We start from the raw sequence: 57,671 nt of genomic DNA, 5'->3' as shown, positions 1-57,671 counted from the left end.
GAGTCGGCATGGGGGTTGTGAAAGAGAAAGGTGCCTTCGCTGATGCGCACATCATCGATAATAAAGGGCACCTTTTTTTACCCGTTTTGGTTTTGGGCGGCAGCAGAGCCTGTATGTTGCGGATAAAGCGGTTGATGTTGAGGCCGGAATCGGGCGTATTCTTGATCAGCTGCACATAGGGGCGCTGCAGCTGCACCCCATCAAGGCGCGGAGGCGATTCCATCAGCAGGCTGATCAGGTCAAAATCCACCCGGATGTGGTCTACCCCGATCATCAGGCTATCCTGCCCGTCCAGCACGCGTACCCCCTCCAGCTCCAGCTCATCAAACCAGGAAAGGTTTACACGGCTGATGCTTACGGGGTGATCGATCTTTTCACTAAGCCAGCGGGCGGTGGATTGAACCAGGCGGGTTTGTACGGAAGGAAACTGCAGGGCCACCAGCAGTCCGGTCACTAAAAGCAACCACAGCGCCACCAGCACCAGCACTAGCCTGCCAAAGCGGAATTTCTTATCTTGCGTAACTTTTTCGTTATCAACAGCCAAATGTGTACGATCTTAGCTATAGAATCTTCCTGCGACGAAACCTCGGCCGCCGTTATTCAAAACAGCAAAATACTTGCCAATATTGTGGCCAGCCAGCAGGTTCACCAGCAGTGGGGCGGTGTAGTGCCGGAGCTGGCTTCCCGGGCACATCAGCAGCACATTGTGCCGGTGGTACACAAGGCTTTGCAGGATGCAAATATAGAAAAAAATGCACTGCAAGCAGTGGCCTTTACCCGCGGGCCGGGTCTTTTAGGTGCACTTTTGGTGGGAGCTTCCTTTGCCAAGTCCCTGGCCCTGGCGCTCGATATTCCGCTCATTGATGTAAATCACATGCAGGCGCACATTCTGGCCCATTTTATCGATGATCCCAAACCGCCTTTTCCCTTTCTGTGCCTGACCGTAAGTGGCGGCCATACGCAGCTGGTGCTGGTAAAAGACTATCTGAAGATGGAGATCATTGGCGAAACCATAGATGATGCCGTAGGCGAGGCCTTTGATAAAACGGCCAAGATCATGGGGCTGCCCTATCCCGGCGGGCCCCTCATTGACCGCTATGCGCAGCAGGGAAATCCGCTGGCTTTTGCCTTTCCCTTATCGGAAGTGCCGGGGCTTAATTTCTCCTTCAGTGGCATTAAAACCGCCGTGCTCTATTTTCTGCAGGATCGGCTGAAGGAAGATCCGGACTTTATCCAGAAGCATCTGCCCGATATCTGCGCCAGCATTCAGCACACCCTGGTAGAAATGCTGCTGCAAAAGTTGCGGCGGGCGGCCCGCGAAACAGGCATACGCCACATTGCCATTGCCGGAGGGGTATCGGCCAACAGCGGGCTGCGCCTTGCCCTGCAGCAGGAGGCCCAGAAGCGCGACTGGCAGGTCTACATCCCTGCCTTTGCCTACTGTACCGACAATGCCGCCATGATTGCCGTAGCGGCCCATTACAAATACCTGGCCGGCGAATTTTGCGCGCAGGATGTAAGCCCTATGCCCAGGATGACGTTTTGAACGGGTATTGGGGGAGGAGAAAAGGAGCGAAGGGGTAGGCGTGTGGGGAAAGACGGCAAGCAACGAAACGGCACTGCCACCCGGTGCGTAGAGGAAGGGGATAAAAGGGAAAGGGGTATTGGAAAGAATTTTTACTACATAGAAGCATAGGCCGAACAATGGCAAAAGAGAAAGAATCCCGTTTTGCGAAAACGGTGAACATAAAGAACAAACGGGCAAGCTTTGAATACGAGTTTCTGGAGAAATTTGTGGCCGGCCTCTCCCTGCAGGGTACCGAGATCAAGTCCATCCGCCAGAGCCAGGTAAACATGGGCGATGCGCACTGCGGCTTTCAGAACGACGAGATGTGGGTCTTTAACCTGCACATATCGCCCTATGAAGAGGGAAATATGTTCAACCACGAGCCCATGCGCCCGCGCAAGGTCCTGCTGAAGCGCCGCGAAATCAATCGCCTGAAAACCAAGTCTGAAGAAAAGGGCCTAACCATTATTCCCGTTCGCCTGTTCATCAACGACAAGGGACTGGCCAAGCTGGAGATTGCCCTGGCCCGAGGCAAAAAGACCCACGACAAGCGCGAAAGCATTAAAGAGCGTGACATACAGCGGGAGCTAAGCCGGATGAAGTTTTAGGATATTGGGTAGTTAGATAGTGGACAATGGACTATAGACTAAAGACAATAGACAATAGAGCGAAGCGCCTCCCCCTTGTTGGTGTTTTCACCAACAAGCTGCCAGTATTTCCTGATCGGGCCTCAGGTGTGACGATTTGTTGGTGAAAATACCAACAAGAGGAGGGGGAAGGGTGCTGCAGTCCATTGTCCAACGTCCAACGTCCATCGTCCATTTTCTCAAATCAACATCAACATGCAAGAATACGGATACTGCCGCCTGAGCCTGGTGCCGGTGCGGGCCGAAGGAAAAGAAGTGGCCGAAATGGTGACCCAGCTGCTGTTCGGTGACCTTTACCAGGTACTGGAGTGGAGCGCCAGCAGGGAGTGGGTGCGCATACGCCAGCAGGCCGATGGCTACGAAGGCTGGATCGGCCACCGCCTGCACCATCCCATCAGCGAAGCTTTTTATCTTGAAGCACAGGAGCGTCCCCCGGTGGTGAGCCTGGAGATCTGTGGGCAGCTGCGAATTCCCGGCCACCGGCTGCAGCTGGTGCTGGGCAGTACCTTACCCCTTGGCGGGCAGGAATTATTTCAGGATGAACATACGGTTACCTTTTCAGGCAAAACCCACGCCATCAGGAAGATAAAGGATGCAGCTCTTTTAAAAGAATTTGCCTTTATGTATATTGATTCACCTTACCTGTGGGGAGGGAAGTCGCCCTTTGGTATTGACTGCTCGGGTTTTACCCAAATGGTCTACAAGCTGGGCGGCTATCAGCTACAGCGCGATGCCAGCCAGCAGGCCCGGGAAGGGGTGCTGGTGCCCACTGTAGCGGAGGCCCGGCCAGGCGACCTGGCCTTTTTCCATAACCCCCAGGGGCGTATTACCCATGTTGGCCTGGTGCTGGACGGGGAAAAGATCATCCACGCCTCGGGTAGGGTGCGCATTGACAGACTGGACAGTACGGGGATTTATTGCGAAGAAGAAAAACACTATACCCATACCCTTAGTCTTATTAAACGAATAATTATGTAAGGTAGCAGCCATGCGTAAAGGGCAGGTTCTTGTACTCAATTTTGACTATAGCCCCATCACCGTCTGTACGGTGCAACGCGCGTTTCTGCTTGTATTTGGCGAAAAGGCCGAAATGCTGGAGCGCCTCAATGGCCATGTGCTGCGCTCGGTGAGCAAAACCTTTCCGGCACCGGCCGTCATCCGGCTCAGCCGTTATGTGCGGGTACCCTATCAGGGGGTGATGCTTTCCCGGCAGAATGTTTTCAGGCGGGACGGACACCAGTGCCAGTACTGCGGCTCCGGCAAAGACCTTACGCTCGATCATGTGATACCCCGCTCCAAAAACGGTAAATCTACCTGGACCAATCTGGTCACCGCCTGCAAGCGCTGCAATACCCGCAAAGGCGACTACACTCCCGAGGCGGCCGGCCTAAAACTCCGCAAAACCCCCGAAAAACCTTCTTACCTGCATTTTTTGCGAGACCACAGCGGCCTGATGGTCGAAGAATGGCGTCCCTTCCTTGATTTTAAGCGCGCTGGCTGATGTTGGCATCAGGGTTGCCAGAATAAAACCCGGGCTGATGGTTACAACCAACACCCCCTTTGCTCATGCTCTGGCACACGCATTCCAATAGTCTTCCTATCTTTGCCCCCATGAAAAAAATCTGGCTGAACAAAGGCAAGGACCAATCGGCCCTGCGCCGCCACCCCTGGATCTATTCCGGAGCAGTAAAAAAGGTAGAAGAAGGTATCCAGGAAGGGGATGCCGTAGAAGTTTATTCTGCCCAAAACCAGTTGATAGGGGTGGGCCACTACCAGCCAGCCAATATTGCCGTGCGCCTGCTGGCCTTTGAGCCGGCAGCACTGGATGAGGCCTTCTGGCAGCTGCGCCTGCAGCAGGCCTGGGCGCTACGCCAGCAACTGGGCCTTATTGACAACAAAGAAACTACCGCCTACCGCCTGGTATTTGCTGAGGGCGATCAGCTTCCCGGCCTCATCCTTGATGTATATGGCAGCACAGCCGTGCTGCAGGCCCATAGCCTGGGCATGTGGCGGGTACGCCAGCAGCTGGCCCAGGCCGTTGTGGCCGTAGCCGGGGGGCGCATTACAGCCGTGTATGACAAAAGTGCCGAAACCCTGCATGCTGCCGCCGGCGCCATCCAGAATAGTTACCTGATTGGTGAGGGTAGCGAACAGGAGGTGGTGGTGATGGAAAATGGCGTGCGCTTTAAGATTGACTGGATAGGGGGGCAAAAAACCGGCTTTTTCCTGGATCAGCGGGAGAACAGGGCCTTGCTGGCCCAGCACGCCCGGGGCAAGCGGGTGCTCAATACCTTTTGCTATACCGGGGGGTTTTCGGTCTATGCCCTGCAGGCGGGCGCTACCGAGGTGCATTCGGTTGATGTATCGGCCAAAGCCGTGGCCCTTACCGATGAGAATGTAGCCCTGAATGGGGGCCAGGAGCGGCACCAGAGCTTTGCCATGGACACCTTTGCCTACCTGAAAGAAAAGGGGGGTGACTATGATATTGTGATCCTGGATCCCCCGGCCTTTGCCAAAAGCATGGGCAAGCGCCACAATGCGCTGATGGGCTATAAGCGCCTGAACTACGAGGCCATCCGCCAGTTGCAGCCCGGCGGGCTGCTGTATACCTTCAGCTGCTCCGGGGTGGTAGACAAGCAGCTGTTCCAGAACATTGTGATGTCAGCGGCCATAGAGGCAGGCCGCCCCGTGCGGGTGCTGCACCAGCTGAGCCAGCCGGCCGACCACCCCTACAGCCTCTACCACCCGGAAGGCGAGTACCTGAAGGGCCTTGTGCTGCAGGTGATGTAAGGAAATCGGCTATCCTGCAGCGGCTTCAAAAAGGGCGCTTGTGTAAGGTTAGGGCAGGAGGCGGGCGCAAAAGCAACGGGCTTCTAAAACTTATTCTCCCAGAAATACACTTTTTTGGGTGATCTTGTGCCTAACCCTGCCCTGGTGGCCCTGCTTTTGCCTTATTTCAAGAATTACTTTTGGCGTAAGCTTTTGTTGGAGATGCCCGAGCAATACTTGCGGCAGCACAATACTTTTACCTCTTCCATCAACCAGATGATTGCATGAGAACAGGTTTAGTGTTGCTTATGGCATGTGCAGGCCTCAGTGGCGCCTTTGCACAAACAAAACAGCAGAAGGAGGAAGCCGAAGAACCCAAGTTTGAGCTCATAAGCCTGAGCCGGGATGTAAATACCCAATACCATGACTCGGCGCCCGTAGTAGCACCCGATGGAAAGACCCTCTACTTTACGGTAAACGACCACCCCCAGAATACCCACGGCAAAGGCAGCCAGGATATCTGGTATTCCGAGATTGATGCCACCGGGCAGTGGGGCAAGGCCAAACACATGCCGGCACCCCTTAACACCAACCAGTTCAACCAGGTGCTGAGCGTATCGCCCGATGGCAATACCCTGCTGGTGCGGGGCGGCAGTGGCAAAAACTCGCTGGGCTTTTCGCTCTGCCGACGGGTAAACGGACAGTGGCAGAAACCGGAAGCGCTCAAAATTGAGGGCTTTGATAAGATGGCCAAAGGACGTTTCAACGGAGCCTTTCTGGCGCTGGATGCCTCTGCGCTCATCCTGTATTTTAACGAAGTAGAGGGGGCCAAATACAGCGATCTGTATGTGAGCTTCCCTAAGGGCAACAGCTGGAGCCGGCCGGCACCCATCACCACTCTCAATACCCGCCTGGATGAGTTTGGTCCCTACCTGGCGCCCGACAACAAGACCATGTACTTTGCCAGCAACCGCCCCGGCGGCTTTGGCAATGCCGATATTTATAAGACCGTGCGCCAGGACGACAGCTGGCAAAAATGGTCGAAGCCCGAAAACATAGGCGCTCCCATTAATACCGGCGGTTTTGACGCCTACTATGCCATTGGCAATGCCGATTCGCTGGTGTTTACTACCCGTGCCTATATGTCGGCCGATGGCGGGCACCTGGACATTCATACCCTGCGCCGCATTAAGGAGAAGAAAGCCAAAATCATGCTGGCCGGTCGTGTAGTAGACCAGAAAAGCGGTGAGCTGGTACCCCATGCCAGCATCCGCATCCTGCAGGGGGGAGAGGCCATAGGGGTAACCGAAACCCAGCTTGGCCAGCCCGACTTTGAGACCCAGCTCCCCGGTCCTGGAGAGTTTCAACTACTGGTAAGCGCTGAGGGCTACCTGGCCGGTGCCGATACCTTTGCCGTAGAACCTACCAAAATTGACATGAGTGTGTACCGCACCATTTATGTAAAGAAGCTGGAGGTAGGCCTGTCGGTACGCCTCAACAACATCTTCTTTGATTTTGACAAGACCACCCTGCGGGAAGAGTCCTTTCCCGAGCTGGACAAGGTAGTGGAACTGATGGAGCAAAACCCCAACCTCTATATTGAAATTGGCGGCCATACCGATGATAAGGGCAGCGATGAGTACAATGAGCGCCTCTCGCAGGGCCGGGCCGAAGCAGTGCGGGAGTACATCACTGCCAAGTGGATTGAGCCGGCGCGGGTTACAGCCAGGGGCTATGGCGAAAGCAAGCCCGAGGTGCCTAATGATACGGATGACAATCGGCAGATCAACCGCCGGGTAGAATTTACGATCTTACAAAATACAGCAAGAAAATAAGTAGATGTTAGAACAGATGATATGAACGTGTTGAAAAAGCGCTCCTGCTGGGGGCGCTTTTTTTTATAGTAGGGGGTGGCTGAAAAGCGCAAATCTAAAAAATGGCTTATCTTACCCCTTTCTTTTGGTCTTATCCACTTTTTGCGATGCGTCTACTGCTTTTTGTTTCCTTTCTGCTACTTACCGCCATGGCCCAGGCCCAAACCCAAACCCCCTCCCAGCGCCTGCAGGCCCTGGGCATCACACTGCCGCCGGTAAGCACTCCCAGTAATAATTTTGTAAAGTGGGTACGCAGCGGCAACATGCTCTACCTGTCCGGCCATGGTGCCTGTGGCGAGCCTACCGCAGTAGACCGGGGCAAGTTGGGCAGCGACCTCAGCACCGAGCAGGGCTACGAAGCCGCCAAACGGGTGGCCATTTGCCTGCTGGCCAGCCTGAACGATGCCACAGGCGGCGATCTGGGCAAGGTAAAGCGGGTGGTAAAGGTCCTGGGCATGGTCAATTCCGCCCCCGATTACTACGAGCAGCCCAAAGTGATCAATGGCTGCTCTGATCTGCTGGTGCAGGTCTTTGGCGAGAAGGGCAGGCACGCCCGCTCGGCGGTGGGCATGGTTTCCCTGCCCGGAAATATGTCGGTAGAAATTGAAATGATCGTTGAGCTGGAAGACTAGCCTGGTGATCAGGCCCCTACTAGCTACCCTATAGCCCGTTTGCGGGCCCTCTTCTTAAAATAAATAGTTATTCATTAATGCCTATCATTCGTCTTGATCCCGACTCGCCCATGGGGCGGGAGCTACAGCAGCTGCAAACCATTTTTTATGCCATTGTGGCGGTGCCCCTGCTGCTTTTTCTCATGATGTACCTGGATGCCAACCAGCCTGGTTACCGGCCGTTCCTGAGCGTGGGGGAGGCCGTAGCGCTGCACATAGGGGTTTGGTTGGTGGTGCTGGTGCTGGCTATTCTGGTTCTGCGAAATTACCGCAGCAAGAACCGGAGCCTTGCAGAAGGCCAGGGCGCGGGGGCTGCTGCTTTGCCGCTGCAGGAGAAGTTCAGGGCCTATAAACGCCATTCCATGCAGCTGCACCTGATCCTTGGGTTTTTGATGCTGCTGCCAATAGCAGCCATCTGGGCTACAGGCCTGCTGTTTTACAGCATTATGTTTTTGCTGCTTATTATTCTGATTGCTTCGGTACGGCCAACGGTAGAGCATTTTATCAGCAGCGTAAGGCTAAGCAAAGAAGAGCAGGCCCTGCTGAGCAATGCTGCATAAAAAAACGGATGCTGCAGGGGGCAACATCCGTTTTCTGGTAGGATCTTCAGGCTGCATTAGAAGGTTACGCCAAAGCTGAATGCGTTGAGCTGTGGGGCCCGGTTGCCTGAGAACAGATCGTTGAGATCGTACTGGGCAAAAAGATCTACCCCCTTGATGCCTACCTGCAGGCGGGCTCCGTAACGCCAGTTGTTGAGGTAGTAATCGCTGCGGTTGCGGTCTTTTTTGGTGTCGTTGTTCTCCTCAAACTTGATCTTGGTGTAGCTGCCCAACCGGTAGCCGGCATAGCCACCCAGGCCAATCCTGAAGGAGCTGTTCTGGTGCCAGCGTTGTACGGTTTTGGTGCCATCTTCATTTTGCACCACTTTGCGGCGGTAGCCAAAGTCCAGCATGGGCACTGCATGCACATTCACAAAGGAGGCCGTTAGCTTGCTTTTGTCGGAGTGGATCTCGGAGCGCTGCTCCTGTGTGAATACGATCTGTCCGTCCTGCTTGGCCATGCGGGTGCTGGGATCTTCAAACTTAAAGTTGTACCAGCTCAGGCCACCGCCCCACTGCAGGGCCAGGGGACCCACCAGTTGGGTGGTAAAGGCTTTGTTGACGCCTACGTACCAGGAGCCCCAGGGGCGTACGGCATACTGGGCGTCGTTCTCCTGCGGAAAGGCGCCATCCTGCAGGTAGTTGTTCATGCCCAGATCAAAGAGCAGCGAGCTGCGGGTGCGGCTGAAGTCTTTTTTGCGGTTCTTGTCCCGGCTGTTAAAGACCACATTGAACTCGCCCTTTTCCTTCTCCATTTCCTCTACCACAATCTCTACTTCTACTTCCTCATTTGTCTGCGTAGTGTCGCTGCCGGAGGGGGTGCCGGTTTCGGAACCGGCTACCCGGTAGCGTTTGCCTTCTTCATCGGTAATGATGATGGTTTGAGTAGTGCCGGCGGCTTCGGCCTGTATGTTCAGCTCCCGCACCATTTTATTGAGGTCGTACTGTTGCAGGCTGCGCAGGGCTTGTTTGTCCCGTACCAGTATGATCACTTTTTTATCGGCACCAATCTCAATGGTGATGGTGTCTTGCTGTACTGGCGTACCAGTCTGCGGGCTTTGCTGAAAAGCAACGGCATGGGAGGGGCTGGCCAGGCACAAAAGTGTGCCTAGTAAGCTGGCGAGTATCGTTTTCATGGGGTGTGTGTTTAAGGCTTACTAAATCTGCCGGAGAGCAGGTTGTCTTTGGCCTGGCGGATGTCGGCCAGGCCAATTTCTCCGTGTTTCACTTTTTGAAAGATCGAGAGTACTTTTTCAGGAGCAGTATCGGGCTCGTCGGCCTCCGGCTCTGCCTCAGCCGCTGCAAGGGCTACGGCATCTCTGGCATCATAGCGGATAATGACCGCTTCGGTGCCTGCCAGTGCCAGATCGGTAGTGGGCAGTGCCATGGGCGTTTCAGCTACCAGCTCCAGGCTTGCGTTCCGGCCCCTAAGGTCAGGAAGCGTTTCGGCTTCGGCCAGGGCGGTTTCGGCCTGCAGCAGCGCTGGTTTCGGTGTGGCTGTGCGGGGCTGTGCACCGGAGGCGTTGCGGCCATCAGCCAATTTGGTGCCCCCCTGTGTGGCTGGCTGGTTTGCGGCCAGGCTGGCGGCTTCAGGAGGAGTACCAGCCTGCGGTACAGCAGGCAGGGGATTGCTTTCTTCGGCAGGGGTGGTCCGCTCTGATGCTGAAGCAGAAGGGGAGGCTTCTGGCAGCTGAGGGCTACGAACGGGGGCTGTCTGTTCGTTTACCGCTACCGAAGGGGTACGCTCAGACCCCTGGGGCTGGTAGTGCTGAAGCCCGAACCAGCCGGCCGAAAGAAGCAACAGGGCCACAGCAGCGGCGGCATAGTACCCTCCGCGCTTGCGGCGGCGGGCGTTTAGTCCGGCGCTTAGCTGCTCCCAGGCAGCGGGAGTAGGGGGTGCAGTGTGCTGGTGTAGCTTCTGCCGGAAGAGTTGGTCTATGTTGTGCTCTTTCATGGCTTATACGGCTTCGGTTTTCTTTGTATCCATTAGGGCGGCTACGTACTGCTGCAGCAGGCCACGGGCCCGGCTTAGCTGCGATTTGGAGGTATTTTCGCTTATGCCCAGTTGTTCGGCAATCTCTTTATGAGCATAGCCTTCTATGGCATAGAGGTTAAATACCGTACGGTAGCCTTCAGGTAATTTGCGCACCAGGCCCATGAGGTCTTCGGCGGCCAGCTGCTGGTAGGCATCTTCGGTGTGCACTACTTCGCGGCTGGCGGCTTCTACCTCCACCATCATGTGTGCATGACGATTCTGGCGCAGGTACAGCAGGGATTCGTTTACCATGATGCGGCGGATCCAGCCTTCAAAGCTTCCCTCACCGCTGTACTGCCCGATCTTGTCAAATACCTTCAGGAATCCATTGACCATTACCCCTTCGGCTTCGCTGCGGTCGTGCACATACCGCAGGCAAACCGCCAGCATCTGGGGGGCATGCTGCTCGTATACGCTGCGCTGGGCCTTGTGCTGGCCCTGCCTGCAGCCTTCTACGAGGTCTTGCTCTTCTGCTTTTTTCCAGATGCGTAGGCGCATGGTGTAGGAGATTCTTTGCTTAATAGATACAGCCCCGCAGACAAAGGTTGCATGGGGGTAAAAAAAGATTTTGAGTGCCTGCAAAAAAGGGGATAAGCGGCCGTAAACAGCTTAACTACCAGTAGCCCCTGGCCGTACTAATGCAAGCTGTAGGAGGGTGCATTAGCCGGCTTGTACCATCGCCCTGCTTTGCCTATCGTCCCTTTAGTAGGCAGCCTTATAGTTCACCTCTATGGTTAGGGTGCTCAGGCTGTCTTTGCTTACTGTTACCGGATTTATGTTGCCTTCGCCATCCATGAGGTTGGCAAACAAGCCTTCCTCCTCCTGAACAAATACCGAGTAGCTGCCCTGGGGCAGGGCTACCGTAAAGTTGCCTTCTTCGTTGGTGCGTACCGTTTTTACCAGCTCGGTCTGCAGATTGCTATAAAATACCCCATTGGCCTGTGCCTGGCTGGTCTTGGTTAAAGCATAAATGTGCACCTCCCGCTCAATTCCCCGGGGCTGTGGGCGCTCCGGGCTGGGGCTGGGGCTGGGGGCCGTATCATCAATGATGCCGGGCATCTGGTTGCCCTCTACCCAGATCACCTGGCCGCTAAGGCCTTGTTTTACAGTATCGGAATCGCAGCTATTGGCCATAAGGAGCAGACTAAGACTTAAAAAAAGGCTAATCGGATCATGTTTGTCTATTTTAAAGTGAAGATACTACTCTTTTAGGATTTGCCTGCACAGGGAATCAGGAATGTGGCAAAAGCAAAAAAAGCAGCCCTGGTCAGGAGCTGCTTTCGTCAACCACACTATCGAGAGAAAAAGAGTCTAGTCAGACGCTGCCGGCCAAGGGCTGGCTGGCAAGGGGGCGAGTATTGCTTAGTCGCCCAGCTGGTTTATCTCGGCGCCTCTGCCTTTGTTAAAGTCGGTTGCCGGGCGGCCTTTGTAGGCCAGCTCGCTGCCGCCGGAAACATCGGCTGCCAGGCGGTCTGTTACCCAAAGGCGCGCTTCAGAGGCACCCCCAAGGTCTACGGTAGCGCTCAGGGCCCTGAAGGCATCGGTCATGAGCTGGGAGGCGCCGCTCAGTTCAGCCTTAAGGGTTTGGCAGCGGCCTTCAAGGGTAAGCTCGCTGCTGCCACTCATGTCCACCTCCAGCTGGTCTACCTCCAGGGTGCCCTGCATTTCGGAGGCGCCGCTCAGGGCAACCTTCAGGGGTTGGTCCTGCTGCAGCTTTACCTCCGCTGTGCTGGCGCCGGAAAGGTAGAGGCCGGCCAGGTTGGGTACAGATACAAAGATCTTGACTTTGCCCTGCTCATGGCCACTGCTGTTCCAGAGTTTGCCCGTCCAGCCTTCAGTAAAAAAGGAGAGGATGCCGTTTTTCTGTTCCACCTCCATTTGGTCCAGGTCTTTGTCTTTGCCGCTGACCTCCACTTTATAGTCGGGCCCGTTTACCAGGGTGAGCTGGTAATGGCTGCCTACCTGAAGCTCGCTAAAGTCCCGGTAATTGAGAATGCGTCCCTGCTGGGTGATGCTGTACTCTTTTTGGGTGCGGGCTTTTTGAGTGCGCTCGGCCGGGCAGGTCAGGCACTCCAGCTCACCCTGCTGGTTAAAGGCAAAGAGGTTGTCGCCCAGATCCTCGGTACGGTAGCCCCAGGGGGTAAGCGTATTGTAGAGGATCTTGCGCATGCCCCACTCCATGCTGAAGGCCTGGCCATAGGGGATGTAGAGCGTAGCCTTGGCATGTTGGGCATAAAAAGGCTTGTTGTCGGGCAGCTGCAGCTGGTCGGCAAACAGCAGCGTATTCCCCTTCTGCACTACCGGATAGCTGGCCAGCTGGGCATGCTCCCGGGCCTCTTCATCAGTGGCGCCTCTGGCCCAGATTTTCTGCTCCAGCAACACGCTGCCCTCAGGGGTGCCTTTTATAGTAAGATCAATGTTGTTGAAGTCCTTCCAATGTCCGTTTTCCATGCGTAGCACAAGGGTCTGGCTGCTATCGGCGGCAAAGGTAGCCTTGCTTTCATAGTAGCCTTCGGTGCGGTAGTTCATGGCCACCTCGGGGGCCATGGCGGCGGTGCTGATAAGGGCAATGAGCCACAGCCCGGCCAGCGCCCAGCTAGGGCCGGTGCCCAGTACCCAGCGACGGGCCAGCAGGCCTATGCCAATCATCAGCACAAAGAACACAGGTATGGCAACAAGGCCAAAGCTGGCCAGCAGCAGCGGGCTCGGCAGGGTATTGCGCAGCAGGTTAAGCGGCACGCTGATCTCCGAGATGTGGGCATAGGTGTCTGGAAAACTTCCCATTACCACAGTAGCGATGACGACAATGGCCAGCAGGGCTACAAAACCGCCCAGCGAGAGGGCAAAACCGCTTACAACTCTGATTGCCTCGCCCAGAAAGCTAAGAAAAGACTTTACTCCCTGGGCGCCTATCGAAAAAAGGGTAGCCACCAGGCGGAAGGGGAACAGCAGCATGCGTACGCCGAAGCTTTCCTCTTCATCTTCTTTTAGGTTGAGGTTTTTTTTTATCTGGTGCTCAATGTTGGACAGCGTTACCGGCTCGCCCTGCATCTGCATGCGGTCGGTAAGGGTTTTGGCCAGGGGCATGCTGATCCAGAGAATCACATAGATCAGGAAGCCCGAGCCTCCAAAGACAAACAGGAGCACAAACAGGATGCGGATAAGCACCACATCTACCCCAAAGTAGGCTGCCAGACCGCCGGCTACACCGGCCAGTACCTTATCATCGGGATTGCGGTACATCTTCTTGTACTTCTTATCCTCAACCAGCTCATTGCTTACCGGCAGGGCAATCCAGAGTATGATGTAGGCTACCACCAGGGCGCTGCTGCTCAGGGCCAGGGTCAGGAACACATCAAAGGCCATAAAGCCAACCAGCAGCAGGCGTATCCACATGGGGTCTATGCGCAGGTAATGGGCAATACCCGCTGCAACACCGCCGATTACCTTGCGGCTTTCATCGCGGTACAGGCGGCGGCCCCTATTAGAGGCAGCCGGTTCCGCAGCAGGGCCGCTGCCGGCGGCAGTATTGGAATAGGTGCTGCTACTGGTATGGGTGGAAGTTCTGGCCTGTGGCTCCTCAAAGGTTGCTTCCACGGCGGCAAAATCCTGTATGTTGCCCATCTGGGCAATCAGGGCCTCCACATCGCCCAGGGTAATCACCTGCTTGCTGGGGCTTACCTTGGTATAGAAGATCTCGGCAATGCGGCTTTCGATGTCGGTTACAATTTCGCCGTCGGCATCGTAGCTGGCAAAGTAAAGCTTGATCTCATCCAGGTAGAGCTTGAGGCGCTCATAGGCATCTTCTTCAATGTTGAAGAGCATGCCACTGATGTTTATGCTGATACTCTTTTTCATGACTGACCGGTTAATTGGGTGTGGTTGATGATTTGGTTAGTTGAGGTTGCAAGTTCGTGCCAGGTTTCGCGCAGCTTGTCCAGCGACTCAAAACCTGTAGGGGTTAGGCTGTAATATTTTCGGGGTGGACCAGAAGGGCTTTCCACCCATTTGTACTCGACCAGTCCGGCATTTTTCAGACGGGTCAGGATGGGATAGAGAGTGCCTTCTACCACCATCATGTGGGCGGCAGTGAGTTCTTCCAGCATATTGGTGGCGTATACTTCGCCACGGGATATGATGTGCAGGATGCAGAACTCCAGGATTCCCTTTCTCATCTGTATTTGTGCATTCTCGATATTCATAGGAGTCGGTATTGCGTAGGATCTAAGACAAAGGTATAAGAAGGTACTCTGTTATACAAGGTACTAGGTAAAAAAGTTTCGGGCTTTCCAAATCTGGCCGGGCGGGGCTTCAAGTGGCAATTTTTTAGGATAAGTGGCAATTGTTACCTCTTATGCCTATTTTGTATGGGAAGAAGCTGAAAATAGACTATTTTTGTATACACTGGCTCCTTACTATCCGGCTGCCTGCTGCAGCTCCTTACGTCCTATGCAGTTTCGCTATTGGTTCTTGTTTCTTCTGAGTGTGGGTTGCCTGCCTGCACTGGCCCAGTCTCTTACTCCCAAGTACAGCAATGAATTCTTGTCCATAGGGGTAGGAGCGCGGGCACTGGCCATGAGCGGCTCGCAGGCGGCGCATGTAGGGGGGGTGACCGCCGGCTACTGGAATCCTGCAGGCCTGCTGCGGGTAGAGGCCGATCATAGCCTGGCCCTGATGCACTCCGAGCATTTTGCCGGTATTGCCAAGTTTGATTATGCCGCTTACAGCACGCCTATTGACACCCTGAGCAGTTTGGGCATCAGCCTGATCCGCTTTGGCGTAGATGATATCCCCGACACCCGCTTTCTGTACGATGCCAGCGGTACGCTCAATTACGACAACATTCGCTTCTTTTCGGCGGCCGATTATGCGCTGCTGCTTTCCTATGCCCGCCACATTCCGCAGGTGCCGGGCCTGCGGGCGGGGGCCAGCACCAAGATTGTGCACCGCAATGTGGGCAAGTTTGCCAATGCCTGGGGCTTTGGGCTGGATGCCGGCCTGCAGTGGCAGCGTGGGGGCTGGCAGCTGGGCCTGATGCTGCGCGACATTACCACTACCTTCAATGCCTGGTCCATCAACACCGAGCTGCTGCAGGATGTGTATGCCCAAACGGGCAATGAGGTGCCGGAAAACAGCCTGGAGATCACCCTGCCCAAAGCCGTACTGGGGGTGGGGCGCCTGTTTCGGTTTGGAGAAGACCTTAGCCTGCTGGCAGCAGCCGATCTGGTAACTACCTTTGACGGGCCCCGCAATGTGCTGCTGAAGAGCGATCCGGTGTCGGTAGATCCCCAGCTGGGCATGGAGCTGGGTTACAAAGGGGTGATCTGGCTCAGAGGGGGCATTGGGCAGTTTCAGCAGGTGCGGGAGCTGAATCCCGAGCGTAGCAAGCGCTACACCATGCAGCCCACGGGTGGCCTGGGCGTTCGCCTGGGCATGATCCGTCTGGACTATGCCCTTACCGACCTGGGCAATGTCTCGGATGCCCCCTATTCCCACATCTTTAGTCTTACCTTTAATTTCAGGAATAAGAATGAGTAACCGAACCCTCTATACGGTACTCCAGCTGGTTCTTCTGCAGAGCATTTTGCTGAGCAGCCCGGCCCTGCTACAGGCCCAGACCTTTGGCAATGAGTGGATTCGCTACGATCAGCACTACATGCGCATTGGCATTGGTGCCGATGGCATCTATAAGATCAGCTACGAGGATATGCAGAAGGTAGGCTTTCCGGTAGGGCAGCTGGACCCCCGCAGCCTGCAGCTGTTTCACCGCGGAGTAGAGCAGGCCATAGAAGTGGCCGGCGAGGCCGATGGGCAGTTGCAGGCCGGAGACTACGTGCTTTTTTACGGAAAACGGAACGATGGCACCCTGGATAAGGAGCTGTATCTGACCCCTGAACTGCAGCCCCACAACTTTTACAACCTCTATTCCGATACCACGGCCTACTTTCTGACCTATCGTCCCGGTGGCGAGCCGGGCAAGCGCATGGAACAGTTCAACCGCACCAACACCGGCGGCCTCAGCCCCGAGCCCTACTATTGGGAGGAGCGGCTGGAGCTTTACACAAGCGATTATATGGTGGGAAAGGTATATGACATTAACGGGGTCTTAAATACCTATTTAACCTATGGCGATGAGGGGGAGGGCTGGTCAGGTCCTGTGATCGCCAATGTAGGCTCAAGAACTTTTCCATTTACCAACTTAACGGATGCCTATACGGCAGGGCCTTCGCCTCAGTTGGCTATGCAGCTTGTTGGCCGCAACAACATAGACAGAACTATACCTGTTGAGGTTGGGCCAACCAGCTCGGCTTTAACTACGGTTCATACAGCTACTTTTACCGGAGCCACTTTTTACAACCTCCAGGAGCCGCTTAGCTGGTCGGCCATAGCAAATAATGAGTCCGTTGTACGGGTGAGTACAGATGGTATTGAACGTGTATCTGTTTCATATATACGTTTTCGGTATGCACGTCGCTGGAATATGGAGCAACGCGTTCAACGGGTATTTCGTCTTGCTCCTTCCGGATCAGAGCGCTATGTCGAAATAGATAATGTGCCGGCGGATGCTGGTATCTATGATATTAGTGATCCCACTACGGTTCGAAGAATCTTCTATCAACGGGAAGGGAATAAAATAAAAAGCATACTGCCTGCAAATAACTCTGAGCAGGTGCTGCTGGTAAGTGCGCAAACACAGGGCATTCAGTGGCCTAAGCGGGTGCAATTCAGGCAACTTCCCAGCAATCCTGACTTTGTAATTGTCTCAAATAAAGTGTTGATGCAGCCGGCGGGCGGGTATGAAGATCCCGTAAGGGCGTACGCTGCTTACCGGGCGTCTGCTGCAGGGGGCAATTACGATACCCTTGTAGTGGAAATACAGGAATTGATCGATCAATTCGCTTATGGCGAGGTATCACCGCTATCGATCCGCCATTTTGCGCAGTATGTAGCACAGGATCAGCTGCCGAAGGGACTGTTTCTGATCGGGAAATCGATCAACCTGCTCAATCGGTATTACAGAACAGCAAACTGGACAAATGTTAATAAAGATCTGGTTCCTACCTTTGGCTGGCCAGGGGGTGATATACCCTATGTTGCCCATATAAATGGGTCGGGATATGGACCTGCCTTTCCAGTTGGTAGAATCAGTGCCAGAACAGCCGAAGAAGTGGCCGCCTATCTGGATAAGGTAATTGAAGATGAAGCCATTGTTCCTTTATCCCTTTGGAAGAAATCGCTGCTCCATTTGAGTGGGGGCAATAATGCATCAGAAGCCGCTTTATTTAGTTCCTATCTGAGAGGATATGAATTTATAGCGGAGGGCCCCTACCTTGGCGGGGATGTTACCACCATAACCAAGTCTGAGTATAGTGCAGTGCAGGAAATCAATATCTCAAAAGAGGTAAATGAGGGTACCCGGCTAATTACTTTTTTTGGCCATTCTGGCCCCTATGTGATCAGTTTTGATATAGGACTAGCTTCTAATCCACGCAACGGCTATGCAAATAAAGGACGGTATACCAGAATTTTGGTAAATGGATGCGAATCCGGCAACATTTTCAATGCTGCGGTCTCGCAGGGGGAGGATTGGATATCTGCACCAGAAAAAGGAGCTGTAAATTTTATTGCCCATAGCAATAATGGGTATAGCCATATGCTCCATCAGTATACCTATAATTTTTATAGTGTAGCAGCAGCGGATAGCAATTTTTTGGGAGCCTCTATCGGTACCATTCAGCAAGAGACCATCCGCAGGTTTTTGTCCAGTGGCAGTGTAACGCCAATTAGAATAACACAGGCTCAGCAAATGATCTTACAGGGGGATCCAACGCTGGTGTTATTTGATATAGCGCTGCCAGATTATGAAACCAATGACAGCCATGTATCTGTAGAACCTGTAAACGGACAGCCACTGAATTTAAGCGCAGATTCACTGGCCATCAATGCCATTATCAGGAATTTTGGAAAAGCAGTTCCAGATTCGCTGGAAGTTCAGCTAGAATACTGGAGAGAAGGTACCACCCCTCAAACCCTTCGCATACTTGACCACCGGCCAGTCTATTTTCAGGATACTGTATCCATAAAAATAGAGTCCGGACAGTTAGAAGGTCCTGGATTGTATACGTTTAGAGTAAGCCTTAACCCAGCCGGTAAGCTGCAGGAATCTGACATGGCAAATAACAGCGGGGAGGTACAGGTATTTCTGCCGGCCGGAGGTACGCTGAATATTTTACCCTACAAGTATGCAGTTGTAAAGGAAGATCAGGTAACGCTTGTCGCTCAAGGGGTGAACCTGTTGCATCCTATAAGGGGCATTGCTTTTCAGCTCGATACAACATTCACCTTTTCAAGTACCTCCCTGCAGCAGCATGAGGCAATGGTTAGATCGCTTGCCAGCTGGAGGGTAAACCTGCCGGAACCTAAAGTTAATCCGCTAGATACCCTTGTATTCTTTTGGAACACCCGCCTTACCACTCCTGCCGAAAATGAAGATGCTTCTAAAATAAGCAGCTCCTTTACGTACCTTCACAATGGTCCTCAGGGCTGGGCACAGGCGCATGAGGGTCAGTTTAGAGAAAGTAAGCTCACTGCTCTTAAAGTAGAAAGCGGACGCAAATGGTCATATGTTCCACTTGAACTTCCTGTACGGGTCACTACATTCGGTGATAAAGCGCCCAATATGGTCTATACGGATGTTGAACTGATGATCAATGGCGCCCAGTATAATGTGAACAGCCTTAGAAGTTTCTGCTCCAATAACTCAATGAATGCCGTTCGCTTTGATAAAAATAAGCTTGAAGCTCCCCTGGCAAAACCTGAGGGGGTATTGGCATCGCAATCCTGTGGTACTGTGCCGCAGATCATCAATAACTTTCAGGCACATGATGTTGTGGGTGGCAATAACGATGGCTATAATCTGGAGCGCTATTTAATTGAAGTGCCGGAAGGTGATTGGGTTCTCTTGTTTTCTATCGGAACCAACAATTATACCCAATGGCCCGCCTCTGTAAAAGCGCAGGTTCAAAATCTGGGAGTAGAGGCAAGTGTATTGAATCAGCTAACCAATGGTGAGCCTCTTGTAATTCTGGGGCGGAAAGGAGCTGCCCCTGGTACCGCTAAAGTTGCAGTAGCCGATAAATCTGCTGAGGCGCTTCCAGCCAACCAGCAGCTTATTCAGCTGACGGAAACAATTACAGGTACTCCGGGCATTGGAACAATCGAAACCCCCATCATCGGGCCGGCGTCCAACTGGCAGGATCTGGCCATTGTCATGAAAGAGCAGGCAGGAGACTCCTGGGAGCTGAAGGTGGTTGGCGTAACCGCCCAGCAGCAGGAAACAGAGCTGCAGCAGATCAGCAAGTCCGGCACTACGCCCCTGACAGTAGATGCTGCCCAGTACCCCTATCTGAAGTTGCGCATTCAGGTAAATGATCCCGAAAACCAAACTCCGCCCCAACTCAGGTTCTGGCGAGTAGGTTATCAGCCCCTGCCGGAAGGGGTGCTGCTGACCAGCGATACACTGCAGCGGAGCTATACGGTAGGAGAAGGAGTGGTGCTCAGGCCCGGCTTTAAATTCGTAAACATTTCCGACCAGGCCTACGCCGCCGATTCGCTGGAGGTGCGCTCCAGCATGTTCAATGTCAATAAGAGCACTACCCAGCAGCTAAACTTCAAGATCAAGGCACCTGCCCCCGGCGATACGGTACGCTTTGCCCGCCCCATGCACTCGGATAAAAACCTGGGCGACAACAACCTGCAGTTGCGGGTGAATCCCTATCCGACCACCGAAGTCACCCTGGTAAACAACGTCTTTGATGCCCGCAACTTCATGCGGGTGAGGGGCGATAGCCTGCATCCCTTCATCGATGTGGCCTTTGATGGGTCCTACATTACCTCCGGAGAGATTGTAAGCCCCAACCCGCTGATCTCGGTCATGATCCGGGATGAAAACCGCGTGCGCCTCAAGCAGGATACCACCGGCATTCACCTCTACCTGAAGCGGGAGTGCGAAGGCTGCACCGCCGAGCGCATCAGCCTGCAAAGTGCAGCGGTACGCTTTTATCCCGCCTCACCGCAGGAGAATTGCCGGATAGAGTTTTCGGCCGGACCACTGGAAGATGGTCTCTATACCCTGCAGGTACAGGCCGAGGATGCCAGCGGCAACAAAGCCGGTACCCGCCCCTATACCATCGCTTTTGAGGTGGTGAGCGAGTCGTCCGTTACGCACTTTTACCCCTATCCGAACCCCTTTTCTACGGCTACCCGTTTTGCCTTTACCCTTACAGGCAATGAGATTCCGGACGATCTCAAGATCCAGATCATGACCGTAAGCGGCAAGGTGGTGCGGGAGATCATGAAAGAGGAGCTGGGCCCCCTGCGCATTGGCAATAACCTGACGCAATATGCCTGGGATGGTACCGATGAGTGGGGCGACCGCCTGGCCAATGGGGTCTATCTGTACCGGGTGGTGTTTGGCGGCAGCAATGCGACCTTGTGGAAACACCGGGCTACCAAGGGCGATAAGGCCTTTAAACAGGAATTTGGAAAGCTCTATATTTTGCGATAAGCAGCCTACACATACTAGCCAATAAACCAAAAAGAAAAATCCCGTCGGCTTCAGATGCCGACGGGATTTTTTATGCCTACAAATCGCCCCTTTTTCGGAGCCGCTCTTCTTTAACCGATGTGAAGGTTTTGTCCTCGCTGCGCTCATTGCCCCGGGCTCTTTTTTTACGAATGGCCCGCATGGTCAATAAAATAGCAGCAATGGGAATAAGGGCTGCGGCAAGTATGAGTACAATGGCAAGTGTATTAGATTCCATCGATAATATTTTGATTCTGTGACTATTAAAAAACCGGGATACGGCCTGGGATAAAAACAGTGTTAAGGGCCGGATTGTTTGAAAGCAACAATTAGGCAGTCCGTTGGGTTAGGGTAAATAAAAACCATTATTTATGAAGCCGCAAACCGTATTTTTATTCCTTTTTTTGTTAATTGGCGCTACCAGCTGCGATGTGGTACTCGGAATTTTTGAAGCCGGCATGTGGGTAGGCATTATTATCGTAGTCCTCATAGTTGCGCTGGTCGTATATATATTAAATCGCTTCCGGAGACGTTAAGCACTAGACCAAGCGGCTATGGCTGCCTCCATTTTTGACTATGACTTGCAGAAACCTTTTTGTATTCTGTCTGGGTATTTTGGTATGCACAGCCTGTGGCGCCGATAGTGAGCAGCCTGTATCGGCAGATGCAGGCTGCAGCACAGCGCCCGCGGTTTCCATTGCCAGCCGTGTGGATACGCTCAACATCATTGTAGAGACCAGTGGCAGCATGAAGGGCTTTATGCCTACCCAAAGCCGCCAGACTGCCTTTCAGCAGCAGGTAGATGATATCCTGGCCAATGCCGAAAGCAACAAGGAGGCCGTGGGCCTGCTGCGGCTCTATACGGCTCAGGACAATATCCGCCCCATTGGCTATGACCGTTTTCAGAGCATGCTGCGGCAAGGGCTGGCACAGGCCGGGGCCAGCACGCCCATTCCTAACCTGCTGAGCCAGATTGCCGGTCGCTATGCCAGCCAGGGCCAGGTAAGCATCTTTATCTCGGACTTTATCTATTCGCCCCCCAATACCCGGGATCGGGATTATGTCTCCAACGACATCCGGCGGGCCTTGCTTCCCCTGCAGGACAAAGGCATGGTGGTAGCGGTCTATGGATTTCAGTCGGAGTTCAGGGGCACGTTTTACCCGGCAGGCTCCAAAGCCAGCCCCAAGGCAAGCCCCGTAGCCAATTGCTGCGAAACAGACATTCCCTACTATGTATGGATCATAGGCCCCGAACCGGCCGTGCGCATGATGGCGGCCCGCCTCTTTCGCAGCCCGGTGGCGGCCAGCATGCAAAGCGGCTATGCCCGCCGCGCTCCGGCTTATGGGGTAGTGCCGGGCTCGGGCCGCTCGGGTAGCTGGTATCTGGCCGGCGATGCGCAGACCATCCTCATCGACAATACCCAGGAACTGCGCCAGGGTGAGGTGTCTTTTAGCGTAGGCCTCAACCTGGAGGCCCTGCCCAGCCAGTACAGAACCCCCGATTATCTGAGCCGACACCTGCAGGTGCAGTCCAGCAACGGCACTACCGAAGTGGAAGGGGTCTGGAACCGGCAGGATTTTTCAGAAAAGGAGCAGGTAAGCACCAAAGACCGGCAGCTGCTGGAGTGCTACACCCATCTGGTAAAACTAAAGGTGGCCAGCCTGGATGACCGCAACAGCCCCCTGAACCTGCGCCTGACGCTGCCCGCCAACCGCCCCCAGTGGGCCGAGGCCTGGACCACCGATGACGACCGAAACCCCAACGATTCCGGCCCGCGCACCTTTGCCCTTACCGAGATCCTGGAAGGGGTGCGCAGGCTCTATCCGCAAGAACGGGAGCCTGTTTTTGCCCTTGACCTTAGCATTAAGAAAGCCAACTAAGTATGAAAAACGTTTTTCGGTTCTTGTATGAGCTGCTCATCGGCAAACCGGAGCCGCCTATGGAGACCCCCCTGTACCGGAGCGAGATCTTTCCCGATGTAGGCGGGGTAAGCCTGTTGCTGATCACCCTGGTGCTGGTACTGGTGTATTACTATGTACTGAACCATGTCATGCGCACCGCCCGCTTCAGCCACTGGTATCACTGGCTGGGCATGCTCCTGATCAATGCCGGTATTGCGTTTGGCTACGCCATTTATTATTGCCGCCTGCATGAGGTAACGCCTGATTCATACGTATACTGGTTTGCCTTTGCCAATGCCTTTTACAGCGCACTGTTTTTCTTTTTGTTTTCGTTACTGCTAAAGTGGCGTTCGTACAACGCTGCCCGAACGCCTTTTTAACACTTGGATAGCAGGGGGAGACCCCTTGACCCAGCCGCTGCGCAAGGGGGTGTTTGGGCATGCACGCACCGTTTTGCCACCAGCTCCCCGGCCCTTGCCTGCGGTCTGGCAGCGAACATTTCCGCCCAAAACAGCTTCTTTGTTTCCGGCTTAACTCAACTTAACTATGGCTAAACTTTTCATATTCGGTATAGGGGGCACAGGCGCCCGGGTGCTGCGCTCCTTTGGCATGCTTATGGCCGCCGGCGTGGATATCAAGGCCGATACGGTCATCCCCATTATCGTAGACCCCGATACGCAGAATGCCGACCTTAACCGCACGGTAGAAATGCTCAAAAGCTACAAGCGCCTGCAGGGGGTAGCCGGGCATGACAGCGGCTTTTTCAAGACCGATATCAGCAAACTGGCCGATATGGATACCCGCGGCGAAGGCCGGGTAAAGGATGCCTTTACCTTTGATTTTGGGGGCATCAACCAGAGCTTTAAGGAGTTTATCCACTTTAATGAGATGGACCCCGACACCCAGGCCCTGGTGCAGCTGCTCTATACGCAGGATAACCTCAACAGCCCCCTGACCATTGGCTTCAAGGGCAGTCCCAATGTGGGCAGCGTGGTGCTCAACAAGCTGATCAACTCCCCGGAGCTGCGCTTTTTTGCCGATAACTTCCGCAAGGGCGACCGCATCTTTATCATTAGCTCCATTTTTGGCGGCACGGGGGCGGCGGGCTTTCCGCTGCTGATCAAAAACCTGCGCAACCCCAACTCCGGCCTGCAAAATGCGGGCGAGATCTCCTCGGCCATTATCGGGGCCATTACGGTGAAGCCCTACTTTGGGCTGCAGACCGAAAATGAAAGTGTGATCGACTCCAATGCCTTCATTACCAAAACCCGCGATGCCCTGGCCTATTATAAAAACAACCTGCATGGAGTAAACGGCCTCTACTACATTGCCGACAATCCGGATACCCCCTACGAGAACCGGCCCGGCGGCGCCAGCCAGCGCAACGATGCCCACCTGGTAGAGGTACTGGCGGCCCTGTCCATCATCGACTTTATGGACTACCAGGATGCCGATTTTGGCGAGGAAACCCTCTTCCACGAATACGGCCTGCGGCAGGATGCTCCCTCCATCACCTTTGAGCAGCTTTATGAGGAGACCCTGCACCGCATCGGGCAGCAGATGGTCAAGTTTCAGCTCTTTGCCAAGTATTATAAGGATATGATCCGGGAAGATGCCGGCAAGAACTACTACAAGGCCCTGAACCTGGATGCTGCCTTTGCCAATGACAGCTTCCACAAAGAGCTGCGTCATTTTCTGGAAAACAAGCAATGGGGCTACTTTGCCTGGCTGGAAGAGCTGGCCCGCAACAAGCGCAGCTTTGCCCCCTTTAACCTGAGCACCCAGGACCTGAACCTGCTGGTACAGGGCAAGCCGGTGAGCCGCAGCTTCTTCAACAAGGGCATTACCCAGGATGGCTTTGTGGTACGCCTCAACAAGGAGGAGCGCAACCTCACCTCCGAGGCCAATCCCAACCGCAAGTTCCTGAAGATGTTCAACCACGTTACCGAAGATTTTTACACCAGCAAGATGCCCGGCATCTGATACCCCCTTTTTTATGGCGAAAGTACTCCGACTCCATACGAATGCTTCTACCGAACTGGAAGGCTGGAAGCAAAGTGTTCAGATCGACAGCAGCCTGATTCAGCACATCTCAGACCCCAGCGGGGGCCGGGCCAGGCGGGTGTCTACCTCTATTCCCTCGCCGCTGGCGCGCATGCACCTGTTCCGCACGGCCTTTGAGTTTGTGGTGAACTCGCCCAGGCAGGACCTCAGCGACAATACCATTTACCACCGCATGGTGTCCCAATGCCTGGATGTGCTGGAGCTGCTCTACAACTTTCAGAAATACCAGCAGGCCGAAAAGCGCCTGCTCATCCGCCGCTGGAACATCAATGAAAAGCTACAGCAGCTCAGCGCCACCCCCCAGCACCAGCTGCTGGCCAACACGCTGCAGCTGTTCCTAAATTACACTAATCCCAAAAGCCCCTTTGCCGGCTTTACGGATGTATACCTGATCTACTACAACTACAAGATCATAGCCGGCACCAGCCCCTTTACGCTGGTGTTTACCCTGCCCGATCTGGGCGGGCTGGACCTAAGCAGCAGCAAGGGCTACCGCCTTTTTGAGAGCCCGGTGCCCCTCTACCAGCGGCCCGATGATTTTCAGCTCTACCTGAGCAAGCTCTTTCAGGCCTGGCCGATCCTAAAGGGCAAGTGCCAGCCCATGTATGAGTACCTGACCCTCTCGCAGCGCCAGGCAGAGCCCCAGCTGCAGCAGCAGCTCAACCAGCTGCAGTTTGAGGCCGGCTACGGGCCCGATAACTTCCTGAACGAGTATGAGGCCCTGCGGGACGATACCAACAGCCAGGTGGCGGTAGGGGAGGTACGCCTGGCCTCGGCCCCGGCCGGTAACATCAATGTGGCGGCCGTAAGTGATTTTGTGCTGCAGCCCAGCCGCACCCCTGCCACCGACCGTCTGCCCCTTATTCTTAAATCGGGCCATTACCCGGGCTGGAATTATGTGTCCGGCCCCTGGCAGCAGGAGACCGATGTACCCCTGAAGGACAGTGCCCCTGCTGAAAGCCGCATACTGCCCGGCCTGTCCGATAAATACCCCTACCTGACCACCGGCGATTTTCTGGAAGACTATCTGCTGGAGCTGCCCTACGAGCTCAACACCGAGCGCTTTAACTACGGGCGTGTGCAGTACCAGAACGGAGCCGAGCGGGAGCGCCTGTTTCGCTTCAATTACCTGCTGCCCATCAAGCGGGAATATTTCCAGTATTTCAGCTTCCGGGAGCTGGATAAATACCTCACCTTTATTGTAGACCCGGCCTATGTAAAAGTGCAGCTGGCCGTGCCGGTTAAGCGGGGGCAGATTCTCTTTGAAAAGATCTACTACGAAAATCCGCAGAACCCCCGCGATGCCAGCGGGCAGGAGATCCCCAAAAAAGGCAAGATCATGGATGCCCGCCTGGGCCTGGGGGTATTCCCCTTCATGAAACTGCCCGATGCCGCCTATAATGATTATTATAAGGTGATGCTGGTAGACCTGGAGGTAAGCGGACAGGCCGCCTTTGGAGAGTTCGACATGCAGTTTTACCTGGAGAACCAGATTCTGCGCGAAACCCCCGAGGGAAAACCGGCCGAGGGTAGGGGGGTACGCAAGACCCGCCGCATCAGCAAGCAGGAGGGCTCCTACGGCTCTACTTACTATGAGGTAAGCAATACCCATTTTGATTTTGCCGAGATCATCCACCCCGCTACCGAGCGGGGCCAGGAGCCGGTGCGGGGCCTGCTGGTGCCCAAATGGCAGGAGGTAGGCCCCGGCACCAAGCGCTTTACCTTTTCCATTGATTTTGGCACCACCAACACCCACATTGCCTACACCACCGGCAATACCGTGGCGCCACAACCCTTTACCATTGAGGAGAGCGATCAGCAGCTGGTCATGCTCAACAAACCTTCGGATGAACCCGGCCTGCTGCCCCTGCAGCGCTTCAAGCAGGCTTCCCTGCACCGGGCCATGGAGATTGATACGGTGGTGAACCGCGAGTTTGTTCCTTACCTCATCGGGGGGCAGGCCAGCGGGGCCGAGGTGCATTTCCCCATTCGTACGGCCAGCTGCGAGGTAAGTGATTTTACCGCCCGGCCTACCGATATGCTGGGCAACATCAACATAGGCTTTGGCATCAACAAAGAGCTGGATGTGCCTGCCCATACCGCCTACAAGACCGAGCTCAAGTGGAATACCGAGCTGGACCGCAAGGGCAACGACCGTATTGATGTCTTTTTCCGGGAGCTGCTGCGCCTTATCAAGCACAAGGTGGCGCTCAATGATGGCATCCTGGAGCAAACGCGCCTGGTGTGGTTCTCGCCCCTAAGCCTGGATGCCTTTGCCTTCAATCTTTTTGAGGAGAAATGGACGCGCAACTACCAGCACATTTTCCGCAGCCAGCGTACCCCCCTGCACCTGACCGAGTCGGCCGCGCCCTACTACTACCTGGCATCGGCCGGGGAGGTGGTGCCCACCCGGCACGATCACCTGCTGAACATTGACATTGGCGGTGGCTCTACCGACATTCTCTTTTTTGTAGAGCAGCAGCCGGCCTGGGGCTCGTCTTTCCGCTTTGCGGGCTACGCGCTCTGGGGCGATGGCTTTAACAAGATCTCTACCATTGACAACGGCTTTTTGCAGGCCTACCAGAAGCTGGCCGATAAGCCCTTTAAGGCAAAGTCTATCAGCCAGACTTCGGCCGATGTGTTCAACGACATCTTCAATAGCGTAGATCCGGCCATTTTTAACAATGTGTTCATCCGGGCGCGTTACCTGCGGGTGCTGTTTTACCTGCACTATACGGCCATTATCTACCACAGCGCCCAAACCATCAACTATCTGGGCCTGGCCATACCCCGCTACATGACCTTTAGCGGCAAGGGCAGCCTGTACCTCAACTTCCTGAGCGGTGGCAGCAATACCAGCAGCCTGGAGCGGCTTACGCGGGTGCTGCTGGAAGAAGTGTGCCAGAAACCGGTGCCGGAAAATTTCCGCATCATTCAGGCCAAAAAGCCCAAGGAAGCCACCGCCAATGGCGGGGTGTTCTTCAATCCGGAGATCCACAATTATGAAGGGGTCAAGCCCATTAAAATGCTGGGCACCGGGCAGGGACAGAACCTGTACGAAACCCCGCTTCGATACCAGGAGGCCGATCAGGCCGTGCAGCAGGGGGTACTGGAAAATGCCCAGGCCTTCTTTGATCTGGTGCTGGGCAACGACAAGCTTACACGCTTCTTTGATGATTTTGCCATAGAGGCCGACCTGCCCTGGCTGCGCAAGACCATCAGCAGCAAGCTAAGCGACAGCCTGCACCTGGGCATGAACCGCCTGCTGGAGCACCGCAACATGGCCGAAAAGCCGCTGCCGGAGACCCTGTTCTTCTACCCGATTTACCATACCCTTTACGAACTGGTCAAAGGAAATCTACAAGGCCCACTATGACCGCTAACCGACTCAGCCTGCTGGCCCTGCTGCTTTGCCTGTATGCCCAGCCCCTTTTTGCCCAGGCGCCGGCCGATAGTGCCGCCTTTGCCCAGGGCCGGCTGCGCATCTGGTGCGAAACCACCCGCTTTGTGTATGAAGATAACCAGGCCGATAGCCTGCTGCCCAGCCTCAACTGCCAGAGCTGGGAGGGGTTGCGGGCTTCCATGACCCGTACCGATGGCAGCCTGGGCGTGCTGCGCCTCCTAAATGGGGTAGACAAACCCGCCATTTATCAGGGCTATGCCACCACCGAAGCCCGGCTGCAAAAGCTGGTGAGCGAAATCACCAACCGCCTGCGGCAGTCGCCCGTACGGCGCAACAGCCCCGCCCGCCTGCAGGGGGTAGACAGCCTGCAGCAACAACTGTTGCTGCTGGTGCGCCAGACCGATCCTGAGCCAGCCCCTTCCGGCTCTGCCGACCCCCTGGCCGGCAGCAGACCTGAGGAGGAGGAGAGCAACGAAGCCCTGTATCCCCCTGTAGCCGGCGCCAGCCAGGCCGATACCGGTTCTGGCCCCCTGCCCTGGAATGAGATCCTGCAATGGCTGTTGCTGCTCGTGCTGACGGGTTTTGGCATCTGGCGGGTCAGAGAATACGAAGAGCGCCACAGCCGCATGAAACGGGAGTTTCGCACCCTGGAGAAGCAGGTAAATGAATTTATGATCGCCAACCTGCAGGCCCCGGCGCCCCCTTCTGCTAAAAAAGCCCTCTCGGAGCTGGAGGTGCGCAAGGTGGTAAAGGAAGAGCTGAAGCAAAGCAAGCCCGAGCCCGCTGCCCGGCTGGCCAATACTCCCAAGCCCTCGCAGCAGCCCGGGCAGCAACAGCAGCAACCGCCAGTGCAGACGTCCCCTACATTGCCTCCTCCGCCGGAGCAGCCAGCCGTTCAGGCCCAGCCAGCCCCCCCTTCGGCAGCTGCTGAGCGAAGTGCCGGAACAGAAGATACCGCCGGGCTGTATTATGATAAAATGCCCTTCAGGGGCGGGTTTCACCAGCATGAGCTCAGCCGGGAGCGGCAGCGCGATAGCCTGTATACCATTCGCCTGGGGGGAGCCCCGCAGGGCGAAGCCGACTATTGGGTAACCGAAGATCCCGAAATACAGCGCTATGCCATGCAAAACGGCATGAGCTTTTTTGAAGAAGGCTGTGATTTTTCCGGCATGGAAGAGAACCCCAGCCGGGTGGTAAACGAACAAAAGGGGCGGCTGCGCAAAGAAGGGAGTGTCTGGAAGATTATTCAAAAAGCCAGGGTTCGCTTTGAGTAAGCCATGATCGTACTTGAAATCCTCGTCATCCTCCTTATTATTGGCCTGCAGCTGCGGGTGTACTGGCAAAACCGGCAGCAGGCCGCTGCACTGGCCCTTCTTTTTCCTCAAAAAGACCAGCTGCGGCTGGAGCCCGAGCAACAGGCCCGCGCCAGCCTGGCCCGCTCTCCGCAGGAGCTGCTGCTGGGGGGAGCCCCCTTTGTGCTGGCCCAGGAGCCTGATAAGCAACAGCAGCTCAGGGGCCGCGATGGCGAATTCTGGATTGTAGAAGAAAGCCCCCGGGCAGGCGGTGCCCCAACCACCTATCTGCTCAGCCAGCAGGAAGTGGAGCAGCTGCCCCAAAAGCCGGGCTTTCAGCTGCTGCAGGAGCAGCAGGCATCCCCAACCGCTAAGCCCCTGATGCTGCCGGCTGCTCAGGACCCCTCGCCGGCCTTTGGCGAACTGCTCACCGAGATCTGGGCCTTTTTGCAGGGGAGCAGGGGTACGGTAGCGGGCCTGGAAGGGCTGCGGGACATGAGCCAGCGCAAGCTGGAGACCGAAGCTACCGCCCTGCAATCCAGTGTAGCTACTCCCCTGTACATAGGCCTGCTGGGCACCTTTCTGGGGGTGATTCTGGGCCTGGGCGCCATTGTGACCGATGGCATTACCGATGACGCCATTGAGCGCTTTTTACTGGGGGTGGTGGTGGCCATGGGCGGCAGCTTTTTTGGTCTGCTCTTTACCCTGCTGAGTAACCTGGCCTACCGGCAGGCCTACCGGCAGGCCACGGCCCGCCTCAATGACTGGCTCAGCTTTTTGCAGCTTCAGCTGCTGCCCCAGCTACAGTCGGATCTGAGCCAGGGCCTGGATAATCTTAAAGTGGTGCTGGACAGCTTTAACCAGGACTTTTTTCAGCGGGTCAGCGATTTTAAAGCGGTTTTTGCCAACCTGAACCAATATGTAGGCCTGCAGGAGCGTTTCTTAGTTAGCCTGCAGGAGTCGGACTACACCCAGCTTACGGAGGCCAACCTGAAGTTCTTTGACCAGATCAAGCAGAATGAAACCATGTTTGAGCGCTTTGGCCAGTACCTGCAGCGCCTCAACGAAAGCATGGAAACCGGCCGGGAGGCGGCCTCCGACATTCGGGAAATAGTAAGCCACCTGCGCCAGCTGGACGATGTGCAGGGCTATCTGCGCCAGAATGAGGAGCTGATCCGCCGGCAGCTGGGCTATCTGGCCCAGCATGAGGAGAAAATGGAACGCCTCACCCGCGGCATAGAGCAGCACTTTATAGAAGCGGGCGACGAGATTGGCCGCCTGGTGCAGCGCCGCCTGCAGGTGATGCAGCGCGAAGAGCAGGATGCCGGCGAGCAGCTGCGCCAGCACTTCGAGCGGCTCAGAAGTGAAAATGTGTACCAGAAGATTGCCGACCAGCTGCAGCCCATTCACCAGATGGAAGAGGATGTGCAAAGCATGCGGGAGCTCTTTGCCGAAACGCTCAAACACCTGCTGGAAAGCCAGCAGTACCTCATTCGCAAGATCAACCAGGATGGCCAGACCCAGGGCCGCCTGCTCAAAGAAATGGAGCTATTAAATGGTCATATGCAGCAGCTCAATGAACGCAAGAGCTGGATGCAGCGTTTATTGGGTGGCCGTTAACCAAAAAACCTGACATGTCGATGCGCGCTTCCTCAGGCTTTTTCTGGCCCAGCTATGCCGATCTGCTCACAGCCCTTTTTGTAGTGATGATGGTGCTCTTTGTTTTGAGTTTCAGGCTTTTTCGCCAGCGGGAAGAGCAGCTGGAATTATGGGCCACCAACTACAAAAAAATTAAAGAATTGGAACAAGCCTTACATAGGTTGGATGAAAGCCCTTATTTCGAGTTTCAGCCCCAAAATCAGCGCTATGAGCTTATGGTGCCGGTTCAGTTTGAACAGTGGGGGTACCAGATACCTCAAAAATATACCAAAAACTTAGTAGAAGCGGGCAAACAGTTACAAGCCCTGCTGGAGGAGGCAGACCGGGCCTCTATTGCGAATGAGCTGGATGTGAAGTACCTTGTTGTTGTAGAAGGAATGGCGGCCCGCGATCCAAAAAATCAGGAAATCAATCAGGACCCGGAATTTATTCAGCGTACGTATCTATTAAGTTATCAGCGGGCGCTTGCGCTCACCACCCTCTGAATAAGGGCATCATCTTTGATAAAGATAATTTTGAGGTGATCATTGCAGGAAGCGGAATTTGGGGCAGCGGTCGCCATGGCACTACGGAAGAAGGAAAGAACAGGAGGTTTCTAATCCAGATAATCCCCAAAACGGGGCAATTACAGCAACGGGAGCATGAAGAATTGGAGAACTAGTTGGTTGGCAGGTCTGTTTGCACTAGGAGCAGTAGCCTGCAGTACAGATTTTGAAGACATCCCGCACTATGTGGTGCAGGTAGAAGACGGTAATACCCTTGTGCTGAAAAGCGGCAAAAAGGTGCATCTGATTGGCGTAGAGCCCAGCAGTGCCAGCCAGGAGTACCTGGAAGACAAGGCCCTGCACAACAAGGTACGGGTGGTGTTTGACCGCAGCAACTACCCCAATACCAGCGAGGCCCAGGAAGTATGGGGCTACGCCACCGTAGATGGCCTGCACCTGAATGCACAGATCCTGCAGCATGGCCTGGCCTCTATGAATGATGCCTGGCTCACCGACAGCCTGCGGGTATTCTCTTCCTATTCTACCCTTACCACCCACCGCCCCTCTGAAAACATACCCGAAGCCGGGCCGGTAAAAAAATCGCTCAAACCCATTACCACCACCCCGGTAAAGACCGAGTTCTCCAGCTTTGCCGATCTGGTGGAGTATGCCGAGCAGTGCGTGTTTCTGGTGCTGGGCCGCGATGAAAAGGGCAAGACCGTAAGCCAGGGTACTGGTTTCTTTCTGCAGGAAAACGGCCTGTGCGTAAGCAACTACCATGTGTTTGAAGGCGGTACCGAGTGGATGATCCGTACCGCCAATGGCAGCCGCTACCGCGTTACCGATATCATTGCCAAGGATAAGAACTACGATTATATTGTGTTTAAGGTAGACCTGGCCGAGGGCGAGGAATACCCCTTTCTGAAGCCTGCCTCCAAGACCCCCCGCAAGGGTACCGATATCTTTGTGCTGGGCAATCCCCGCGGGCTGGAAAGCACCATTACCCGCGGCATTGTATCCGCTGTGCGGGATCAGGGCATGAAGGAGGCCGTAATCCAGATTGATGCGGCCATCTCCCCGGGTAGCAGCGGCAGCCCGGTGATGAATATGGAAGGCGATGTGATTGGCATAGCCACCTACAAGGCCCGCGATTGCGAAAGCTGCAACTTTGCCATGAATGTGCAGGTACTTGGCTTCTAGAATAGCCTACCGTAGATACGTGCAAAAGCCAGCCTATAAAGCTGGCTTTTTGCCTGTAAAAGGCTAAACCATTCGCCCCTTTTTGGGGTTATACATAAATAAGGCCTATTAAACGAGGCCTTGTCTGAAAGGTTTAGGTGCTATTTTACTTTTTAGTCTATGAACGAACGTATTAGAAAAAAGCTGATCCAGATTGCCCGTCTAGATGAATCTCCCATATCCTATCCCAATCTGGTGTACCAGATGAGCCTTGGATTGAACCTGGAAAGCAATCATGAAAAGAACATGCTGGGAGAGATTTTGAATGAGATTAGCACAGAAGAGTTTAAGCAGGGCAGACCCTTACTGAGTTCGCTGGTAAAAATAAAGCCCAAGGGACAGGGCGACACTTTCTTTAAGATGTGTGAGAAGGTAGGCCTGGGCCAGTGGAAGGAGCTGAAGCGCGATCCGGACTTTCTGGAAAAATGCCGGCAGGAGTGCCGGGATTTTTGGATGAATGAAGAAAACTACGAAAAACACCTCTACCCGCAGAAAGAAGCAGTAACTTAAAAGGCTAGCCAAAAGGAAATACAAAGCCGGTGCAAAACGCACCGGTTTTTTTTATGCTGCCTGATCAGTGGCCAAACAAAGATCTGTTTCCGGAAAAGTGGCTGGTAAATGGCTGATTGTGTGGTGGTAAGAATTTTAGCCGCATTGGTAACACTTGCTACCGCAAGCGGGTATATAAGGGTGAAAGCTTCACAGAGCTGTATGAATAGTGCAAAAGAAGAAGCCTATGCAACTACATTTACACACCCCCCCGGCGCAATCCCCCTCCTTTCTCTCCCTTACCTTTATCTCCTTTTTGCTACTCCTTTCACTGCGGGCGCCTGCGCAGATCCTGGTGCAGGATTTTGAGAGGCTGGGCTCGCTTTCTGAATTTTCGCAGGCCACTAATCCCTCTGCACAGCAGGTAAATGTGCTGTTGCAGACCTCAACCGATGGCAACACCACCTTTTCGCTGGCCAGCCTGCAGGGCCGACGGGTGCTGCGCCTCAGCAAGGAGAGCAACAATCAGGTATACTGGATCAAAGATCAGGGGTTTGAAACCCCTGCCGTCATGCGTCTGCAGTTTGACCTGAGCACATCGGCACCCGGACTTGGGGCCGGGCAGACGGTATCGTTCGGCTCCTTTTTTGTGGGGCGGGATCTTTCCCGCGACCGAAATTTTCCTGAATACGCCCGCCGGTTTGCGTCCGTTGAGCTTCGGTGGGCGGGGCCAGACCGCTTCCGCATCGAGAACCGGGTTAACAATACGGCAAATGGCGGCCATACTGCGGCCAGTGGCACCACTATCAGCATCTTTCTGAATAATTCCGGAGGGGCTTTTACCTATCTGGCGCCCAATGGCCTGCCTGAGACAATACCCCATCAGGGGGTAGATATCTGGGCAGGACAGGCCCTGGTGGTCAACGATGCGCCTGCACAGGCAGCCGTTCAGGCAAATCCCGCCCCCCTGCAGGAGATCAAGTTCGTAACCCGCAATACCAATGCCACCGGCCTGGCCGATTTTGATAATTTTCTGATAGAGTCCGTGCCTGCCTATATACCCCCTCCGGCCCTTAATCCGGCTGGGGGCACCTACACGGTAGGGGTTGGTGGGGATTTTAGCAGCCTTACCCGCACAGGGGGTGTTTTTCATGCGCTTAACCAGCTGCAGGCAATCAATGGGCCTTTTGTATTTGAGGTGATCAGCCACCTGCCCGATGAAACCGGTGAGCATGCCCTCAATGAACTAAGCGGCGCCAGTGCACAACATACCATCAGCATCCGGCCCAGGCCCGGCAATACGCCCTATCAGATCAGCGGCAGCAGCGATGTAGCCAGAGGGGCCCTTATCCGGCTCAACGGGGCCGACTGGGTGCGGCTTGATGGCCGCAGCAGCACCAACGGATCCAGCGGCCTGCAGGTGCCAGAGGGCCTGCTCTTTCGCAATACGGGTACTGCACCAACCATAGGTCTGGAAAGGGGTGCTACCCATGTGTACCTGGGCTACTGCCTGCTGCAGGGCCGCAGCAGCGATCCACAGCAGGGAGTGATTTTTCTGAATGGGACTGCCGGGGGTAATAGCCATGCCACTATTGAGTATAATGAAATTGGAGGCTATGAAGAGCAGTATCCGGTAAATGCCCTGGCCTCCCGTTCCGCAGAAAACAGCCCCAATGAAGCGGTGCTTGTGCAGGGTAATGAGTTCTACAGCTTTGGCGCCAAGGGCAGCGCTTCTCCCGATTATCCGTCCGAGCTGCTGCTGGGCCCCGGTTCCACCAACTGGACCATTGACCAAAATCACTTCTACCTGCGGCAGGCAACCTTTACCCATTCCTCGTCCGATGTCTTTAGCCTGCGGGGCATCCGCATTCTTTCCGGTACAGATTATACCATTCGTCAGAATTATTTTGGCGGACAGCAGCCCTTTGCCGGGGGAGCCCCCCTGCACATTATCACCACCAGCCCCCAGCAGGCCTATGCCAGCATACTGCCCCTAAGCTTTGAGTCGCCGCAGGGGGCTGCGCTGTTTGAGCATAACAGGATTGCCAACATTACGGCCGAAACCAGCGCCACACCGCTGGAAGGGGATGCGCTTGCCCTCTCGGCGGTAGCCTATGCCGGCAGGGTGGATTTTGTGAAGAACGAGTTTTATGGGCTTACTGCCATTTCTACAGGGCAGGCCAGTGTGCTGCAGGGCGGCTACGCCATTATCCCCATCCAGTTTCGCAACCGGCCGGCCCTGCAAACGGCCGGCTCGGTGGTGGGCAATCGCATAGAGGGGGTACTACTAAAGGGGAACCGGAGCGGGGCAGGGGGTAGCTATCTTACGTTCCGCGGCATATTCATAGATAGCCAGGCCAATGTGCCCGACATCCGGGACAATAGCATCCGCAACATAGCAGCGGATGTGAGCGGCCGGCTGGGCGCCGATCTGATTGGGATTGTGTACCGGGGCACAGCTGCGCAGGCCCGCATAGAGCGGAATATGATCTGTGATCTGCGCAACGGCAGCAGCTTTGGAGAGGCCGTTGCCATCAGCCCGCTGCTGTATGGGAGCACCGGCATCTATACCCAGCATGTGAGTGGCGGGCTGCTGATTGCCAACAACATGCTGGCCCTTGCCACTCCCCAGGCCCAAAGCACCACCTCCCTGCACGGACTGTATCTCAACAGCGCCGCCCAGCAGCCGGTAAAGGTTTACTACAACACCTTATATATGTATGGGCCGGGCAATGCCTCTGCCCGTACCAGCCACCTGCTGCGGCGGGAGGGCAGTGCGCCCATTGATATCAAAAATAATATTTTGCTGGATACCCGGGCCACAGAGGGGGTAAATTACCTGATCTACAGCCGCCTCAGCAGCGGAATTTCCTCCAACCATAACCTGCTCTACCAGGCCCGGGAGGTAGCACCCTATCCTGATTTTGGCTACATCGCCGGCAACTCGGCCGCCAATCTGCCGCAGTGGCAGCAGATGACCCTGGCAGCAGGGGGGCAGTCGCACGACCTGGCCTCCATCAGCCAGAATGTTGAACGCTACTTTGTAGATCCACAGGCCTGTAATTTGCGCATACTGGAGACCCTTTCACCCCAAAGCCCCACCATTGATGCCGGCACCGAGCTGGCAGACGTTGGCACCGATATAGACCAGGTGGTGCGCATCAATCCCGATATGGGGGCCAGCGAAGCCTTTAATGCCTGGATAGGGGTACAGGACAGCCGCTGGGACAATCCCGCCAACTGGAGCCGGGGCCAGGTACCGGATTGTGAGGCCAATAATCTGGTAGGTGTTTTGCCCAATGGTACCCGCATATGGGAGCAAACTGTGCGTTTTCAGCCCCAGATCACCAGCCCAAATGCCTACTATCGTAATCTGGTGGTGCTGGAGGGGGCAAGTGTTACCATCGGCTCAGCCAATGCACTGCTGCAACAGTGCGGGCTGCAAAACCCCCTTCTGGAGGGCATTACAAACCGGGGCGCCATTCAGTACACAGCCCCGGGAGAGATCCGGCTGATGGGGGTGCTGCGAAATGAGGGAAACTGGCAAGCAGGGCAAGGTACCCTTACCCTCAATGGAGCTGCCCGGCAAACCATCAACAGTACAGCAGAACTGGAGATCTGGAGGCTACGGCTGACCGGCGGGGGCGATAAACGGCTGGAGGAGATTCAGACCCTTTCTGTACGCCACTCCCTGGTGCTGGAAGAGGGGGTGCTCTATAGCTCTGAAGAAAGCCTGCTAAGCCTGGGCCCCGATGCTGCAGTAGACGGCAATCCTTCTAATACGGCTTATATATCCGGACCCATGCTTAAACATTTTAGCCGGGCCGAGGACTTCGTGTTTCCGGTGGGGGATGCCGGCCGGCTGGGGCAGGTGGCAGTCATCACCGAACAGGATCGCACTACCTCCTTCAAAGTGGCCTACCATGCTGAGGCAGCCCCTGTGCCTACTGATCCCGCTGCCTATCCCGCCGCCTTTGAGGAGGTGGCTCAGGTATCAGAGCAGGAGTACTGGACGGTACAGCAGCTGGGCGGATCGGCTGCAGCCCAGCTGGCCCTTTACTGGGATGAGCAATCGGGCATTGCAGAGGTAGCGGAAGAAGACCTGCTTGTAGCCCGCTGGAGCAGGGACGATAGCCGGTGGCGGGATGAGGGGAATGACGGAATGGAATCGGCTGCTGATCCCGAAGAGGGACGGCTACGGTCGGCACCGGGCCTGTCCAGCTTTGGAAACCAGGGGGGCGATCGGGGCATCTTTACCTTTGGCACCACCAACCCGCAGGCGCCCCTGCCCGTAACCCTCATCAGCTTTGACGCAGCGCTCAGGGGCAAGGACGTTGTGCTGCAGTGGCGCACGGCTACCGAAGAAGGTAACAGCCACTTTCTGGTGCAGCGCTCCCGGGATGGAGTAGACTTTACTACCCTGGGCAGCATCGCTTCCAAAGCGGCTGAGGGCAACAGCCAGCAGGAACTGGCCTACACCTTTAGCGATGTGGGCGTAGCCGAGGTGCTGGCCGGCCCGCTCTACTACCGCCTGGAACAGGTAGATATTGACGGCAGCCGGGAGTATAGCCCGGTGGTACTGGTGCAGCTGAGCAATCCCCACTTTACCGTAAACGGCATTTACCCCAACCCCTTCACCCACAACCTGGTAGTGAACCTGCAGGGCAGCCGGGATCAGCAGGTGCAGCTGCGGGTGCTCCACAGCGATGGCCGCCTGCTGGCAGAGCAGCAGTTGCATGTGCAGAAGGGAGAAACCATTATGCCCATTGGGCAGCTGCAGCACCTGCCGGCCGGCTTGTATGTGCTGGAAATTACCGCCGGCACCTATACCAGCCACCACCGGCTGGTGAAGAAATAATTTGAACTATTTGGCAAAAAGCGCTTTTCTTTCGGGAGAAGCGCTTTCTTTTGGGGATTAATTGAGAATACATGGCGATGGCATTTGATGCCCTGCGGGTAGGGCATACATACAGGATAACCAATTATGGCGAAACACGGGAGTTTACCGTAATGCGGCGGCTCTCTAACCAGAACTACCTGGTGAAGGACAGCATCAGCCTGGAGCAGTACGAACTGGCCGAGCTGGTGCGCTGGGGCATTGGCAAAGATTATGACCTGGATGAGATCAACAGCCAGGGCCATATTCGCTAGGGTAGCCGGGGCATGACACGCCTGCTGCGGCAGCCCCCGGGGTGCTATAGGCTCTGCTGCCTGGCTGCACGAAAAAAGTCCCGCTCTACAGGCAATAAAACAAGAGTTGCGCTTATCTTTTTATCCTTTAAACCCGTATAGCAGGCTAAGCTCCACCTTATTTCAATCGTGCATGCAACATTCTGAATTAGAAGAAGCCGCCCGGCTTCTGCAGCAGCATGGGGTGCTGGAAGAACAGCACCAGGCCCTGCTGGCTACCGCCAGTCAGCAGGATTTTTTAGACGCCCTCCACAGGCAGGTAGCCTATCTGCTGGAAAGAGACATGGAGCGCCTCATGCAGGCGCTTTACCGCATTGATATTCCCGATCATAAATTTCGGGAGGCCCTGCTGGCCGATAGTCCCTCACGGCAAATTGCCCATATGATCCTGGAGCGGGAATTGCTAAAAGTGAAGACCCGCCGCTGGTATGCCAGCCGCAGCACAACACCCCCTGCCGAGCAGCAGGACCCTATACCAGTATCGGGTCCGCTGGCAGAAATATCCCTGCTGGAAGTGCCACAGGCCTAAGCCAGGCCGCTCAGCCGGCAGCGGATATGCCATGGCTTGGGTGGTAGCTGGGCGTGCCCCTTATCGGACCAAAATAAAAGGGCCCCAGCCTGGGTATAGGCTGGGGCTCTTTTGTACCAGTGGCACGTTGCTTAAAACTCGCCCATTTCTTCGCCATTCCCTTCCTGACGTTCCTGACGATCCTGCCGGTTGTCTTTGCGGCTGGAGCGGCGGTCCTGATTCAGGCGGTAGTTGAAGTTAATGCTCACCGAGCGGCGGCGCCACTGGAATTCCGACTCGGAGGTAAAGCCGGTGCCCAGGCGCTCCATGCGCCATTTGCGGCTGTTCAGCAGGTCATCCACACTCAGCGAAATGGTGGCCTTGTTGTTGAGGATGTCTTTGCTGGCCCCCAGGTTGAGCATGTACATGGAGAGGCGGCGGCCCTGGGGCATATCCTGAGGTCCCATGTAAAAGAAGGTCTGCTGCAGGTTAAGCCCCTTGCCCAGGCGCATGCGGCTGTTGAAACGGGTCTGCCAGCCCAGGGTCTGCACCGACAGGTTTTCCCGGGTGGCCAGTTCCTGGTCAATGTTGCTTGCATTGGTGGTGGAATGGAACACGTTCAGGCTTTGGTTGATTGTCCACCACTTGTTCAGGTCAAAGGAGCCGACCAGCTCTACCCCCAGATCATCCCGGGTGCCCAGGTTGAGCGGCTGATTGATGATGGTAATGTTCTCCTGATCATCCGTGCCCTCGCCGGGGGTAGCTTCCAGCGTGCTATACCACTGAATGAGGCCTTCGGTATGGCGGTAGAACAGGCTACTGGTGAGCGACCCCTTGCTGAAGTTGCGCAGGTAGCCCAGTTCCATAGAGTGCGTAAACTCAGGGTCAAGGTTGGGATTGCCCAGGCGAATGTTGCGCGGATCGGTAAAGGAGCGGAAGGGGTTCAGCTCCCGGAAGCCCGGGCGGCGCACCCGGCGGCTGTAGCTAAGCTGCAGCGATGAAAGCTTGGAAAAGCTATAGGTCAGAAAAGCCGAGGGGAAGAGGTTCAGGTAATCCCTGGAGTTTTCTTCTCCCGTGGTTTTAAGTTCGGTATCAATCACACTGTACTCGGCCCGCAGCCCCAGCTGGTAGGAGAAGGGCTCATGCTTCATGCCCAGCTGGGCATAAAGGGCATAAATGTCTTCAACATACTCAAAATTATTGTTGAAACGGTCCATGGGGAAGTAGGTGCCACCTGAGAGGGAGTCTACCCGGTAATCGGTATTGATGCGGCGAAAGCTGTTGCGCGTACCCATTTCCCACTGGCCTTTGTCGCCAATGGGGTCTACATAATCAAACTGGATCAGGGTGTTTTGCTGGCTTTCGTCATTATCGGAGCGCTGAATGTCGGGCATGCGCGGGGCCGGCTCCCGGCCGGGCAGAAAGTAGCGCTCATTAAAATCGGCCAGTTCTTCTTCGGTACGCAGGCGGTACTGCACCGTACCGGTGAGCAGACGGTCTTTTTTATCAAAGGTTTTGCGGTAATCCAGGGCCCACTCCAGGTTCTGGTCCTGCTCGTTTTCTACTTCTTCCCGGAGGCTGAAGATCTGCAGGTTTTGGCCCAGCAGAAAGTTGTTGGTGAGGCTGGAGGTATTGACGCCGGGGCCGGTGCTGTACAAAAAGGATCCGGTAAGGGTATTGTGCTGGTTGAGGTACACATCGGAGCCCAGGCGGATGTTGTGCGACCAGCCCGTACGCATGCGCTCCCGATCCTGGTTGAGCCGGTTGTAGGTCAGGGGCTCTTCCTCATCTGACAGCGAGAGGATGCGCTGGCTGTCATAGCGGTTATTGGTGAAGCCGCCGCCCGGATTCTCCCGGTAGCGGGTGCTCAGGTTCACAAAAAAGTTGGCTGCCTTGCGGCGCACGTTGATGTTGGCGCCAAGGCCGTAGTTGTGGGGGTAGCCGGCGGTAACATCAAAGGAGCCATTGAGGCCATTTTTCTGGTTTTTCTTCAGGACAATGTTGATGATGCCGGCCATGCCCTGGGCTTCATAGCGGGCACTGGGGTTAGTGATCACCTCTACCCGCTCAATGAGCTCTGCCGGCAGCTGGCGCAGGGCATTGGCGCCGGTAAGGCCGCTGGGCTTGCCATCGATGAGGATGCGCACATTCTCACTTCCCCGCAGGCTTACATTGCCTTCGGTATCCACATTTACGGAGGGGATATTGTCCAGTACATCCGTAGCCGAGCCCCCTTTTACTGCCAGGTTGTCCTGCACGCTAAAGATCTTTTTATCCAGCGAAAGCTGCATTTCAGGAGCCTGGGCTTCCACCTCCACGGCCTGCAGGGTTTCTTCGGCTTCGGCCAGGGCTACATCGCCAAAGTTGTGCGCCGGCTTATCGGCGCTAAGGCTTACAGTGGGAAAGGTTTTTTCCTGATAGGACAGAAATTGAATTACCACCCGGTAGGTGCCATAGGGCAGCTCCAGGCTAAAGCGGCCATTATCGCCGGTGGTGGTGCCGGTAACCAGCTCGGAGCCGGTAAAGGCAGCCACGGTGGTAAAGGGAAGCGGTTCGCCCGTTTCGCCATCCAGCACCCGGCCGGAGAGGGTGCCTGATTGGGCATAGAGCGCGCCGCTAAGTATGGTCAGGAATAGTGTTAGTAAAAGATTCTTCTTCATTACAAAAATTTTGATCTGCTCAACAAACATAGACATCGTCCAGGTATAGATGCGTGCCGGCATTAAAGGTTTAACATTGATCTGAACTATTTTCCATCTTTTTTACATACACGAGCTGGCCTTTGGGCTGCAGCAGCCCGTATGGCAAACACGTGCCGGCTGAGGAAGGAGCAGAAAGAGTAGTACAGCCTAAAACAGGCCCTGACCGAAATGTAGCGTAGGTACAAAGGGACCGAAGCTAGGGAGTCCCTATGAAGTACTACGGTACTGAATGTAAACAAGTTGGCGCGTTGCTCTGCAGATCGCAAAACAGACCGGCCTTGCCAACAAAAAAAGCCCCGCCAAAACTGGCAGGGCTTTTTGCTAAAGTGGAGAATTGAGTATTATTCCAGGGAAATAACACGGCCTACCTGGTTGCCCTGATCCGTGCGAAGAATGTAGAAGAACAGTTGAGAACTTCTATTTTCCAGTCTGAATTCGGCCTTATAGGTCTGGCCGGCTTCCATGTCGCCTCTAAAGAGAACACTTACTTCCTTACCATCCATGGTGAATACCTCTAGCACACCTCTGGTTTTCACCGGTGAGCTAAACTCAAGGGTAGTTGCCCCCCGGAAGGGGTTGGGGTAGGTGCTGATGCGAAGCTCGGAATCCAGACCGGAACCAGCCTCTTTGCCGGGAAGAGTGCGCGCTGAAGTAGTAGCCGGTGTGCCCCCTAGCGGACAGCCGGCATTATTCAGGCCATCCAGGTAGGTTGCATAGGCTCCGGCGGTACCATTCAGGAATGCAGCGTTTACGCCCTCAATGATGGCACTGGTGCTTAATTCATAGTCTACATTAGGATGGCAGGCATTGAGCAGCGCAGCTACCGACTGGCGGGCCAGGTTATAGATGCCACCTCCCTGCAGGTTAAGTACCTGTAGGAAGGTAAGATTTCTAAGCCTTGCAGGGGCTGCCGTAAAGATGCTGCCGTAGACCGTTTCGGGTGAATAGGCATCACACCATCTGTCGGTATGATTTTTCCAGTAACCCAGCGTACAGCCTTCGGCAAGGCAGTTCATGGCCGGATTAATGGTAACCGATGCCTGAGCGGGGCACAGGTTGGCATCCCGCACATACACGGTATAGGCTCCGGCGGTAAGCTCTGTGAATACATTGCCCGGCTGCCAGCTGCTGTTGTCCAGGCTGTACTCCAGGCTGCCGGTGCCCCCGCTGGCCGTAACGGTAATGGTGCCGGTAGCGGGTCCGTCACAGCTAACATCGGTGGGTACCACAGCGGTGATTTCAACCGCCGAAGGCTCGCCAATGGGAATTGGGTCGGTGGCATCCATACAGCCCATGGCATCCCGTACAGTGATGGTGTAGGTGCCAGCCTCTACGGTAAAACTACTTTCAGACTGCCAGCTGCTACCCCCATCAATGCTAAATTCATAAGGGCTGGTACCTCCGCTGGCAGAGGCTTCCAGCGTGGTAGTGCCGCCATGGCAGGCAATGGTGCCGTGGGTGGCACCCGCCACCAGAGCATCGGGATCTCCAATGCTAATCACTACATCATCTCTGCACAAATTAGCATCCTGCACCAGTACGGTATGGGTGCCGGCACTTACTGTAAAGGCGGGATCGGGCTGCCAGGTAGTGCCTCCGTCTATACTATAGGCATAGGGCGGAGTACCCCCTGTAGCCGATGCGGTAAGGGTGGTGGTGCCGGCATGGCAGGAAATGGTGCCCGCCTCAGCATCGGCGATCAGGGCAGCGGGCTGGCCAATTGTAAGTGGGCTAGCGGCATCTGTACACTCCATGGCATCCTTTACCAGAACGGTGTAGGTGCCGCTGCTAACTGTAAATTCAGGAGAGGCCTGCCAGCTACTGCCCCCATCAATGCTGTACAGGTAGGGGCTTGTACCCCCTGTGGCCGAAGCGGTAAGGGTAGTGCTGCCGCCATGGCACATAATGGCGCCTGCGCTGGCACCAGCAAGCAGTTCATCAGGTTGGGAAACAAGCACTTCATCCGATTCGGCTGTACAGCCCATGGCATCTTTTACCAGTATAGTATAGCTGCCATCGCCTACGGTAAAGGCAGGTGAGGATTGCCAGCTGGCTCCGCCATTGATGCTATACTGATAGGGTGCTGTACCGCCGGTTGCAAGGGCAGTAAGCGTTGTGGTGCCGCCATGGCAGGCGATGGTACCTGCCTCTGCTGAGGCGAAGAGGGGGGTAGCCACCACAATTTCCTGCAGTGTGCCGCATTTTGGCGCAATCTTATCAGGATTTGCTTCGATGGCGGGGCACTGATTCCGGCCGATATCCGCAGCATCGGTCCAGGCCATGTAAATGTTGGTGAGCTTGATCTGGTCGCCGCATGTATAGGTAACCTCAAACGATTCAAAGCCTGTGGTGGTGCCACCGGGAAAGCCATCATCATTACAATCATTCACATCCATGGAAGAAACGAGGACTCCACCGCTCCAAATTTCCAGCGTTCCCCAAAAAGAGAAGGCGGTTCGGTGCGAGCCGGTTTTGTTATGGATCTGCAGCGAAAGCGTGGAGGTGATCGTTTGCCCTGGTTCGCAGGTAACGCAGCCATTGCCCACCACGCTGGCACCAATAATGGTCAGGTCTTGGGATACGCAGCGTTCCGGGGGCGGCAGTTGTGCTAGCGCGGCCCCAGCGCTCAGACTTACAATACAAAGCATAAGCCAGAGCCGTAACAGGGGCTGGGCCCAAATGGAAGTGTTGGATGAGGGGGAGGAAGGGCAACAGAAGCCCATCAGCTTAGGTTGGTGATTGTTTTTCATAGGGTGAAATGCTGACTTTAAAAAAATAGTGTTGAATGGAATTGGAAGGATAAGGCGCCGGTGCTCTGAAAAAAAAGGCACAAGGAGTCCGGGCCCCAAAAAAATGGTGCATTTGTAAGGCAAACGGCATACAGGGCATAGGCCTGGCAGCTAAAAGTAGTGCCAGAAACCTCAACATCGGGTCAGCGGGGGTAGAGCAGGCCGCCGGAGAGCGGGTCTTTCAGCGGGAGGTGGGGGAACAGGGATCGGTAGCGCATACGAAAAAAATTGGATAGGAGCTTATGCCATACGTAGGGCTAAAGTGTGTTTAGTATATAATGTTAAGGTACAGTATAATAAACTGATTGTCAATGGTTTTGATTTTAATTACTGAAGAATAATTTAAAAAAATATTGATTTAATTAAACGGTGTAGTTTAGGGAATGCAGACCCTGTTGCCTGGGGGTATTAGCCTAAAGCAGGGGCTGCTACAAGCAGGCTTCTTAGCGCATCATTCAGGAGTGAAGGAGGAGCATTGATCCTCCATCCGCCGGGCTATTACTAGTAGGGATAGGGGTGGAGTGGGGCAGGACTCCGGTAGTATGAGCCAGGAAAAGTGGTGTTCAGAATCTGTTGTTTAGTAGCCTATACATCAGGCGAAAAGCTATCGGACTGCCGAAAGTTACCATAAAAAAGCCCCGCCGGGGAGGCGGGGCTTTGGGGCCAGACAGGGTGGGAACAATTATTCCAGCGAAATAATGCGACCTACCTGGTTGCCCTGATCTGTGCGAAGAATATAGAAGAACATTTGAGCGCTTCTATTTTCCAGTTTGAAGTCGGCCTTATAGGTCTGGCCGGCTTCCATATCGCCCTTAAAGAGCTCGCTTACTACTTTGCCATCCATGGTATATACCTGCAGCACACCCCTTGTTTTACCGGTGAGCTGAATTCAAGGGTAGTGGCCCCCCGGAAGGGGTTGGGATAGGTGCTGATGCGAAGCTTAGAATCCAGGCTGGCTGGAGCGGATTCTTTATCGGCAATGGTGCGGGCGCCGGCACCACAAGGCAGGTTGTTGTTGTAGGCATCCAGCGTCTTGGCTAATTCCAGGGCACGGGCATACTGAGCACCACCTCCACCTTTTCCTTTGTTTGACAAATAGCTGCTTAGGGTTCCTCTGAAATTTAGGCTGGCAAGTAGTCCCTCTGCTTCCACAGCTGCGGCTGCAGCGCTTGCACATTCATAGGTGCCAGATTTCTTATTCAACTGGTAGGTCAACAAGTGCTTAGCCAGTTTATAGGCTGCATCACTAGCCAGCTTTTGGTTTTTACCTGTTACCTGGCGTTCATCCAGAATTAATACAGCTTCCTGGCAGCTAGTAATCTCGTACCTAGCTGAGGCTGTCTGCCATAGGATATGGGGTAAATGGTCGTCAAGCAACCAGAAGTCCGCTTTATCACCTCCATTGGCACGAGCCTCCATTACATTGTTGTATTGATTGCCCTGAGTGCATGAATTCCAGTTTTTCCAATAGCCAGGGGTGCGGGCATCGCCACCAGGGGGTGGAATGTTATTAATCCTAATCCTGAGCCTGATTGGCTCTGTGGCATCAGCCGTATTTGCAGGCAGCTCCAGATCCGTGCCGGCTCCTATGTAGAAGCAATAATTGCCCATGGCTTCGCCCTGGTTAAAGTCTCCCCCTCCGTTTACAACATCCGGATCGAACCAGGGAACATCCTGAAGCACACCTTCACTGTCGTAGTACTGAATGACAACATTGAATCCTGAGCCAACATTTGTTTCGCAGATTTTATAAGTTTCGTATCTGCTCAGCACAAGGCCATCGAACAGAATGCCGTCAGCATCATTTAGAACACTTTCAGTAACTGGTGCTTCAAGATCTCCTTCGGATATAGTAAAGGACCATAGCATGCTGGGGTCAACCAGACCATCTGTTAATTTTTCCAGCTCAATTTTACTGCATGGCATTACTGTGAGCGAATTGTAGCCCTGGCCATCACAGCCTTTTCCACCGGTATCTGCAATCACAGCCCCATAATAGCCATTAGAAGTTATATTATTCACCGTAAAGGTGGAGTAATACCCTGTAGCGTCACTTTGAATGGTGCCGGCTGTACCTGCCCCCAGGGGGGTGCCGGCGGCATTGAACTCATGCCAGCTGATGCTATAGGTATAGCCGGGAACAAGATTAGCCAAGTCTGCTCTGAAGGTAGCAGACCCATCTTCGCATTCCGCTTCTGCTCCTACCGTTACGGTTGGGTCATCATAAGCAGTAAGAGTATTATAGCCCTGTCCATCGCAGCCTTTGCCATCGGAATCTACCACTACTGCCCCATAGTAGGCATTAGCCGAAATATTATTGACCGTGTAGGTGGAGTAATACCCTATAGCGTCGCTTTGGATGGTGCCGGCTGTACCTGCCCCCAGGGGGGTGCCGGCGGCATTGAACTCATGCCAGCGAATGGTATAGTTTATTCCTGCCTGTAGATTGGTGATATCCGCTCTGAAGATAACAGAGCCTCCTTTACAGGCATTTTGCGCACCAACGCTTATGGCTGGATCGTCATAAACAGTTAAGGTATTGTAGCCCTGTCCATTACAGGACATCCCCTCATCATCGATCACAACTGCACCATAGCGGGTGGTAGCTGTAGCGTTGTTGACTGTAAAAGTAGAGTAGTAGCCCATGGCATCGCTTTGGATGGTGCCGGCTGTACCCGCCCCAAGGGGGGTGCCGGCAGCATTAAATTCGTGCCATTTTATACTGTAGCTAACGCCAGCCTGCAGGTTGGTGATGTTGGCTCTGAAGGTGGCTGAGCCACCAGAGCATACATTCTGTGCTGCAACAGAAACCGAAGGATCTCTAAAGACATTCAGATCGCCAAAATCATGACAGGTGGTGCCAAAATTGTCTGTGATCACCACATAATATCTTCCAGCATCTGCCAGGGCTACATTATTGAGCTGAAACTCTACAATTCTTAGAGCGGTTGGCCCAATGGTCTGGATAGTCGCGTCCATTGTAGAGCCTTTCTTCAATTCATAGGTAAAGGGTCCGGCGCCGGTGCCCTCTGCCACTGCAGCTGTAATGGTAGCGTTGCCACCTTCGCAGTGATTCTGAACCAAAGGAGTGACCTGACACTCCAACGGTGGTGCAAAAACAGCATCGGCTTTTAGCGATCTATCCTGATTACCAAGGTTGTTCAGGTTCCAGTCGAGAAGTCGCATGTGATAAGGGGAACCACTAATGCCACCAGCTGAATTGGGCCCGGTGATAGGATCACCCCAATCAAGCCTGCTGGCAATATGTCCTCCCCAGGCCAGTACTGCTGTAGAGGCAGTAGGAGTAAAGGAAACAACAATTATGGCTTGTGATTGTGCTACATCCAGATTGCCCCCGCTTGAGTATACAATTGCGTTTGAGGCTGCAAAATTGCCACCCCATAAGGCCATTTTTTTCTCATCAGCAGATAGATCATTATAAGAGCTGAGGGGTTGCGATTTGGTTATCACCCCAATGGTAACATTTTTATTTACGATCGGAGGAGGGATATCTGCATAGACGGCCCCACCCACAACCCCGGTGCCAACCGTGGGATCAATTGTTTCCGGATCATGTCCAAAAAATATGTGAGGTTCCAGCCGATCATAGGAGGTTATATAATCCAGGGCATGTTTACCGCTGTGTTTAATATCAAACCCGATTTCAAGCGAAACCGGTACCCCAGGGGTAAGGCCAGTCATTACCGCTCTGTACGGAACGGAGTACCCCTCGATAAAGTGGGCATTTTGAAACCCCAGGTTACCGTTTTGGAAATTGCCCGGAGAAACAGGATTATCATATTTACCATTCCGGACCTGGTCCAGATTGGCCGCTTGGCCAATAGCTGATGAAATTGGCAGGGTGGACAGGGCAAAAATCAGACTCAAGATAAGTAGATTTCCTCCCGATCTGTAGAAAGTATCATACCAGCCTGCAGAATACCGCAGACGCTTTATTGGAAGATCTAAACACCTCCCGGTATAACGCCCAGTAGTTGTGTTAACGTGATTCATTGTATGGAGAGTTGATTGAAAAAATGGATAACAGAGACTAGAGGAAGGGTCATTGGAAAAAAAAGCAAATTGAAGGATACTAACCCTTTCAGGTGGTTAGTGAATAATACCGGCAATAGCAGGTACGATCCTCAGTATTACCAGGAGGGAATTCTATGGAGGAATGTGGGAAACGTATCCATACCGGATTTCAAGTATCTGGCTGCCTGCAGCCACTATTAGATAACAATTTGTAAACATTGGTAAAAGAAGGAAGAGGGTAAAGAATAGTGGTTTTGATTGATGCCAACTGGTGAATACAGAGGCTGGTATAGGCACCTGGAATTGAAGTACCAGGTGCCTATACAGCTACTCCAAAAAGCACTATTCTTTCTTAATGATGCGAATGGTTTGGCGTTCGCTGCCATTTTCCACTCCCACCAAATACATACCATCTTCCAGGTCTTTACCATCTACTTCAATGCGCTGCAGGTCACCTGCTTTGCCAGTACCAGCCTTTAATTGCCGGATCAGCTTACCACCCATATCATATAGGTTTACCCGGAAAGTGCCATCACGCTCTGAATAAAATTCCAGATTGAGCTTTTCCTTAAAGGGGACAGGATAGGCACTCACATTTGATTTAAGGTTCAGCTCCCCAGTGCCGAGGCGTTGGCTGGAACTTTGCTGGTCTTTCTCCAGACTGGTGGCAGCTGCAGAAGCGGAACATACCTGAGTATCATAGTTGCCGCAGTGCGTAGCGGCTGATACACAGCTGGTGCCTACCACACGGACGGTAACACTAAAGCCCGCACCGGCAGCAATGCCGCCAAAGATTGGACTAGCCTGATAGGTTGCGCCCCCGTTATTGCTGTATTCGTATTGAGCACCCAAGGGACAGGTAACTTCTATACTAAAAGTGGTTTCGTCACAGGCAGGTGGGTTATAGGTAATATCGGGCCGAGCTGGAATAGCGGTAATTATGGCCGTTACTTGGCAAATATCAGTGGAAGATATACCATTTCTGGTTGTAACCAGGTTTACGGTATAGCTTCCGCCACCGGGACCAGAATTGACCATAATACTACCTGTATTAGTAGTTACAGACGAGCCTAGGTTATCTCCATTGCTATTGGTGAAAAAAGCACCGCTGGTATTGGCAGCAAAAGTCCAGGCGTATGAATCGGCAGTTTCAGTAGTAGAATAGGTGTTGACCTCTCCGGCACAAGCTGCAGTCGCTCCGGTAAGCGCACAGCCGGGAGGAGCAATTACGGCTGCGGCAGCCAGGGAGCGGTCCTGGTTGCCCAAGTTGCCCAGGGTCCAGTTTTTCAGGCGCATGTGGTAGGGCGATCCACTGATGCCACCAGCCGACAAGGGAACCCCGGCATTGTCATAGCCCCAATCCAGGCGGCTGGCAATGTGCCCGCCCCAGGCCAGTACTGCTGCACCCGAGTTGCCAGTCATAAAGGTCACAATGATGCGCTGCTCGGAGTTGGAAACCGATAAGTCGCCTGAGCCATCATAGACGATGCTTTCAATAAACCCACCCCACATGGTCATTACTCTTTTTGCAGCTGTGAGCTGATCCCAAACAGTGCCAGGTACCCCATCACCCCGCAACAGGGTAGGACGGGGGATTTCCAATGTGCTGGTGGGACTTGCCAATTGGCCAGCAAAAGTAGTACCCAGTGTAGGGTCTATGACTTCTGCGGGATGGAAGAATTGACCATGGGGTTCAATGCGGTCAAAGTGGGTAAGAAAGTCCAGGGCATTGCGGCCACTGTGACGAATATCATAAGCCATTGTCAGGCTTACTCGAGTATTGGAGGGCAAACCGGTAAGCAGGGCCCTATAGGGGATCGAGTGACTCTCGACAAAGTGGGCCTGGCTGGCGTTGAGGTTGCCATTTTGCCAGTTGCCCGGGCTTACCGGACTGCTGGCCCCCCCGTTGCGCACCTGCTCCAGACTGGCCGCTGGCTTCTGGGCATATAAGGATAGGGGGAGTGCCAGTAGCAAGGCCAGCATCAAGGCCAATTGGGGCATCAACGAAAATTCAAGGAGAATTTTTTTTGAGGTGGTGTGAATGTTGTTTTTCATTGTTAAAAAATTTTCTAAATGCGATCATAAAAAAATTAGAGGCTTAGATGTCTACAAATTTGAGAAGGACTTCTCCAAGAGGGACACCTTGTACGGTGTAGGCATGCTAGCTCGTAGCCTAAGCTGCACATCATAAAAAAAAGAAGGAGGCCAGCAGATGCTGCCGGCCCCTTCTTTACTTGCTGCAGAATTATTCTTTTTTGATAATCCTGATAGTTTGTTTTTCTTTTCCACTCATGACGCTTACCAGGTACATGCCATCGTGCAGTCCCAGTCCGTTTACTTCTACGCGTTGCATTTCTCCCGCCAGACTGGTGCCGGTTTTTAACTGTTTCACCAGTTTTCCACCCATATCATACAGGTTTACCTGAAAGTTGCCCTCCTGTTCTATATAGAATTCCAGTGTCAACTTATTGGAGAAGGGAACAGGGTAAGCTACCATTTTATCCTTTTTCAGGGACAGCACTGCTTCTTCCTCTTTCTCACGTTCATTACTGGTAGGGGCAGTTTGTTTTAGAGAAGTCGATGAAGCACTGCCACAGGAGGTTGTGCCTGAGCTGCAGCCTGTTGTGCTCGTTACTGATACCTGATAGCCTGCACCAGCCGGAATGTTACTGAAAACTACGGTTGGTGACGCAGCGGTAGGTGTAATGGAAGCGGCTGGCATAACACCTGAAATTGCCGCACCATTTTTATCCAGAATAGAATAGGTAGCACCCAGTGTCGGACTGTTTACAGTTACGCTGAATGTCGACTCATCGCAGGCCGGCGCATTATACGTAACGGAAGTTGGTGGCTGGTCTGGGATTTACCGTTACGGTAAAGGTTCTGGCAGGGCCGGCACAGCCGTTGGCCGAAGCAATCACTGTTACTGTAGCCACAATGGGGGCATTGGTGGTATTGCTGGCGGTGTAGGCGCCGATGTTTCCAATCCCGCTGCTGCCAAAGCCTACGTTTGCTGAGGATGTCCAGGAGAAGGTAGCGCCCTCTACAGGACTGCTAAAGTTGATGGCTGCGCCTGGATCACCATGGCAATGGATGCGATTGGCAATTTCGTTGGTAGTAGGATAGATTACGGTAACAGGAAACTCGCAGGGTTCTGTTGAACTGATACCATTTCTTACAGTCACCAGCTTAACAGTATAACTTCCTCCCATAGTAGCATTGGCTACAACTGTTACACTTTGAGAAGTTGAACTGGGTGCTGGATTGAAAACTGCTCCATTAGTATTGTTTACGAGCGTCCACATATAGCTGTCGGCTACTTCATCAGTAGAATAGATACTGCTCGCTCCGGCACATACAGATGCAGGCCCTTCAATATCGCAACTTGGGGGAGGTATTACGGCTGCGGCGGCCAGAGAGCGGTCTTGGTTGCCCAGGTTACCCAGAGTCCAACTTTTCAGGCGCATGTGGTAGGGCGAACCGCTGATGCCACCCGCTGAAAGGGGAACCCCGGCATTGTCATAGCCCCAGTCCAGGCGGCTGGCAATGTGGCCGCCCCAGGCTAATACGGCTGATCCTGAAGTACCAGTTTTAAAGGTAACAATGATGCGTTGCTCGGAGTTGGAAACTGACAAGTCGCCAGAGCCATCATATACGATGGATAAAATTTCCCCCCCCCACATGCTCATTTCCCGTTTGTCGGCAGTAAGCTGATCCCAGACTGTGCCGGGTACTCCATCGGTCCGCAGCAGGGTTGGACGGGGAATCACTAGTTTACTGGTTGGACTTGCCAGTTGTCCGGCAAAGGAAGTACCAATGGTGGGGTCAATTATTTCCTGATTGTGGAAAAACTGACCATGTGGCTGAATGCGGTCAAAGTGGGTGAGAAAGTCCAGCGCGTTACGGCTGCTATGGCGAATGTCATAGGCCATAGTGAGACTTACTTCTGTGTTGGAAGGCAGGCCTGTCAGCAGGGCTCGATAAGGAATCGAATGGCTTTCTACAAAGTGGGCCTGGCTGGCATTGAGGTTACCATTTTGCCAGTTGCCCGGGCTCACCGGGCTGGTTGCTCCCCCGTTGCGCACCTGCTCCAGGCTGGCGGCAGGCTTCTGGGCATACAAGGAAAGGGGGAGCGCCAGAAGCATAATGGCAACTAATAAGGAATTAATACCCCCCGTTAAACTTTCCCAAATTGCAGGTTTGTATGGATGAAAAGCTGTTGGGCAGCTACGAGTCTGCTGTATTAAGTTAAAATTTTTCATAAAAGTAGAGATGATTGAAAAAAATGATCGCTGATACGTTGATTGGCTACTTGGCAAAGGCTAATGGCTGAGAAAAGTGGAGGCAATAGAGAGCCTGGCCCCAAAACGTGGTGCGGATCCTGTAGCTGCCGGAAAAAGCAAAAGGCATGGCTACCTCAGAAAAGAGGCGCCATGCCTTAAGGGGGGAGGGCTACTGCCAGCCAACAACCTTCCGTTAGGGAAGGCTGGCCTGTTGGACAAACAGTGGAGGTTAAAGGATACATTGAAAAAATGGATAAAGGTGCTACATTAAAAAATTGTATTAACTGGTTTTTTATTGCACAAGTGAATGTAGCTGTTAAATAATTGAAAGTCAATACTGTTATACCTAATTACATTAAAAAAATATTAAAAATAATATATTAAATTATATTTATAAAATCTCTTGACTTTAGCTCGTAATTATCCCAAATTCAATGCCATCCCTGGCATTTTCTACATATAGCCTGACCGTAGGGGGTTTTTGATTGCCTACTTTACAATAGGATGTTATAGGGATTGCTTTTTCCTGCAGAATTCCCACCCTCTGTCATAGCCTGTTATTTTTCACCCTGCTTTACGTCCTCCCGGCAGTTTATTGGATACTTGATTTTGGTTTAGTTGCGGTTGGCGGTAAAGCTATTGCGGCTGAGTATTCCTATCATAGTAAGCCTTTCCCTCTGGCCATTTGGTTTTTTAGACACTCGCCCATCCCTAAAAAAACATCCCGAAGGCAAGCCCCCGGGATGTAGCAGTATCCGATCACCTGTTTATCATTATCTATTGTCGCAATGATTGGCCTGAATGAACTGGTCCAGGCGGGCCGCAGCAGCCCAGGCGGCAGCGGCTCCATCACCACCGCTGGGAAGCTGCTCATATGATGTTAATTTATCAAACTGGGCAAGGTAGTTACTGATGATGGCGATATCAGCCGAAAGGGTACCATATACGGCAGAACTCATATGGCCCAGCTGGTAGCTCAGCATAATAGTGGCTGCCTGCAGGAACACTTTTTTGCTGGTGGCGATACCGCCGGCGTTGCTGGTGCTCCAGATGTAGCGTCCGTCTGCTTCATTATAGGTTTCTCCACCCAGGCTTACCGACAGGCCACCCCAGGTAGGTCCGGGCTTGGCAAAGAAATAGCCCTGAGAATAGGAGCAATCATCGGTTGGAGGAGGGGTGCAGTCGCCGGCATCAAGTACGGCCGATACACAGTTGTTGCCGGCCTTCACCAGTACCTCGAAATAATCGATCCGCACGGGCAGCGCAGACTCAATTGTAAAGCGAACCGTATACAATTTGTCCTTGCTCAAAGCTGTAAGCTCGTCAAGCTTAAAATACCCATCGTTGCTTCCGGTAAAGGCGCAGCCGGTTCCCAGGCCAATGGAATACTCGATCACAGGGGTCTGCTGCGAGCTGCCGTTGATAATGGCAGCACTTTCCAATAGGATACCGCCTGCAGGGAGTTCCTCGTCAGGGCAAAGGGTGTAGCCGATCACCAGATTGCTCAGGCCAATGCCCTTAGGATCGCCCGTTTGCTTGATGGTGAAAGACCAGGTGTTGAGACCTTCATAAATGGCGTTGGAGAGTTGGTACTGGCCGTTGCCAACAGGTACACAGGTTGCCCCGGCAGGACAGCTCAGGCTTAGTGCCGCCTTGTTGTCCATGGAGGGTTCTACCAGTTCGGCTTCGTCGGGCGTACAGGAGAAGGCCAGAAAGCCAAATAGCAGGCTGGCCAGCGAATAGGTGAGGTGCTTTTTCATGCGTGTAGCAGATTAAATAGATAATAGGTACAGAATAGATAAAAGAATAAGCGAAATGAGTGGCAAGGAGAAGGGCCAGGGAAAGGCATAGGCATACCCTGCCGGGGCACCACAAGGTGGTGCAAGCGGTCGCTGAAACACAGCTGCAGACGCTGGTCTGCTTCTCTACAATCTCAGAGCCTCCTGTAGGTGCTCCTCGTAGAGTCGTGTGTTGTTAAAATGAAGCGGTATGGGGGATGTCAGGGCGAGGCGAAGATAACTTCCATAGTAAAAATAATATAAAAGGGTCTTCAAAAAATGAACAAATACGCTTTGCATATAATACTGTGAATGTACGCTGCAAATCGCTGATTTCAAATAATTTATCGGTTATCAGTATTAAAATTAGATTAAAGTTTATTACAATAATTATACATATCATCCGTCTTTGTGCTCCTCCCTCTTCAGCAGGCTGTGTTCCCCATATCGGCTGAGAGAAACCTGCTCAACCAGCTGCTCTATAGGCCCTATGTGTTGTTGAAAAGTGGGGCTGCCGGGAAAGGCGGAAGGCCAGCCAGTAGACTTCCCCTTGCATGCCAGGCACAGCCTGGTGTTGTTAACCGGAGGATTTCAACTGCAGGAAATTAGGCTAGATGCTGGTTGGGTAGCAGGCCTTTCTTAACTTACCTCCAAAACACCCCTTTTACCCCCTTATGCCCCAGCAAGCCCCCATCCCCATTACCAAGGCCTCCGGAGAGCAGGAACTCTTTGATCCCCAAAAACTGGCCCGCTCCCTGCGCAAAGCCGGCGCCCAGGAAGCACTGGTAGAAAGAATTGTGGCCGATACTATGGCTCAGCTCTATCCGGGCATGCCCACCAAAAAGATCTACCAGCAGGCCTTTGCCCAGCTGCGAAAAGCGACCAAGCCCTCCGCTGCCCGCTACAAGCTTAAGCAGGCCCTTATGGAGCTGGGCCCCAGTGGCTTTCCCTTTGAGCGGCTGGTGGGTGCCCTGCTGCAGGTTCAGGGCTACCAGGTGCTGGTGGGCCAGCTGATGCAGGGCCGCTGCGTGCAGCACGAGGTAGATGTGGTGGCAGAACAGGAGGGGGTGCAGCTGCTGGTGGAGTGCAAATACCACAACCATCAGGGTCGGGTATCAGATGTGAAAGTACCCCTCTACATTAAAGCGCGTTTCGACGATATCCGCCATCGCTGGGAAGATGAGCACAAGGGGGAGCTCCAGAACGGCAATCACCTCTTTGAGCGTACGCATAAAGGGGCCATCTTTACCAATACACGCTTTACCGGCGATGCCCAGCAGTATGGCAGCTGCTCAGGCCTGCTGCTGGTCAGCTGGGACTACCCCCAGCAGGGAAGCCTTCGGGAGCTGATCGATACTTCCCGCCTCTATCCCCTCACCAGCCTCACCAGCCTGAGCCGTGCCGAAGAGCAGCGCCTGCTGGAACAGGGGCTGGTACTCTGCCGGGAACTGATCGGGCAGGAAGAGGCTCTGCTGGCAGCCGGTGTCAAATCCCAGCGCCTCAAAGGGGTGCAGGAGGAGATAGCGCAGTTGTGCGGGTAGAAGGTAGAGGGTAAAAGTTAGAAGTTAGAAGTTAGAAGTTAGAAGTTAGATAATAGACAATAGACAATAGACTATGGACAAGAGACAATGGACCGGGCGGCGTTCCGCAATGGACCGGCGGCGTTCCGCAATTGTCCTCGTGGCGAACTGCGATGGGCGATTTTTGGTGACGTATCCTGTTGTTGGTGTTTTCACCAACAACGCTCCTGACCAGCACATGATTTGTTGGTGAAAACACCAACAAAGGGGTAGGGGTAGCCCGGTTTTTCGTCCATTGCGGTAAACCGCCCTGTCCATTGCGGTACGCCGCCCGGTCCATTGCCTATCGTCCATTGTCCATTGTCCATAGTCCATCGTCCATCGTCCATTGTCCATTGTCCAATACCACCATGTCCATACGCATCCATTTTCTGGGAGCGGCCGAAACGGTTACCGGCTCCAAATACCTGATCGAAGCCCTGGGCAAGCGCATCCTTATTGACTGCGGCCTGTTTCAGGGGCTCAAGAAGCTGCGCCTGATCAACTGGGCGCCTTTTCCGATCGATCCTTCCACCATCGATGCGGTGCTGCTCACCCATGGCCACCTGGACCATTGTGGCTACCTGCCCCGCCTGGTGGCCCAGGGGCTTAGCTGCCCCATTTACGGCACCGAGCCCAGCCTGGAGATAGCCCGCATCATTCTGGAAGACAGCGCCCAGCTGCAGGAAGAAGAAGCTCGCCGGGCCAATGAGGAGGGCTATACCAAACACAGCCCCGCCAAACCCCTCTATAGCCTGAAGGATGTGGAGAAAACCCTGCCCCTGTTCAGTCCTCAGAAGCCGGGGGAGTGGATTCCGCTGGGCGAGGAGATTCGCTACCGGCACCGCTATGCCGGCCACATCCTGGGCGCTACCTTCCTGGAGCTGGATGTGGAGGGTAGGCGCCTGCTCTTTTCGGGGGATATTGGCCGATTCGACGATCCCCTGCTGTACCAGCCCGAGCTGCCCGAACGGGCCGATGTGCTCTTTCTGGAAAGTACCTATGGTGATCGCCTGCACCTAAAGGAAGATATTCAGGCCAGCCTGCAGGGCTATGTGCAGCAAACGCTCCACGAGCAGGGGGTACTGCTCATTCCCAGCTTTGCCGTAGAGCGGGCGCAGCTGCTCATGTACCACTTCTGGCAGCTTAGGCTCCGGGGGGCCATCCCCGACATCCCCATCTACCTGGATAGCCCCATGGGCGCCGATGTAACCCAGCTGATGGAGCGCAGCAGCCCCTGGCACAAGCTTAGCCAGCACGAGCTGCACCAGCTCAGCCGCTCCATCTCGCATACGGCCAGCTACCGCGATACGCTGCGCCTGCTGGACGATGGCCGCCCCAAAGTAGTCATTGCCGGCAGCGGCATGGCCACCGGCGGGCGCATCCTCAGCTACCTGGCCCGCTACATCTCCCTGCCCACTACCACGGTGCTGCTGGCGGGCTACCAGGCCGAGGGTACCCTGGGCCGCTTTCTGCTGGGGGGGCGGGAAGAAGCCAAGACAGAGGGCATTACCATCCGGTGGCAGCCCGCATCCGCAGCCTGCAGG

At 54.2% G+C, this 57,671-nt stretch carries 40 protein-coding genes (1 of these 40 running past the window's edge); 24 read left to right on the top strand and 16 right to left on the bottom strand.

Translation table 11 applies throughout. The features are described 5' to 3' along the window. Positions 1–71: the 5' portion of a translocation/assembly module TamB domain-containing protein gene (locus ADICEAN_RS23820; RefSeq protein ID WP_009194162.1), read on the bottom strand. 4,087 nt of this gene lie to the left of the window's left edge; only the first 71 of its 4,158 coding nucleotides appear in the window; it begins with the start codon at positions 69–71; its stop codon lies off the left edge, out of view. Between the two features lie 473 nt (positions 72–544). Between ADICEAN_RS23820 and tsaD the strand changes: the two genes are divergently transcribed. The 8 genes from tsaD to ADICEAN_RS03540 all read left to right on the top strand — a co-directional run bounded on the left by tsaD (position 545) and on the right by ADICEAN_RS03540 (position 8,088). After that, complete coding sequence (gene tsaD, locus ADICEAN_RS03575) at positions 545–1,546, top strand: tRNA (adenosine(37)-N6)-threonylcarbamoyltransferase complex transferase subunit TsaD (protein WP_009194161.1); 1,002 nt, start codon at positions 545–547, stop codon at positions 1,544–1,546. A gap of 158 nt (positions 1,547–1,704) precedes the next feature. Next, a complete protein-coding gene (gene smpB, locus ADICEAN_RS03570; RefSeq protein ID WP_009194160.1) occupies positions 1,705–2,175 on the top strand; it encodes an SsrA-binding protein SmpB in 471 nt (156 codons plus the stop codon). Between the two features lie 234 nt (positions 2,176–2,409). Beyond that, positions 2,410–3,192, top strand: a complete 783-nt coding sequence (locus tag ADICEAN_RS03565; protein ID WP_009194159.1) for a C40 family peptidase — start codon at positions 2,410–2,412, stop codon at positions 3,190–3,192. A 10-nt stretch (positions 3,193–3,202) separates the two neighbouring features. Beyond that, the gene (locus ADICEAN_RS03560) at positions 3,203–3,715 is read left to right on the top strand and encodes an HNH endonuclease (protein WP_009194158.1); all 513 of its coding nucleotides are present in this window, start codon (positions 3,203–3,205) and stop codon (positions 3,713–3,715) included. Between the two features lie 110 nt (positions 3,716–3,825). Beyond that, positions 3,826–5,004 (top strand): class I SAM-dependent rRNA methyltransferase, encoded by a 1,179-nt coding sequence (locus ADICEAN_RS03555; RefSeq protein ID WP_040396139.1) that lies wholly within the window; start codon positions 3,826–3,828, stop codon positions 5,002–5,004. 263 nt (positions 5,005–5,267) lie between these two features. Continuing rightward, positions 5,268–6,818, top strand: coding sequence for an OmpA family protein (locus ADICEAN_RS03550; protein WP_009194156.1), 1,551 nt, complete (start codon positions 5,268–5,270; stop codon positions 6,816–6,818). Between the two features lie 146 nt (positions 6,819–6,964). Next, positions 6,965–7,489, top strand: a complete 525-nt coding sequence (locus ADICEAN_RS03545; RefSeq protein ID WP_009194155.1) for a RidA family protein — start codon at positions 6,965–6,967, stop codon at positions 7,487–7,489. Between the two features lie 77 nt (positions 7,490–7,566). After that, positions 7,567–8,088: a hypothetical protein gene (locus ADICEAN_RS03540; protein ID WP_009194154.1), complete on the top strand. Its 522-nt coding sequence runs from the start codon at positions 7,567–7,569 to the stop codon at positions 8,086–8,088. 56 nt (positions 8,089–8,144) lie between these two features. Here the strand turns inward: ADICEAN_RS03540 and ADICEAN_RS03535 are convergent, their stop codons facing one another. The 6 genes from ADICEAN_RS03535 to ADICEAN_RS03510 form a co-directional block, all read right to left on the bottom strand. Continuing rightward, a complete protein-coding gene (locus ADICEAN_RS03535; RefSeq protein ID WP_009194153.1) occupies positions 8,145–9,263 on the bottom strand; it encodes a hypothetical protein in 1,119 nt (372 codons plus the stop codon). Between the two features lie 11 nt (positions 9,264–9,274). Beyond that, positions 9,275–10,081 carry a hypothetical protein gene (locus ADICEAN_RS03530; RefSeq protein WP_009194152.1) on the bottom strand — a complete coding sequence of 269 codons (807 nt, stop codon included), beginning with the start codon at positions 10,079–10,081 and terminating at the stop codon, positions 9,275–9,277. Between the two features lie 3 nt (positions 10,082–10,084). Then, positions 10,085–10,660, bottom strand: a complete 576-nt coding sequence (locus ADICEAN_RS03525; RefSeq protein ID WP_009194151.1) for an RNA polymerase sigma factor — start codon at positions 10,658–10,660, stop codon at positions 10,085–10,087. A gap of 204 nt (positions 10,661–10,864) precedes the next feature. Further along, entirely contained in the window at positions 10,865–11,296 is a 432-nt protein-coding gene (locus ADICEAN_RS03520; protein WP_009194150.1) for a hypothetical protein, read from the bottom strand. Positions 11,297–11,524: 228 nt separating this feature from the next. Beyond that, positions 11,525–14,020, bottom strand: coding sequence for a PspC domain-containing protein (locus ADICEAN_RS03515; RefSeq protein WP_009194149.1), 2,496 nt, complete (start codon positions 14,018–14,020; stop codon positions 11,525–11,527). After that, positions 14,017–14,364 (bottom strand): PadR family transcriptional regulator, encoded by a 348-nt coding sequence (locus ADICEAN_RS03510; protein WP_009194148.1) that lies wholly within the window; start codon positions 14,362–14,364, stop codon positions 14,017–14,019. Before ADICEAN_RS03510 ends, ADICEAN_RS03515 begins: the two co-directional genes overlap by 4 nt. Positions 14,365–14,611: 247 nt before the next feature. Between ADICEAN_RS03510 and ADICEAN_RS03505 the strand changes: the two genes are divergently transcribed. Both ADICEAN_RS03505 and porU2 read left to right on the top strand, forming a co-directional pair. Beyond that, the gene (locus tag ADICEAN_RS03505; RefSeq protein ID WP_009194147.1) at positions 14,612–15,700 is read left to right on the top strand and encodes a putative type IX sorting system protein PorV2; all 1,089 of its coding nucleotides are present in this window, start codon (positions 14,612–14,614) and stop codon (positions 15,698–15,700) included. Further along, positions 15,693–20,729: a putative type IX secretion system sortase PorU2 gene (gene porU2 / locus ADICEAN_RS03500; RefSeq protein WP_009194146.1), complete on the top strand. Its 5,037-nt coding sequence runs from the start codon at positions 15,693–15,695 to the stop codon at positions 20,727–20,729. The genes ADICEAN_RS03505 and porU2 overlap by 8 nt, the downstream gene beginning before the upstream one ends. Before the next feature lie 76 nt (positions 20,730–20,805). On the opposite strand, the gene ADICEAN_RS03495 is transcribed toward porU2, so the two are convergent. Continuing rightward, positions 20,806–20,985 carry a hypothetical protein gene (locus ADICEAN_RS03495; RefSeq protein WP_009194145.1) on the bottom strand — a complete coding sequence of 60 codons (180 nt, stop codon included), beginning with the start codon at positions 20,983–20,985 and terminating at the stop codon, positions 20,806–20,808. 338 nt (positions 20,986–21,323) lie between these two features. Here ADICEAN_RS03495 and ADICEAN_RS03490 point away from each other — a divergent pair, with 338 nt between their 5' ends. The 12 genes from ADICEAN_RS03490 to ADICEAN_RS03435 all read left to right on the top strand — a co-directional run bounded on the left by ADICEAN_RS03490 (position 21,324) and on the right by ADICEAN_RS03435 (position 38,999). Further along, positions 21,324–22,628 (top strand): hypothetical protein, encoded by a 1,305-nt coding sequence (locus ADICEAN_RS03490; RefSeq protein WP_009194143.1) that lies wholly within the window; start codon positions 21,324–21,326, stop codon positions 22,626–22,628. 2 nt (positions 22,629–22,630) lie between these two features. Beyond that, entirely contained in the window at positions 22,631–23,029 is a 399-nt protein-coding gene (locus ADICEAN_RS03485) for a hypothetical protein (RefSeq protein ID WP_009194142.1), read from the top strand. A gap of 166 nt (positions 23,030–23,195) precedes the next feature. After that, positions 23,196–24,632, top strand: coding sequence for a hypothetical protein (locus ADICEAN_RS03480; protein WP_009194141.1), 1,437 nt, complete (start codon positions 23,196–23,198; stop codon positions 24,630–24,632). Between the two features lie 13 nt (positions 24,633–24,645). Continuing rightward, entirely contained in the window at positions 24,646–28,089 is a 3,444-nt protein-coding gene (locus tag ADICEAN_RS03475) for a hypothetical protein (protein ID WP_009194140.1), read from the top strand. After that, positions 28,086–29,390, top strand: a complete 1,305-nt coding sequence (locus tag ADICEAN_RS03470; RefSeq protein WP_009194139.1) for a hypothetical protein — start codon at positions 28,086–28,088, stop codon at positions 29,388–29,390. Before ADICEAN_RS03475 ends, ADICEAN_RS03470 begins: the two co-directional genes overlap by 4 nt. A gap of 3 nt (positions 29,391–29,393) precedes the next feature. After that, on the top strand, positions 29,394–31,028 hold the full coding sequence (locus ADICEAN_RS03465; protein WP_009194138.1) for a hypothetical protein: 1,635 nt from the start codon (positions 29,394–29,396) through the stop codon (positions 31,026–31,028). Between the two features lie 86 nt (positions 31,029–31,114). After that, positions 31,115–31,552, top strand: a complete 438-nt coding sequence (locus ADICEAN_RS03460; RefSeq protein WP_152426304.1) for a hypothetical protein — start codon at positions 31,115–31,117, stop codon at positions 31,550–31,552. A gap of 156 nt (positions 31,553–31,708) precedes the next feature. Then, positions 31,709–32,752, top strand: a complete 1,044-nt coding sequence (locus tag ADICEAN_RS03455) for a S1 family peptidase (protein ID WP_009194136.1) — start codon at positions 31,709–31,711, stop codon at positions 32,750–32,752. A gap of 159 nt (positions 32,753–32,911) precedes the next feature. Then, complete coding sequence (locus ADICEAN_RS03450; RefSeq protein ID WP_009194135.1) at positions 32,912–33,301, top strand: hypothetical protein; 390 nt, start codon at positions 32,912–32,914, stop codon at positions 33,299–33,301. Positions 33,302–33,527: 226 nt separating this feature from the next. After that, positions 33,528–38,138: a T9SS type A sorting domain-containing protein gene (locus ADICEAN_RS20885; RefSeq protein ID WP_009194134.1), complete on the top strand. Its 4,611-nt coding sequence runs from the start codon at positions 33,528–33,530 to the stop codon at positions 38,136–38,138. A 71-nt stretch (positions 38,139–38,209) separates the two neighbouring features. Next, on the top strand, positions 38,210–38,431 hold the full coding sequence (locus ADICEAN_RS03440) for a hypothetical protein (protein ID WP_009194133.1): 222 nt from the start codon (positions 38,210–38,212) through the stop codon (positions 38,429–38,431). Between the two features lie 172 nt (positions 38,432–38,603). Beyond that, complete coding sequence (locus ADICEAN_RS03435; protein WP_009194132.1) at positions 38,604–38,999, top strand: hypothetical protein; 396 nt, start codon at positions 38,604–38,606, stop codon at positions 38,997–38,999. Positions 39,000–39,130: 131 nt separating this feature from the next. On the opposite strand, the gene ADICEAN_RS03430 is transcribed toward ADICEAN_RS03435, so the two are convergent. The 8 genes from ADICEAN_RS03430 to ADICEAN_RS03385 form a co-directional block, all read right to left on the bottom strand. Then, on the bottom strand, positions 39,131–41,638 hold the full coding sequence (locus ADICEAN_RS03430) for an outer membrane beta-barrel family protein (protein ID WP_161622658.1): 2,508 nt from the start codon (positions 41,636–41,638) through the stop codon (positions 39,131–39,133). A gap of 383 nt (positions 41,639–42,021) precedes the next feature. Continuing rightward, positions 42,022–44,328, bottom strand: coding sequence for a SprB repeat-containing protein (locus ADICEAN_RS03425; protein ID WP_161622657.1), 2,307 nt, complete (start codon positions 44,326–44,328; stop codon positions 42,022–42,024). A gap of 823 nt (positions 44,329–45,151) precedes the next feature. Then, positions 45,152–45,313 carry a hypothetical protein gene (locus ADICEAN_RS22530; RefSeq protein WP_161622656.1) on the bottom strand — a complete coding sequence of 54 codons (162 nt, stop codon included), beginning with the start codon at positions 45,311–45,313 and terminating at the stop codon, positions 45,152–45,154. After that, positions 45,298–48,483: an immunoglobulin domain-containing protein gene (locus ADICEAN_RS03415; protein WP_009194128.1), complete on the bottom strand. Its 3,186-nt coding sequence runs from the start codon at positions 48,481–48,483 to the stop codon at positions 45,298–45,300. Before ADICEAN_RS03415 ends, ADICEAN_RS22530 begins: the two co-directional genes overlap by 16 nt. A gap of 363 nt (positions 48,484–48,846) precedes the next feature. Further along, positions 48,847–50,559, bottom strand: a complete 1,713-nt coding sequence (locus ADICEAN_RS23135) for a T9SS type A sorting domain-containing protein (protein ID WP_009194127.1) — start codon at positions 50,557–50,559, stop codon at positions 48,847–48,849. A gap of 190 nt (positions 50,560–50,749) precedes the next feature. Further along, on the bottom strand, positions 50,750–51,226 hold the full coding sequence (locus ADICEAN_RS23130) for a T9SS type A sorting domain-containing protein (RefSeq protein WP_236612860.1): 477 nt from the start codon (positions 51,224–51,226) through the stop codon (positions 50,750–50,752). 106 nt (positions 51,227–51,332) lie between these two features. Next, the gene (locus ADICEAN_RS03395; RefSeq protein WP_009194126.1) at positions 51,333–52,649 is read right to left on the bottom strand and encodes a hypothetical protein; all 1,317 of its coding nucleotides are present in this window, start codon (positions 52,647–52,649) and stop codon (positions 51,333–51,335) included. 911 nt (positions 52,650–53,560) lie between these two features. After that, entirely contained in the window at positions 53,561–54,547 is a 987-nt protein-coding gene (locus tag ADICEAN_RS03385; protein ID WP_009194125.1) for a hypothetical protein, read from the bottom strand. Positions 54,548–55,239: 692 nt separating this feature from the next. On the opposite strand from ADICEAN_RS03385, the gene ADICEAN_RS03380 reads away from it, so the two are divergent. Both ADICEAN_RS03380 and ADICEAN_RS03375 read left to right on the top strand, forming a co-directional pair. Further along, entirely contained in the window at positions 55,240–56,106 is an 867-nt protein-coding gene (locus tag ADICEAN_RS03380; protein WP_009194123.1) for an ATP cone domain-containing protein, read from the top strand. A 389-nt stretch (positions 56,107–56,495) separates the two neighbouring features. Further along, positions 56,496–57,671, top strand: a 1,176-nt coding sequence (locus tag ADICEAN_RS03375) for an MBL fold metallo-hydrolase (protein WP_040396113.1), incomplete at its 3' end; no start/stop codon positions are given.

The organism is Cesiribacter andamanensis AMV16 (assembly GCF_000348925.1).
Classification (GTDB): domain Bacteria; phylum Bacteroidota; class Bacteroidia; order Cytophagales; family Cyclobacteriaceae; genus Cesiribacter; species Cesiribacter andamanensis.
This window is presented reverse-complemented; position numbering and strand designations above follow the sequence as displayed.

Coding starts and splice junctions, on each gene's coding strand:
- ADICEAN_RS03540 (WP_009194154.1), top strand. CDS start 7,567: ATGCCTATCATTCGTCTTGATCCCGACTCGCCCATGGGGCGGGAGCTA.
- ADICEAN_RS03455 (WP_009194136.1), top strand. CDS start 31,709: ATGAAGAATTGGAGAACTAGTTGGTTGGCAGGTCTGTTTGCACTAGGA.
- ADICEAN_RS03435 (WP_009194132.1), top strand. CDS start 38,604: ATGCAACATTCTGAATTAGAAGAAGCCGCCCGGCTTCTGCAGCAGCAT.
- ADICEAN_RS03565 (WP_009194159.1), top strand. CDS start 2,410: ATGCAAGAATACGGATACTGCCGCCTGAGCCTGGTGCCGGTGCGGGCC.
- ADICEAN_RS03450 (WP_009194135.1), top strand. CDS start 32,912: ATGAACGAACGTATTAGAAAAAAGCTGATCCAGATTGCCCGTCTAGAT.
- ADICEAN_RS03430 (WP_161622658.1), bottom strand. CDS start 41,638: ATGAAGAAGAATCTTTTACTAACACTATTCCTGACCATACTTAGCGGC.
- ADICEAN_RS03530 (WP_009194152.1), bottom strand. CDS start 10,081: ATGAAAGAGCACAACATAGACCAACTCTTCCGGCAGAAGCTACACCAG.
- ADICEAN_RS03490 (WP_009194143.1), top strand. CDS start 21,324: ATGACTTGCAGAAACCTTTTTGTATTCTGTCTGGGTATTTTGGTATGC.
- tsaD (WP_009194161.1), top strand. CDS start 545: ATGTGTACGATCTTAGCTATAGAATCTTCCTGCGACGAAACCTCGGCC.
- ADICEAN_RS03465 (WP_009194138.1), top strand. CDS start 29,394: ATGATCGTACTTGAAATCCTCGTCATCCTCCTTATTATTGGCCTGCAG.
- ADICEAN_RS03515 (WP_009194149.1), bottom strand. CDS start 14,020: ATGAAAAAGAGTATCAGCATAAACATCAGTGGCATGCTCTTCAACATT.
- ADICEAN_RS03545 (WP_009194155.1), top strand. CDS start 6,965: ATGCGTCTACTGCTTTTTGTTTCCTTTCTGCTACTTACCGCCATGGCC.
- ADICEAN_RS03425 (WP_161622657.1), bottom strand. CDS start 44,328: ATGCTTTGTATTGTAAGTCTGAGCGCTGGGGCCGCGCTAGCACAACTG.
- ADICEAN_RS03520 (WP_009194150.1), bottom strand. CDS start 11,296: ATGGCCAATAGCTGCGATTCCGATACTGTAAAACAAGGCCTTAGCGGC.
- ADICEAN_RS03440 (WP_009194133.1), top strand. CDS start 38,210: ATGGCGATGGCATTTGATGCCCTGCGGGTAGGGCATACATACAGGATA.
- ADICEAN_RS03555 (WP_040396139.1), top strand. CDS start 3,826: ATGAAAAAAATCTGGCTGAACAAAGGCAAGGACCAATCGGCCCTGCGC.
- ADICEAN_RS03505 (WP_009194147.1), top strand. CDS start 14,612: ATGCAGTTTCGCTATTGGTTCTTGTTTCTTCTGAGTGTGGGTTGCCTG.
- ADICEAN_RS22530 (WP_161622656.1), bottom strand. CDS start 45,313: ATGGATGGCAAAGTAGTAAGCGAGCTCTTTAAGGGCGATATGGAAGCC.
- ADICEAN_RS03395 (WP_009194126.1), bottom strand. CDS start 52,649: ATGCTTCTGGCGCTCCCCCTTTCCTTGTATGCCCAGAAGCCTGCCGCC.
- ADICEAN_RS03510 (WP_009194148.1), bottom strand. CDS start 14,364: ATGAATATCGAGAATGCACAAATACAGATGAGAAAGGGAATCCTGGAG.
- ADICEAN_RS03495 (WP_009194145.1), bottom strand. CDS start 20,985: ATGGAATCTAATACACTTGCCATTGTACTCATACTTGCCGCAGCCCTT.
- ADICEAN_RS20885 (WP_009194134.1), top strand. CDS start 33,528: ATGCAACTACATTTACACACCCCCCCGGCGCAATCCCCCTCCTTTCTC.
- ADICEAN_RS03535 (WP_009194153.1), bottom strand. CDS start 9,263: ATGAAAACGATACTCGCCAGCTTACTAGGCACACTTTTGTGCCTGGCC.
- ADICEAN_RS23130 (WP_236612860.1), bottom strand. CDS start 51,226: ATGCCAGCCGCTTCCATTACACCTACCGCTGCGTCACCAACCGTAGTT.
- ADICEAN_RS03460 (WP_152426304.1), top strand. CDS start 31,115: ATGATGGTGCTCTTTGTTTTGAGTTTCAGGCTTTTTCGCCAGCGGGAA.
- ADICEAN_RS03525 (WP_009194151.1), bottom strand. CDS start 10,660: ATGCGCCTACGCATCTGGAAAAAAGCAGAAGAGCAAGACCTCGTAGAA.
- ADICEAN_RS23135 (WP_009194127.1), bottom strand. CDS start 50,559: ATGAAAAACAACATTCACACCACCTCAAAAAAAATTCTCCTTGAATTT.
- ADICEAN_RS03475 (WP_009194140.1), top strand. CDS start 24,646: ATGGCGAAAGTACTCCGACTCCATACGAATGCTTCTACCGAACTGGAA.
- smpB (WP_009194160.1), top strand. CDS start 1,705: ATGGCAAAAGAGAAAGAATCCCGTTTTGCGAAAACGGTGAACATAAAG.
- ADICEAN_RS03550 (WP_009194156.1), top strand. CDS start 5,268: ATGAGAACAGGTTTAGTGTTGCTTATGGCATGTGCAGGCCTCAGTGGC.
- ADICEAN_RS03480 (WP_009194141.1), top strand. CDS start 23,196: ATGGCTAAACTTTTCATATTCGGTATAGGGGGCACAGGCGCCCGGGTG.
- ADICEAN_RS03385 (WP_009194125.1), bottom strand. CDS start 54,547: ATGAAAAAGCACCTCACCTATTCGCTGGCCAGCCTGCTATTTGGCTTT.
- porU2 (WP_009194146.1), top strand. CDS start 15,693: ATGAGTAACCGAACCCTCTATACGGTACTCCAGCTGGTTCTTCTGCAG.
- ADICEAN_RS03415 (WP_009194128.1), bottom strand. CDS start 48,483: ATGAATCACGTTAACACAACTACTGGGCGTTATACCGGGAGGTGTTTA.
- ADICEAN_RS03470 (WP_009194139.1), top strand. CDS start 28,086: ATGACCGCTAACCGACTCAGCCTGCTGGCCCTGCTGCTTTGCCTGTAT.
- ADICEAN_RS03560 (WP_009194158.1), top strand. CDS start 3,203: ATGCGTAAAGGGCAGGTTCTTGTACTCAATTTTGACTATAGCCCCATC.
- ADICEAN_RS03380 (WP_009194123.1), top strand. CDS start 55,240: ATGCCCCAGCAAGCCCCCATCCCCATTACCAAGGCCTCCGGAGAGCAG.
- ADICEAN_RS03485 (WP_009194142.1), top strand. CDS start 22,631: ATGAAAAACGTTTTTCGGTTCTTGTATGAGCTGCTCATCGGCAAACCG.